The sequence below is a fragment of the Microlunatus spumicola genome, assembly GCF_039536445.1.
In the GTDB taxonomy this organism is placed as follows: Bacteria; Actinomycetota; Actinomycetes; order Propionibacteriales; family Propionibacteriaceae; genus Microlunatus; species Microlunatus spumicola.
This window is the reverse complement of the sequence record NZ_BAAAYR010000007.1, coordinates 230,687-273,951: the sequence shown is the minus strand read 5'-3', so window position 1 is coordinate 273,951 and position 43,265 is coordinate 230,687. Positions and strand designations below refer to the sequence as shown.

Below are 43,265 nucleotides of genomic sequence, written 5' to 3'. Positions count from 1 at the left end.
AATCAATTTCAATCTCAAAGGAACCACACCCGACCAGAACAACCCCACAGATGTGGAGACGTCTCGCCGAGCACGGGTTCGATAGTGCTATTTGGCATTGACTTTTAAGCACGCTGTTGAGTTCTCAAACTTCGCTCGCACACCGCACGGACCGTTTCCAGGCCGCTTGGGGCAACTCGACAAACACTACCCGGTCTTTCCCAGCAGATCAAATCCGCCAATCCAGACCCCCACCAGAGACATCCCAGCACCGGATCTCGTGGGCTCGACAAGAGCGCGCACCAATCCGGTCCATCCTTGGCCCAGTGGGTCCCACCCGGTTCCGGCCGAGTCATCCGCTGGCCCGAAGGCCCTCGTCTTGCTCGTCCGCGTCCCCGGGGGGCGAGAAAGAACATTACGCCCGTGTGTCACCGCGGTCAACCTGGGGGCCGGTGCGCGTTCTCACACCGCTCCCCCGCTGCTCGGCCTTCGGTTCAAGCGCCCGTGATGGTAATGGCGCCGACTGTCCTCTTGCCGCGCCTGACGATGACCCAGCGACCGTGCAGCAGGTCGTCGGGCGCCAGGGTCGCATCGCCGTCCGTGGCTCGACGGTTGTTGAGGTAGGCGCCCCCCTCCGAGGCGGCCCGACGGCCGGCGGACCGGCTCGCCACGACGCCGGCGGTCTGCAGCACCTCCGCGACGGTGGGCCACCCCGTGTCGACGTCGATGTCTCCACCACCCAGCTCCGCCACCACTCCGGCCAGCACCGGTTCGGGGAGCTCGGCGAGGTCGTGCTGACCGAACACCGCCTGCCCGGCCGCCACGGCCGCGTCCCTCTCGGCCTCCCCGTGGACGAGAGCGGTCACGTCGTCGGCCAACGCCTTCTGGGCCGCCCGCCGGTACGGCTCCTCACGGGTCAGCCGCTCGAGCTCCTCGATCTCCTCCCGCCCCCGAGGGGAGAAGACCTTGAGGTAGTCGATGACCTTCTCGTCCTCCGCCTGCAGGAAGAACTGGTGGAAGGCGTACGGGGACGTCATGGCGGGGTCGAGCCACACCGTGCCGCTCTCCGTCTTGCCGAACTTCGTGCCGTCCGCCTTCGTCAGCAACGGCGTGGCGACGGCGTGGACCCTGGCGCCCTCCGCCCGCCGGATGAGCTCGACGCCGGCGGTGATGTTCCCCCACTGGTCGCTCCCCCCGAACTGCAGCGAGCACCCGTGGGTCCGGAAGAGCTCCAGGTAGTCCATCGACTGCAGCAGGACGTAGGAGAACTCCGTGTAGGAGATCCCGTCCTCGAGCCGGTTTCGTACGACGTCGCGCGCCAGCATCCGGTTCACCGGGAAGTGCTTGCCGATGTCGCGCAGGAAGGTCAGCACCGACATCGGGCCGGTCCAGTCGAGGTTGTTCACCAACTTCGCCGGGTTGGCACCCTCCAGGTCGATGAACCGCGCCACCTGGTCACGGATCCGCTCCACCCGCGCGGCGACGACCTCGGGGCTGCTCAGCACGCGTTCACCCGACTCCTTGGGGTCGCCGATCATCCCGGTCGACCCACCGACGAGGAGAAGTGGCCGGTGTCTCGCCCGCTGGAAGATCCGCGCGACCACCAGCTGCACCAGGTTGCCGAAGTGCAGGCTCGGCGCCGTCGGGTCGAAGCCCACGTAGAACGTCACCGGCCCCGCGTCGAGGTGCGCCGCCAGCGCCTCCTCGTCGGTCGAGTTGGCAAGGAGACCTCGCCACCTCAGCTCGTCCAGGACCTCCGACACGTTCACGTCCTCTCGCTGCCGACGAGCGCCCGGCGCCCCCGTCCCGGCCGCTCATCATCCTCCTTCGGCGCCCAAGGACGCGCGCACGGCTGCGAGGGTCGCCTCGTTGAACAACCTGTTCCGCTCCTCCGGGGTGGGCTCGGGCGACAGCCACGGCAGCCTCTCGGCCGCGTCGAGGCCCAGCTCCCAGGGCGACGGGTCACCTCCCAGGAGCATCTCTACCCGCACCCGGCCGTGATCCACCCTCAGCAGGAACAGCCCTCGTTCACCGTCCTCGCAGGCGATCACCCCGTTCGTGTCGTGGTCGAACGTCAAGCCGGGGAGCTCCGGGTCATCCAGAGAGTCGATCGGGGCGCCCCGGTCGTCGGGCGACAGGAAGCGGTCGATGAGCAGCTGCAGGCCTTCGGCCCCGGTGCCGTGGCTGTCGCTCCCGGACCATCGCAGACAGCACCCGTGCGCGCACGGCTCCCACGGGCACCACGGCTCGAGCTCGTCGGGGCCCACGAGGGGTACCTCGCCCCGCGACACCGCACGCAGATGGTCGTACTCCGCCTGGTCGAGACGCGGCGTGATGGTGACGTGGCCCAGGTAGCGGGTGGTGACGCCCATGGTGGTGATCCTCTCGGTCGGGTGTGACCGGAAGGATGAGGACGAAAGGGCCGATCGTGCCGGTCGCTCCGCCTCCTGTGGACGACGCTCAGTGCACCCTGTGGACAGCCCAGGCCGCGGCCGCGTCGAGTGCGGTCGCCACCTCGTCGAGCTGCTCACGCACCCGGACGGTCGCCGTCCCGCCTCGGCCGTCGCGGCTGTCGATCGACCCGGAGACGGTCAGGACGTCGAGCACCTCCGGCCGCAGCAGCGGGGAGATCTCCGCCAGCCGGTCCGGCGTCAGCTCCGAGAGCTCGAGCCCCCGCGCCTCGCAGTAGCGCACGGCGGCACCGGCCACGTCGTGCGCTACCGCGAACGGCACCCGCTCACGGACGAGCCAGTCGGCCAGGTCGGTGGCCAGCGAGAAGCCGCGCGGCGCGAGGCTGGCCAGGCGCTCCGCGTCGAAGGTCAGCGTGCCGACCATCCCGGCGACGGCCGGCAGCAGCACCAGCAGCTGGTCCACGGAGTCGAAGAGCGGCTCCTTGTCCTCCTGCAGGTCGCGGGCGTACGCCAGCGGCAGGCCCTTCAGCGTCGTGAGGAGGCCGGCGAGGTTGCCGACCAGCCGCCCGGCCTTGCCGCGGGCGAGCTCGGCCACGTCGGGGTTCTTCTTCTGCGGCATGATGCTCGACCCGGTCGACCAGGCGTCGTCGAGCCGGGCGAACCCGAACTCGTAGGTGCACCAGAGGATGACGTCCTCCGACAGCCGCGAGAGGTCGATCCCCACCTGGGCGAGCACGTACGCCGCCTCGGCCGCCAGGTCGCGGGCGGACGTGCCGTCGATCGAGTTCGCCACGGCGTCGGCGAAGCCGAGCTCGTGGGCCACGAAGGTCGGGTCGAGCCCGAGGGAGGTACCGGCGAGCGCGCCCGACCCGTACGGGCTGAGCGCGAGCCGGGCGTCCAGGTCGCGCATCCGGTCAACGTCGCGCAGCAGCGGCCAGGCGTGCGCGAGCAGGTGGTGCGACAGCAGGACGGGCTGCGCGTGCTGCAGGTGCGTGCGGCCGGGCATCGGGACGCCGAGGTGCGCGGTCGCCTGGTCGTGCAGCGCGACGACCACCTCGGAGACCGCGCCGGCGACCAGCCGGAGGTGGTCGCGCAGCCAGAGCCGCAGCAGGGTGGCGATCTGGTCGTTGCGCGAGCGTCCGGCCCGCAGGCGACCGCCCAGCTCGGGGCCGACGACCTCGGTCAGCCGACGCTCCAGGGCGCCGTGCACGTCCTCGTCGGCGGGCGAGGGCCGGAAGGCGCCGGAGGCGACCTCGCCGCTCAGCGTCTCGAGCCCGTCGAGCATCCCGGCCAGCTCGTCGTCGGTCAGCAGCCCCGCGCGGTGCAGGGCCCGGGCGTGCGCGACGGAACCGGCGAGGTCGTACGGTGCGAGGCGCCAGTCGAACTGCGTGGAACGGCTCAGCGTGGCCATCGCGGGTGCGCTGCCGCCGGCGAAGCGGCCTCCCCAGAGGCGCCCGGCGTGCCCTTCGGGCTCGGGGAGCGCTGTCTCGTGCTCGGTCACTCGACTCTTCCTGTCAGGGGCTTGCCGGTCTCGCTCATCCGCATCAGGTCGCGGGCGAGCTGCTCGCCGCCGCCCGGGCTGCGGGTGATCAGCAGGATGGTGTCGTCACCGGCGATCGTGCCGAGGACGGAGTCCCAGCCGACCCGGTCGATGGCGGAGCCGAAGTACTGGGCCGCGCCCGGCGGGGTGCGCAGGACGACCAGGTTGGCCGACGACTCCGCGGAGACGAGCACCTCCTGGCAGAGCCGGGCCAGGCGGTTCTCGAACGTGGCGAACTCGCCCACCAGCGGGGTGCGGTCCCCGCCGTCGCCGGGCACGGCGTAGACGAGGTGCCCGGAGGCGCCCCGCACGCGGGAGGCGCCGAGCTCGACGAGGTCGCGCGAGAGCGTGCCCTGGGTGACGTGCAGGCCCTCGGCGGCCAGCAGCTCCGCGAGCTCGGTCTGCGAGCGGACCTGGTGGGTGCGCAGCAGCCCGACCACCCGGGCGTGCCGGGCGGCCTTCGTGGGCGGGGCCGCGTGCGTCACCGTCGTCAGCCCGGTCACGCCGTCTGTCCGGCGGCCGGGAGCAGGCCGGAGAGTTCGACGAGCCCGGACCGCTCGAGCAGGAACGTGAGCACGGCCTTCTGGGCGTGGCGGCGGTTCTCCGCCTCGTCCCAGACCACGGAGCTCGGGCCCTCGAGGACCGCCGCGCTGACCTCCTTGCCGCGGTAGGCGGGCAGGCAGTGCAGGAACAGCGCGTCGGCGTCGGCGCGGGCCAGGAGCGCCTCGTCGACCTGGAAGGGCGCGAAGGCCCCTTCGCGGTCGAGCCCGTCCTCCTCCTGGCCCATCGACACCCAGGTGTCCGTGGCCACGGCGTCCGCGCCGGCGACGGCCTCGGAGGGAGAGTCGGTGACGCTCACGCTCCCGCCCGTGGACGCCGCGATGCCCTCGGCGCGGGCGACGAGCTCGGCCGTGGGGTGGAACCCCTCCGGCGCCCCGACGCGCACGTGCATCCCCGCCGTCACGCCGCCCAGGACGTAGGAGGCGGCCATGTTGTTCGCGCCGTCGCCGACGTAGGCCAGCGTCAGCCCGGGCAGCGACCGGCCGTGCTGGCGCAGCGTCTGCAGGTCGGCCAGGATCTGGCACGGGTGGTAGTCGTCGGTCAGCGCGTTGACCACGGGGACGCCCGCGTACGCGGCCATGGTCGCGAGGTCGTCCTGGGCGAAGGTGCGCCAGACGATCGCCGACGCCTGCCGTCCGATGACCCGGGCCACGTCGGGGATCGACTCGCGCTTGCCGATCGCGGCGAGCCGCCCGTCGACCATCATCGGGAACCCGCCGAGCTCGGCGATGCCGGCGCTGAACGAGGCCTGGGTGCGCAGCGTCGGCTTGTCGAAGATCACCGCGACGCTCCGCGGACCGGCGAGCGGGCGGGCGGCGTACGGGTCCTCGCGCAGCCGGGCGGCGAGGTCGAGGACGACCGTCTGCTCGGCGGGGCTCAGGTCGTCGTCGGCCAGGAGGTGGCGGACCGCGGTGGCGCTCACGCCGCGGCCGTCCGGGCGGCGGTGTCGAGGAAGCCCGGCAGCGCCTCGGTGAACGTGTCGAGCTGGGCCGCCGTGATGATCAGCGGCGGCGCGATGCGCAGCACGTGCGGGCGCGGGGCGTTCACCACGAAGCCGGCCTCGAGGGCGAGGTCGGCGACCGCGGGCGCGACGTCGGCGTTCAGCACGATCCCGCGCAGCAGCCCGCGTCCGCGGACGTGGTCCACGAGCGGGTGGCCGAGACCCTCCACGGTCGCCACGAGGTGCTCGCCCATGGCCGTGGCGTTCTCGAGCAGGCCGTCGCGCTCGATCACGTTGATCACGGCCAGGCCGGCGATCGAGGCCACGGGGTTGCCGCCGAAGGTCGTGCCGTGGCTGCCCGGCCCGAGCAGCGTGGCGGCGCGACCGGTGGCGAGGCAGGCGCCGACCGGGAACCCGTTGCCGAGCCCCTTCGCCAGGGTCACCACGTCGGCGGTCACGCCCTGGGCGGTGTGCACGAGCCACGAGCCGGTCCGGCCCATGCCGGTCTGCACCTCGTCGATCCACAGCAGCGCCCCGGCGGCGTCGCACAGCTCGCGGGCCCGCGCCAGGTAGCCCGGCGGGGGCACGACCACGCCGTTCTCGCCCTGGATGGGTTCGAGGACGACGGCGGCGACGGTCTCGTCGACCACGGCCGCCAGGGCCTCGGCGTCCCCGTACGGGACGAACGTGACGTCCCCGGGCAGCGGCTCGAAGGGCGCGCGGTACTTCGGGTTGTGGGTGATCGCGAGCGCACCCATCGACCGCCCGTGGAAGGCGCCCTCGGTGGAGATGATCTTCGTCCGGCCCGTCATCCGGGTGATCTTGAACGCCGCCTCGTTGGCCTCGGTGCCCGAGTTGGTGAAGAACACCTTGGCGTCCGGGTCGCCGGTGAGCCCGGCCAGGCGGCCGGCCAGGGCGACCTGCGCCGGCGTGGCGAAAAAGTTCGAGACGTGGCCGAGCGTCGAGATCTGCCCGGTCACGGCCGCGAGGACCGTCGGGTGGGCGTGGCCGAGGGCGTTCACCGCGATACCGGCCAGCAGGTCGAGGTGCCGGCGCCCGTCGGCGTCCCAGACGTAGCAGCCCTCGCCGCGCACGAAGACGCGCTTGGGCGGGCCGAAGGTGTTCATCACCGAGCGCTGGTACGCGTCGAGGACGCCCGCGGAACCGTGCGGCGCCGGCCCGGCCAGCTCCGCGCTGAGCGTCACGTCGGTCGTGGTGGCGGTGGTCATGACAGTCCTGCCGTGTCGTCGAGCGCAGAAGGCTCGGGGTCGTGGGGTGCCGGCTGCGGCGACGCCTCCGTACGGACGAACTCGCCGTTGCCGTACTCGTGCTCCGGGATGCCGTCGGCGGCCGAGAACACCCGGCTGCCGAGCCGCACGAGCCCGTCCTGGGTGACCATCGTGCCGATCCCGGCGTTGGTGAAGATCTCGAGCAGCAGGGCGTGCGGGACGCGGCCGTCGGTGACGGTGGCCCGGGTCAGGCCGCCCTCCACGGCGCGCAGGCAGGCCTCCATCTTGGGCACCATCCCCGACTGCAGCGCCGGCATCAGCTCGCGCAGCTCCGAGGCGCTCAGCTCCTCGATGACCTCGGTCGAGCTCGGCCAGTCGCGGTAGAGGCCCTCGACGTCGGTGAGGACGACGAGACGTTCGGCGCCGAGCGCGACGGCGAGCGCGGCGGCGGCGGTGTCGGCGTTGACGTTGTGCACGACGCCGTCGGCGTCCGGCGCGATGCTGGCGACGACCGGGACGCTGCCGGCGTCGATGAGCCCACGGATCGCCTCGGTGCGGACGGAGACGACGTCGCCGACCAGGCCCAGGTCGATCTCCTCGCCGTCGACGACGGTCCCCCGGCGGACGGCCGTGAACAGGCCGCCGTCCTCGCCGGACAGCCCCACGGCCAGCGTGCTGTGCCGGTTGATCAACCCGACGAGGTCGCGCCCGACCTGGCCCACCAGGACCATGCGGACGACCTCCATCGCCTCGGGCGTGGTGACGCGCAGCCCGCCGCGGAACTCCGAGGCGATGCCGAGCCGGCCGAGCATGGACGAGATCTGCGGGCCGCCGCCATGGACGACCACGGGGTGCACGCCGCAGCGCTTCATGAAGACGATGTCGGAGGCGAAGGCGCGCTTGAGCTCCTCGTCGACCATCGCGTTGCCGCCGTACTTGATCACGACGGTCTTGCCGACGTACGTCTCCAGCCAGGGCAGCGCCTCGGTGAGGATCGACGCCTTCTCGATCAGCGAGAGCCGTTCGAGGGCCCGGGGTGCCGCGTTGCTCACGTGCTGTACTCCGCGTTCTCCTTGACGTAGTCGTACGTCAGGTCGTTGGTCCAGACGGTCGCCCTGCCGCGACCGTTCCGCAGGTTGATCGACACGCGCACGTCTCGGCCGGACAGGTCCACGAGGCTGCGGTCCTCCCCGATGGCGCCGTCCCGGCACACCTCGACGCCGTTGAACCCGACGTCGATCCGGTCCGGCTCGAAGTCCGCGCCGGTGGTGCCGATCGCGGCCAGGACGCGACCCCAGTTGGGGTCGCCGCCGAACACGGCGCACTTGAAGAGGTTGCTGCGGGCGACCGCGCGGGCCACCTCGAGGGCGTCCGCCTCGCTCGCCGCGTGCTGCACCTCGACGGCGATGTCGTGGGCCGAGCCCTCGGCGTCGCGCAGCAGCTGCATGGCCAGGTCGTGGCAGGTCTCGTCGAGCGCCGCCTGGAAGTCCTGCGTGGCCGGCCGGACGCCGGAGGCGCCGCTGCTCATCAGCACGACCGTGTCGTTGGTCGACATGCAGCCGTCGCTGTCGACCCGCTCGAAGCTCGCGGCGCAGGCCTTGCGGAGGTGCGCGTCGGCGGCCTCGGCGTCGAGCACGGCGTCGGTCGTGATCACCACGAGCATCGTGGCCAGGCCGGGCGCGAGCATGCCCGCGCCCTTCGCCATGCCGCCGACCGACCAGCCCTCGTCGGCGTAGGCCGCCGTCTTGGGCACGGTGTCGGTGGTCATGATCGCCCGGGCCGCGTCGGCGCCGCCGTCCTCGTCCAGCGAGCCCGCCGCGGCCGTCACGCCCGCGGTCAGGAGGTCCATCGGGAGCCGCGTGCCGATGAGACCGGTCGAGCAGACGGCGACGTCGCCCGCCCCGACCTCCGCGCCGGCCGCGGACAAGACCTCGGCCACGTGCTCGGCCGTCCGGTGCGTGTCGGCGAACCCGGCCGGGCCGGTGCAGGCGTTGGCGCCGCCGGAGTTGAGCACGACCGCCTGCAGGCGGCCGTCGGCCACGGCCTGCTGCGACCACAGCACGGGGGCGGCCTTGACGCGGTTCGTGGTGAACACCGCCGCGGCGACGTGGTCCGGGCCGGTGTTGACGACGAGCGCCAGGTCCGGACGCCCGCTCGGCTTGAGGCCGGCGGTGACGCCGGACGCGGTGAAGCCGGCGGCTCTCGTGACGCTCACGCGTTCCTCCAGGTCATGGGGCTACTCCTACCCGGGGCAGCCCGGTGGTCTCGGGCAGGCCGAGGGCGAGGTTCATGCACTGGACCGCGCCCCCCGCCGTGCCCTTGGTGAGGTTGTCGATGGCGGCGACGGCGACGAGCCGGCCGGCGGCCCGGTCCACGGTCACCTGGACCTGGGCGACGTTGGAGCCGAGCACCGACTGCGTCTGCGGCCAGGTGCCGCTCGGCAGCAGCTGCACGAAGGGCTCGTCGACCAGGGCCTCGGCGTAGACCGCGTACGCGGCCTCGGGCGTGACGTCCGGGTCGGTGAGCGGCGCGGTGCAGGTCGCGAGGATGCCGCGCGACATCGGCACCAGGACCGGGGTGAAGGAGATCGTCGGTGCGGCCGTCGCGCCCGCGGCGCGCAGGTTCTGGGCGATCTCGGGGGTGTGCCGGTGGCCGCCGCCGACCCCGTACGCGCTGGCGGAGCCCATCAGCTCGGCGCCGAGCAGGTGCGGCTTGAGCGACTTCCCCGCGCCGGACGGCCCGCTGGCCGCGACGACGACGACGTCGTGCCCGTCGACGAGGCCGGCGGCCACGGCCGGCATCAGGGCCAGGGTGGTCGCGGTCGGGTAGCAGCCGGGCACGGCCACGCGGCGCGTGCCGGCGAGGACCTCGCGCTGGCCGGGCAGCTCGGGCAGCCCGTAGGGCCAGGAGCCCGCGTGCGGCGACCCGTAGAACTGCTCCCAGGCCTCCGGGTCGGTCAGCCGGAAGTCCGCCCCGCAGTCGACCACGAGCACCTCGTCGCCGAGGGCCTCGGCCACGGCGGCCGACGTCCCGTGCGGCAGCGCGAGGAAGACGACGTCGTGGCCGGCCAGCGTCTCGGGCGTGGTCTTCTCGATCACCCGGCCGGCGAGCGGCGTGAGGTGCGGTGCCACGTCGCCCAGGCGCGACCCGGCGCTGCTCGCGGCCGTCAGCGCACCGATCTCGACGTGCGGGTGGGACAGGAGCAGCCGGAGCAGCTCACCCCCCGCGTAGCCGGTCGCACCCGCGACCGCGACCCGAAGAACCATGTGCATGACTATGCCAAGGCCTGCAACTTCTTGCAAACGGGTCCCAGAGGTCGGGACGCGCTCCGGCAGCACCGGAGCACGCCTCCCTCACTCGGTCCGCTGAACCGCTCCCAGCTCGGCGGTGGCCGCGACGGCCGCGTCCCGGGCGGCGGCGACCTCGGCGGTCGTCAGGGTGCGCCCGAACGCGCGGAACCGCAGCGCGTACGCCAGCGACTTCCGGCCCTCGCCGATCTGCGGCCCGCGGAACACGTCGAACAGCTCGAGCGACTCCAGCAGCGCCCCGCCTCCTCGGCGGAGCGCCTCGGCGACGTCCTCGGCCGCGACCGCCTCGTCCACGACGAGGGCCACGTCCTCCTTGGCCACCGGGTAGGAGGACAGCGGAGCGACCTCGCCGCGGTCGGGCGCGCCGGCCAGCAGCACGTCCAGCTCGAGCTCGAGCGCGCTCGTGCGCGGCGGCAGGCCGAAGGCGACGCACACCTGCGGGTGCAGCTCGCCGGCGTACCCGACGACCACGTCCGTCTGCGTCAGGCGCAGCTCCGCGCAGCGCCCGGGGTGCCAGGGGGCGTGCTCGACCGGTCGCCGGTCGAGGGTGGTGCCGACGGCGGCGGCCGCCTCCTCGGCGAGCGCGACGGCCTGGGTCCAGCCGGCCGGCTGGGCCGGACCACGCCAGCCTGCGCGCAGCCAGTCCCCGGTGAGCACCGCGGCCAGCATCCGGGGCTGGTCACCGAGCGCGTCGTCCATGCGCTCGAGCTCGGCCTCGTCCGGGCGGCGGTCCACCGGCGGCCGGGGTGCGGCGACCGGCGGGACGGCCGCGAAGAACACCGAGCCGGTCTCGAAGACGGCGAGGTCGTCGAGCCCGCGGCTGGTGTTCCGGGCGACCGCGCCGAACAGGCCGGGCAGCAGCGTGGTGCGCAGCGCCGGCTGGGTGTCCGACAGGGGGTTCACCAGCGTGTTCAGCGAACGGCGCCGGTCGTCGGCGGGCAGGCCGAGCCGGTCGAGCTCGGTGACGGAGAGGAACGGGAAGTTGAGCACCTCGACGGCACCGACCGTCGCGAGGCGGGCGGTCACCGCACGGCGGTCCCGCTGGGAGCGCGTCAGGCCGCGACCGGGCGGCGCGAGCGGCACGACGGGGGTGATGTTCTCGAAGCCGACGAGCCGGCCGACCTCCTCGACGAAGTCGTACGGGTCGCGCAGGTCCGGCCGCCACGTCGGCGGCAGCACCGTGAGGACGTCGCTGCCGTCATCGCGCACGGCGGCGCCGACCGCGACCAGCAGCTCCTCCACCCGCGCTCGGTCGACAGGCGTGCCGAGGATCCGCTCCGGCAGCGTGGCGGGGAGCGCCGTGGTGGGCGGCACCGGCACGGAACCGACGACCGTCTCCTGCGGGGACAGGGTGCCGCCCCCGAGCGCGACGAGCAGGGCGGCGGCCCGGTGCGCGGCGGCGTAGCCCGCGGCCGGGTCGACGCCGCGCTCGTACCGCCGCGACGCCTCCGAGGACAGCTTGTGCCGGCGCGACGTGCGCGCCAGGGTCAGCGCGTCGAAGGCGGCCGCCTCGATGACGACCGACGTCGTCGTCGCGCGCACCTCGGTCGCCGCGCCGCCCATCACGCCGGCCAGGCCGATCGGGCCGGAGTCGTCGGCGATCACGAGGTCGGCGGGGTCGAGCGCCCGGACGGTGTCGTCCAGGGTCCGCAGCTTCTCCCCGCGCTCGGCCTGCCGCGAAGCGACGGTGCCGGTGAGCGTGGCGGCGTCGTACGTGTGCAGCGGCTGGCCGGTCAGGAGCATGACGTAGTTGGCGACGTCGACCACGAGCGAGATCGGCCGCATCCCGGCGAGCTGCACGCGGCGCGTCAGCCAGCGCGGGCTCGGCCGCGAGGGGTCGAGCCCCTCCACGGTGAGCGCCGTGAAGACGGTGCAGGCGTCGGACGCGAGCGCGACGGGATACCCGTCCACGCGCTCCGCCGGCACCGGACGGTCCACGGGGTCGGTGAACACCGTGCCGGTCGCCTGGGCTGCCTCGCGGGCGAGCCCGCGGACGGACAGGCAGTAGCCGCGGTCGGGCGTGACGGCGATGTCGAGGACCTCGTCGTCCAGGTGCAGGACCGGGCGCGCGTCCTGCCCGGGGACCGGTTCGGGCTCGCCGGGGCTCGCGCGCAGCACGATGATCCCGGCGTGGTCGTCGCCCAGCCCGAGCTCCTTCGCGGAGCAGATCATGCCGTCGGACACGTGCCCGTACGTCTTGCGCGCGGCGATGTCGAAGTCTCCGGGCAGGCGGGCGCCGGGCAGCGCGACGACGACGAGGTCGCCGGCTACGAAGTTGTGGGCGCCGCAGACGATGCCGCGGGGCTCGGGCTCGCCGACGTCCACCGAGCACCAGTTGATCGTCTTGCCGTTGCTGTGCTCCTCGGGCGTGAGCGCGAGGACGCGGCCGACCACGACGGGGCCCTGGACGTCGCCCCCGACCTCGTCGACGGCCTCGACCTCGAGGCCGGCGCGCACCAGCGCGTCGGAGAGCTGCCGACCGGTGAGGTCGGTGGGCAGCGCGGCCTGCTCGCGCAGCCAGGAGACCGGGGCCCTCATCGGGCCGTCCCCACGAGAGAGCGGGAGAACCGCACGTCACCCTCGACCATGTCGCGCATGTCCTCCGCCGCGTTCCGGAACATCAGGGTCCGCTCGACGCCCATGCCGAAGGCGAAGCCGGAGTAGACCTCGGGGTCGATGCCGCAGGCCCGCAGCACGCGGGGGTTCACCACGCCGCAGCCGCCCCACTCGATCCAGCCCTCGCCACGGCAGGTCTTGCAGGGGCGGTCGGGGTTGCCGACCGAGTCGCCGTGGCAGACGAAGCAGAGCAGGTCCACCTCGGCCGACGGCTCGGTGAAGGGGAAGTAGTTCGGGCGCATGCGCGTCCGGGTGTCGCCGAACATCGCCTTCGCGAAGTGGTCGAGCGTGCCGCGCAGGTGGGCCAGCGTGATCCCGCGGTCGACGACCAGGCCCTCGATCTGGTGGAACACCGGGGTGTGCGTCGCGTCGTACTCGTCGGCCCGGTAGACCTTGCCCGGGCACACCACGTAGATCGGTGGCTCGCGGGTCAGCATCGTGCGCGCCTGCACCGGCGAGGTGTGGGTGCGGAGCACGAGGTTGCTCTCCTCGGACCCGACGAACAGCGTGTCCTGCATCGTCCGGGCCGGGTGGTCGGGGACGAAGTTCAGGGCGTCGAAGTTGAGCCACTCGGCCTCGAGCTCGGGCCCCTCGGCGACCTCCCAGCCCATGGCGACGAACACGTCCTCCATGAGGTTCATGAGCGCCGTGATGGGGTGCACCGCGCCGACCGGGCCCAGCGCGACGGGCAGGGTGACGTCGACCCGCTCCTCGCGCAGGCGGCGCTCGAGCTCGGCCGCGCCGATCTCGGCCTCGCGTGCCTTGAGCGCCGTGTTGATCGTGCCCCGGGCCCGGCCGACGCGGGCGCCGGCGTCCTTGCGGGCCTGCGGCGGCAGCGCGCCGATCTCGCGGTTGGCCAGCGCGATCGGCGACCGGTCCCCCGCGTGGCCGAGGCGGGCGGCCTTCAGCTCCTCGGTGCTGGTCGCGGCCGCGAACGCGGCGAGCGCGTCGGCGACCATCGCGTCGACGTGCTCGGCGTCCAACGGGGTCACCTGGACCGGGTCGTAGACCTTGTTCGGGCCCGACATCGCGCGCTCGACCTCCTAGAAGCGGTGCTCGTCACAAACCCCGTCAGTCTAGGAAGGTTCCGGGAGGGCGCGCGACCACGTTCCGCCGCGGCCCGCCACGGCACCGGGAGCAGCGACCCCCGCGACCCCTACGCTGCCGGCGTGCGCAGCCCCGTCCTGCTCCTCTGCCTCGCGCTCGTGGGCGGAGGCGCCGCGACCGGCTGCGCGCTGGTCGGCGACCCGTGCGACGCACCGCTGACCGGCACCGCCACCTACGTCTCGGGCTCCACCCCGCCGCCCTACCACCACGAGTGGACCGTGCGGCTGGACGCCACGTCCGGGACCGTCACCTGGTCACCGGGCTACGGGTCGACCGAGGCGTGGTCGGCGACGTTCGTGCCGGACCCCGACCGGTTCGCGCGGGCCTGCCGCGACCTGCGCGACCGTGCGGACGAGGAGACGGCGGCGGGTGGCGGCACCCTGACCGTGGCGTGGACGGGCGACTCCGGCCGCCGGACACGTCTGACGACGTCGGACGCGCAGGCGGCGGAGGTCGTCCGGGCGGCCGTGCCCGCGCCGGCGTGGGCCGAGGCGCAGGGGGCGTACGAGCGTTGGCAGCAGGCGCAGCGGCGCTGAGCCCCGGACGCGGGCGGGCGAGTCCGACGCCGACCCGATGACTTCGACGACCGAGCCGGGTCGGAGGCCCATGACCACCGACTGCCACGTCTCGATCTCCCTCGACGGCTACCTCGCCGGACCCGACCAGAGCCTCGACGCCCCGCTCGGGGTGGGCGGGCAGCGGATGCACGCCTGGCACTGGCCCGGCACGGAGCCGGCGAACGAGGCCGACGCCGCGGCGACCGCGGACCTGATGACGCCGCGCGGCGCCTACGTGATGGGCCGGAACATGTTCGGACCGGTCCGCGGGCCGTGGGCCTCGTACGACGGGGAGTGGCGGGGCTGGTGGGGCGAGGAACCGCCCTACCGCGCCCCCGTCTTCGTGCTCACCCACCACGCGCACGAGCCGCTCGTGATGGCGGGCGGGACGACGTTCCACTTCGTGACCGACGGCTTCGACGCCGCGTACGCCCGGGCCCGCGAGGCGGCGGGCGACGGCGACGTCCGGGTCACCGGCGGCGCGGCCACCGTCCGGCAGGCCTTCGCCGCGGGGGTCCTTGACGAGATCACCCTGGACGTCACGCCGGTCCTGCTCGGCGCCGGGGAGCGCCTGCTGGACGGGGTCGCCGACCCCGGGCTGCGGCTCGTCGACGTCACCTGGTCCCCGGCGGCCACGCACCTGCGCTACCGCGTCGGGCGCTGAGCCGTCGGCCTCGCCGTCGAGCCCCGGACGCGCCCGAGCCTGCCGGAGGAGGTCTCCGGCAGGCTCGGGTGACGTGCGTGCGGCTCGACGGGCGAGCCGCGGTCGGGCTCAGCCCTTCTTGGCCGTGCCCACCTGCGGGTTGTTCGCCACGCCGACGTCGACGGCGCTCGGCTTGGCGCCGGTGATCGCGGCGTAGCTGGCGCCGGCGATGGCGGCACCGACGATCGGCGCGACGATGAACAGCCACACCTGGGACAGCGCGGCGGGTCCGGCGAAGATGGCCACGGCGATCGAGCGGGCCGGGTTCACCGAGGTGTTGGTGACCGGGATGCTGATCAGGTGGATCAGGGTCAGCGCGAGGCCGATGGCGATCGGGGCGAAGCCCTTGGGTGCCCGGTCGTCGGTGGCGCCGAGGATGACGTAGAGGAACGCCGCCGTCAGGACGATCTCGGTCAGCAGCGCCGCACCGAGGCCGTAGCCGCCGGGTGAGTGCGCGCCGTAGCCGTTGGAGGCGAAGCCGCTCTCGCTGGCGCTGAAGCCGGACTTGCCGCTCGCGATGATGTAGAGCACGAGCGCGGCGAGCGCACCGGCGACGATCTGCGTGACGATGTAGGGCAGGACGCCCTTCCACTCGAAGCGCTTCGCGACCGCGAGGCCGATGGTGACGGCCGGGTTGAAGTGGCCGCCGGAGACGTGGCCGAAGGCGTACGCGCCGGTCAGCACGGTGAGGCCGAACGCGAGCGCGACGCCGACGAAGCCGATGCCGAGCTGGACGCCGTCGTCGGTGAGGAACTTGGCGGCGAGCACGGCGCTGCCGCAGCCGCCGAACACGAGGCCGAAGGTGCCGAGGGCCTCGGCCCCGAGCTTGGCTCCCAGGGAGGGTTCGTTCATGGGGTGGTCCTTCTGTGGTGTGGGTGGAGCAGGTGCGGTGGAGTGTGTGAGGGACGCCGTAGGCCGTCGTGGCCATCCTGGTGCACGGCGGCGGAAGGGTGGGTCAGGCTCGCTCGGCGGCTCCTGACGTGGCCCGCCGGGAAGCGGTGTCCTCGGTCTGGGCGCGGGCGGCGTCGACCGCCTCCTTGCGCTGGTCGATCTCCTGGCCCAGCTCGCGCGCGAGCCGGTTGTCCTGGCGCACGAGGTCGGTGAGGACGTCGTAGGGGACGACCAGGACCGTCACCTCCGAGACCGCGGTGAGCGACCACGGCGTGCCGGTGCGGGTGAGGGCCGTCTGGCCGATCAGGTCGCCCGTTCCCAGGTTCAGCACGGCGAGCTCCCCGCCGAGCGGGGCGGGCACCCGGAGCGAGACGACGCCCCCGCTGACCCAGCGCATCGCGGTCGGGACCTGGCCGACGCGCTGCAGCACCTCGCCGGGCGCCCAGCGCTCGAGGTCCATCCGGGCCGCGAGCCCCTCCAGCCCGTCGGGGTCCAGCCGGAGCCGCGAGGCGGCCCGCCGCAGGAGCACCTCCACGTCGGCGGTGCTCTCGCCCTGCCAGATGTCGGCCCCGTTCAGGGCGAGGTTCGCGCGCCGGGCGGCGTACCAGAGCCGCGTCAGCAGCTCGGCGTTCGCCTCCCCGCTGTCCGCGAAGGTGACGAGCGGGACCGACGTGGCGTACGTGCCGGCGCCGGTCCGCACCGTGCTCGGCTCGTGCCCGGGGGCCAGCCGCGGCAGGCCGCGGGCCACCTCGTTGCACAGGTCGATCACGTCGCGCGGCGGGTCGTTCTCGGTGAACGTCACCGCGACCGTCTCCACGTAGTGCGTCGTCGGACGGCTCAGGTTGGTGAACGCCCCCTCGGCGAGCGAGGAGTTCGGGACGATCTGGATGCCGTTGTCGACCTCGATGTGCACGGCGCGCCAGTTGACCCCGACGATGCGGCCGCGGACCTTGCCGTACTCGATCCAGTCGCCGAGCTGGAAGGGCTGCTCGAACAGCAGCAGCAGTCCCCCGACGATCGAGCCGAGGGCGTTCTGCAGGATCAGGCCGAGGACGATCGAGGTCACGCCGAGGGCGGCGAACAGACCGCCGACGTCGGCGCCCCAGACCACGGACAGCAGCACCGCCAGCCCGACGCCGATGATGATGATGCGGACGATGTCGATGAAGATCGACGGCATCCGGCCGCGCCACGACGCCGCCGAGGCGTTCAGGAACAGCGCGGTGTTGAGCCCCGACAGCACGAACACGAGCACCATCAGCCCGAGCACGGTCGCGGTGATCTTGACGACCCCGCCCTCGTTGGAGACGACCGTGTTGGGGATCTGGGTGAGCAGCACCAGCAGCGCGCCCACGGGCAGGATGAACGCCCGGAGCAGGCGTACGGGCCGGGCCATCGAGCTGCGCCGACGGACCAGCCGGGCCTCGACCTCGGTCAGGACGATGGTCAGCACGGGCAGGCCGACGACGACCAGGACCGCCCAGGCGAACCAGGGCTGCTGCGTCAGGTCAGACACGGGCACCCACCTCCAGGCGCCAGACGCCCTCGCTGCCGGACTTCGTCGACACGTCTCCGGCCGGGGTGAAGGCGTACGCGTCGCGCACGCGCTGGTGCACCGCCTCGGTGAGGTAGATGCCGGGCTCGCTGTTCGCGGACTGCGCCCGGAAGGCGAGGTTCACGCTGTCGCCCCACAGGTCGTAGATGGCCGCGCCGCCGACGAGGCCGCTGGTCACCGACCCGGAGTCGATCCCGACGCGCAGGCCGAGCTGCACGCCGTGCTGGGCGCCGAAGAGCTGGACGGCCGACCACATCTCCTGCGCGAAGTCGACCGAGCGGAGCGCGTGGTCCACCCGTGGCACCACGAGCCCGCAGCTCGCGATGTAGCCCGAGCGGAGCACCCGGACCTTCTCGACGCCGGTGCGTTCCGCCGCGCGGTCGAAGCTGGCGACGAGCTCGTTCAGCAGGCCGACGCCGGCCTCGACGTCGCGGCCCCGGCCCAGGTCGTCGAGGTTGTCGATGGTGGCGTAGAGCACCGACACGTCGGTGTGCTCCTGGGCGATGTTCGTCTCGCCGGTGCGGTAGCGCTCGGCCACGGCGGCCGGCATCAGGGTGGACAGCAGCCGGTCGTTCTCGGCCATCTCGGCGTCGAGCAGCTCCTGCTTGGTGCTGAGGCTGGAACCCATGTCGTTGAACGCCGTCGCGAGGTCGGCGAACTCGTCGGTTCCCCGCGTCTCGACCCGGGCGTCCAGGTCGCCGCCGGCCACCTTGCGCACCCCGGCCAGCAGCCGGTCGACCGGGCGGGTGAACACGCGGGCCAGCACGAGCGACGCGAGGGTGATCACCAGGACGATGCCCAGCGTGGTCAGCCCCAGCGTCCGCAGCAGGTTGCTGACGGGTCGCAGCGCCTCCTCCTCGTCGATCTGGGAGACCACGGCCCAGTTGATGCCGTTGACCGCGACCGGGGCGTACGAGGTCAGCACCCGCCGGCCCAGGTAGTCGGTCTCGACCGAGGTCCCGGTCTGCCCGCGCAGCGCGGCCTGCGCGCCCGGGGAGTCGACGCTCTGGCGCAGCACCGGGTTCTTGTCGGCGACGATGCGGTCGGCGAGCTCGGGCGGGGTGCCCTGGTCGACCACGGCCGCCCGGTAGGCCGCGGGGTCCTCCTCCAGCAGCCGCGAGGTGGACCGGAGCGTGCCGTCGGGACCGACGAGGTAGCTCTCCCCGGTCCGTCCGAGGCCGGTCTGGGCCCACTGCCCGTTCGACGTCATGACGTTGTTGATGTTCTCGCCGGGCAGCTGGACGACGAGGACCCCGGTGAGCCGGCCGTCCACCCCGATCGGCGAGAGCCCGAAGCCGACCGGTGCGTCGTACGAGGGCGCGTACGGCTCGAAGTCGACCAGGTTGATGGCGTTGACCGTGTTCGAGCGCAGCACCTCGCGGTACGCGTCCTCCAGCCCGGAGCCCTTGTAGGGCCCGGTCAGCAGGTTCGTGCCGAGGTCGGTCCCCTTGTAGGCGGTGTAGACGACGTTGCCCTCGGTGTCGACGAGCATCGCGTCGTCGAAGCCGTTCTGCTCGACCACCTGGCGGAAGAAGCCGTGGTAGCGCGCGTGGTCGGCCGACCAGGCCGACCCGTCGCCCGCGTCGTCGACCTTGATCGCCGCGTCGAAGTCGCCCTTGGCGGGGACGGTGTAGCGCGACTGGAGGTAGCGCGCGGCGTCGTCGGTGGGCTCGAAGCTCTGCGCGGTCACCTCGCCGTCGGTGTTCTTCTGCAGCTCGGGCAGGAAGGTGTCGGCGTAGTAGGCGTCGAGCGCGGCCTGCTCCGACGCCGAGGTCGTGCGGCCCCGCAGGGCGGCGAAGTCCCGGGTGAAGGCCGTCATCGCCGAGGTGGCGGTCAGGTTGCCGCTGTTCAGCACCGACGAGCGGCTGAGCCCCGCGAAGGTGGACTGGATCTGCCGCGTCCGCGCGTCGCGGATCGACGTGAGCTGCTGCGTCGCCTGGTCGGTGAGGGCGCGGCTCGAGGAGCGGTAGGCGAAGTAGCTCGCGGCGAGGATCGACAGGATGCTGACCACGAGCAGCATCGCCAGCAGCTTGGAGCGGATGCTCATCCGGCCCCACAGGAACGTGCGCCGCCGCCGGGGCGGACGGGCGGACAGGGCGGGGGTGGGGGCGTTCTCGCTGGACACGGGGGCTCCGGTTCGGTGGTGGCGTGCGGCCGGGTGCGGGGGCAGGCGGCGGGGGGTCGACCGGGCTCAGCCGGACGCCGGGTCCGTCGGGGGTGGACCGACCGGCAGGGCCCGCCGCTCGTGGACGACCAGCCGCTGGTCGTGGAACGGGCGGGCGACGAGGCGGACGGACAACCGCTCGAAGGCGGCCGCGCCCCGGCGGAGCGCCTCCGGCCCGCAGAGCTCGAACGCCGTCACCGCCAGCTCTCCCGAGCGGTGGCCCAGGTCGATCAGGTCGGCGTGGGTCGACACCCCGTGCACCGCGCGGTCGAGCGCGTAGACGACGAGCGTCGCCGGGGTCGCCGTCCCCAGGTCGACGCCGAGGATGATCCAGGTGGCCGGGTCCAGCCCGGCGGCCTCGTAGAGGCTGGGTCCGGTGGCGTCGGGACCCGACTCGTCGGCCGCCGCGGTGCCGACGAAGTCGTTCCACGACGCCAGCGCAGGGCCGAGCTCCCCGACGGATGTCGCCACGGCTCCTCCTGGTCCCGGTCCTGCTCCCCCGGACGTGCCGGCCGACCCCGTCCGGGACCAGAAGTTAGGGCCGGCGGACGTGCAGTCCCGCTCGGCGCACCGTCGTGCGGGGACGTGCGGAAGTTCAGGCGGGTTCCGTACGGATAACGTGCGGGTTCGGGTGCTGCCCTGCATCCGGACGAGGCGCCTCGTCCGAAGGGGATCCAGGCGCAGGTGGTCCGAGGAGGCGCATGGTCGGGGGCGGGGGCAGCACCGGCGTGTTCGTGGGCCGGTCCGACGAGCTGGCGCGGGTGCGCGAGGTCGCGCGTGGGCGGGGCGCCGTCGGGCGCACGCTCGTCGTCGCGGGCGCCCCGGGTGCCGGCCGGACGACCCTGCTGCGGGAGGCCTTCCGGGCCTTCGAGGGCGACCTCATCTGGGTCACGGGGAGCAGCAGCAGCGGCGCCGAGCCCTGGGCCGCGGCGCGCAACGCCGGGGCCGCGGTCCGGTCCGTCGAGGACTTCGCCCGGTCGGGCAGCACGGAGATCGTGACCCGGGGGGTGCAGGACGGGGTCGCTCCGAACGAGCTCGGGCGCCAGATGACCGAGCGCTACCGGGCGATGCCCCACCGGGACCGTCCCGTGGTCGTCGTCGCGGACGACTTCCACCGCTGCGACCCGTTCTCGCTCGAGCTGCTGGTCTTCCTCGCGCACCGCAACCACACGTTCGACGTCTCCTACGTCCTCGCCTGCCCGGACCACGCCCTGCCCGACGACGCCCGCGACCTCGACCGGCTCGACCTGGACGGGCTGGGCTCCGAGCAGACCCGGGTCGCGCTGGGCGCCTGGACCGGGTTCGCGGTGCCGGCTCCCGTCGCCGGCGACCTGCGGCACCGCACGGACGGCAACCCGCTCGTGCTGCGCGAGGCCGCCGAGCACCTCGACCGCGAGCAGCTCGAGGGGCGCCGGGCCCTGCCGGTGCGGCTGACGGCGACGGCAGCGAGCCTCGGCGCCGTCGCTCCCGTCCTGGGTCGGCTCGAGCCCGAGGAGCTGCGCACCCTGGCCTGCTTCGGCCTCGGCGGGCCGATGCCGACCGTCGTGCTGGACCGCGTGGGCGGGCCGGGCCCCGTGGGGTCGCTGCTCGACCGGCACCTCCTCGAGGCCGTGCCCGGCGGCTACCGCCCGAGCCGCACCTCCCTCGGCTGGCTGGCCGAGGCCGCGCTGCCCCCGGCGGTGCGCCGCAGCCTCGCGACGACGCTCGCCGACGCTTGGTCCGCCGTGGCCCCCATACGGTCCGCGCTGCACGCCGCCGACGGGGACGCGACCAGCGACGAGGTCGTCACCACGGGTCGCCGCGCGCTGGCCGGCGCCGCCCCGGGGTCGGACGACGGCCAGGCCGAGGCGCTCGCCTGGGCCGTCGTCGGGCACGCCGACCCGCCCACGACCCACGACTGGCTGGAGCTCACCGCCCGGGCCGAGCGCGCCGGGCACCTGCTCGACGCCCGCGACGCCTTCGAGCAGGCCGTGCGCGCCCTGGGCGTCGACGAGCCCGACCTGTCGGACCTGACCCGCTGGCGGGGGTTCCTGAGCCAGGTGGCCGACGACCGCACGCTCGCCGTCCCCTCGACCAAGCTCCTCTCCGCGCTCGAGCTCGTCTCCCCCGCGGTCGTCTTCGAGACGATGACCCGGACGGCGTGGAACAGCCTGCTGGTCGGTGCCCACGCGCAGGCGCGGACCTACCTCGACCGGGCGCGGCAGGCCAGCCGGGCGGCCCGGGCCGGCGACCGGGCCCTGTGGCGGCTGGTCGAGGTGGGCTGGCAGCGCACGAGCGGGGCGGCGCGGGCGGAGACGCTGCGCGAGGCGGCGCTGCGCTGGCGCGACTCGTCGGTGGACCGCAGCTGGTACGACGACTTCCTGCTCGTGACCGTCCTGCTCGAGGCGGGCGCCCACGCGGAGGCGCGCCAGCAGCTCTTCGAGGCGGCGAGCACCCACCGCGACGCCGGCCGGCACGCCGCCTACTTCCTCGCCGCCGCGCGGCTCCAGCTCGAGGTGGCCACCTGGCAGGTACGGACCGCGCTGCGCAGCGCCGTCGAGCTCGAGGCGCTCGCGCTGCCGGGACCGCTGCACGTACGCGGCCTGGACCCCGCCCTCGTCCGGCTCGAGACCCTCGCCGGGCTGCCCGACGGCACCCTCCATGACGGGGAGGACGTGCACGGGTCGGAGGTGCCCGCGCTGGAGCGCGCCCACGCGGAGCGCCGTCTCGTCGAGGGCCGCTACGCGGAGGCCGTGGTCGGGCTGGAGTCGCTGGTGCGCCGGCAGCCCCCGCTGCCGCCCGAGCAGCGCTGGCTCGTGCTCGCCGACCTCGTGGAGGCGCAGGTCGCGCAGGGCGACCTGGCGTCCGCCCAGCAGGCGCACGCCGCGGCCGGCCTGCCGGAACCCACCGGACCCGCGACGAGCGCGGCGGCGGCCCGGGCGGCCGGACTGGTGGCCTCCTCGCTGGAGGCGCGGCCGGCCTTCGCCCGCGCGCTCGCGGCCTCGGGTTCCGAGGACGGCCTGGTCGAGCGCGCCCGGACCCTCCTGGCCCTCGCGCGCCGGCTGGGGCCGACCTCCGCCGGACCGGAGGCGGAGCAGGTCCGCCACGACGCGGCGCTGCACTTCGCGCACCTGGGCCTGGAGGGTTGGCACCGCCACGCGCTGGCGCTGGAGTGGATCACGCCGCCCGCCGACGCGCAGGGCCAGCTGCTGAGCAGCGTGCTGGACGACCACGAGGCACGGATCGTCTCGCTGCTGCTGCTCGGGAAGAAGAACCGCGAGGTCGCCGACCGTCTCTACGTCTCCCTGCGGAGCCTGGAGAAGTCCCTCACCCGGATCTACGCGACGCTCGGCGTCACGTCCAAGGCGCAGATGCTCGCCCTCGTCCGCGCGGGCGGGACGCCGGGCACGTCGCGGCCGGCCGCCGCGGCCCGCACCGGAGAGGAGCAGCCGGCCGAGGAGCAGGCCGGCTGACGGTCAGGCCTCGTGCTGGGCCGTGGCCGTCGTGTAGAGGCAGACGGCGGCGGCCGTCGCGAGGTTCAGGCTCTCGGCCGCCCCGTAGAGCGGGACCCGGACGACGCGGTCGGCCAGGGCGCGGTCCTGCTCGGGCATCCCCCACGCCTCGTTCCCGAACAGCCACAGCGTGGGTCGGGCGAGGTCGCCGGTACGGGCCAGGGTCGAGAGCTCGACGTCGCCGGAACCGTCGGCGGCGAGGACCTGGAGGCCGGCGTCGTGCGCGGCCCCGACGACGGCGGCCAGGTCGGCGCCGACGGTGACGGGCAGGTGGAAGAGGCTGCCGACGCTCGCGCGGACGGTCTTGGGGTTGGTGAGCTCCACGGAACCTGCGCTCAGGACCACGCCGTCCGCCCCGAAGGCGTCGGCGCAGCGGACGACCGTCCCGGCGTTGCCGGGGTCCCGGACCTGCACGCAGCAGACGAGCAGTCGGGCGCCCGCCCGGACGACGTCGGCCAGGGCCACGTCGACCCGGCGGCAGACCGCGACCACCCCCTGCGGGGTGACGGTGTCGGTGAGGGCGGCGAGGTCGCGCCCCTCGAGCTCGCGGGGGGCCAGGCCCAGGCTGGTCGCCAGCCCGACGAGCTCGGTGAGCCGGTCGGCGGCCGAAGGGTCGACGTAGAGGTCGGTGACGACCCCGGCGTGCAGGGCCTCGCGAACCGCCTGCGGTCCCTCGGCGAGGAACAACCCGGCCGTCTCACGGTCCTTGCGGCGACGGAGACGACCGGGTTGCGGACGTGCTGGAGGCAGGGTGTGCCTCAGGCCGCGGTGGTGGCGGCCGGGGTCTCGGCGGGCGCAGCCGCCTTGGCCACGGCGACCAGCGCGGCGAACGCCGGGGCGTCCGACACGGCCAGCTCGGCGAGCATCTTGCGGTCGACCTCGACACCGGCGGTCTTCAGACCGGCGATGAAGCGGTTGTAGGTCATGCCCTCCGCGCGGGCCGCAGCGTTGATGCGCTGGATCCAGAGCTTGCGGAAGTCGCCCTTGCGGGCGCGGCGGTCGCGGTACGCGTAGACGAGGGAGTGGGTGACCTGCTCCTTCGCCTTGCGGTAGAGCCGCGAGCGCTGACCGCGGTAGCCGGACGCCTGCTCGAGGACCTCACGGCGCTTCTTGTGCGCGTTGACTGCGCGCTTGACGCGTGCCATCGGTGTTCCTTACTGAAGTGGGGCCGGGCCTCGAGGTCTCGGGCGTCCGGCGGGAGGTGGGAAGAGGGGCAGCGTCAGCTGCGGCGACCGAGCATCTTGCGCACGCGGGCGGCGTCACCCGGGGCCAGCTCCGCGTCGCCGGTCAGGCGGCGGGTCTGCGAGGTCGGCTTGTGCTCGTTGAGGTGCATCTTGCCGGCCTTGCGGTGCATGACCTTGCCGGTGCCCGTGAACCGGAACCGCTTCTTGGCACCGGAGTGCGTCTTCATCTTCGGCATCTGCCGCTCCATCTCTTCCCTCACCCGCCGGGGCGGGCGTGTCACGTCCCGCCGGGGGGCTGCCCCCGGCGGGTCCTGCTGGTGGTGCTCGTCGTGCGTCGGGCTCGGGGCCTGACTCAGACGTCGATGTCGGGGTCCATGTTGTCGGCGGGACCACGACGGCGCGGGGCCGACGGCTGCGCGGCGTGCTGCGCACGCTGCTCGGCCGCGGCCTGCTCGTCGGCCGCGGCGTTCTCGGCACGCGCCGCCATGCGGGCCTCGCGCTCGGCCGCGATGTCGACCTTGGCCTCGGTCTTCTTCTTGTGCGGACCCAGCACCATGATCATGTTGCGCCCGTCCTGCTTGGGCGAGGACTCCACGAAACCGAACTCGTCGACGTCGGCGGAGAGCTTCTTGAGCAGGTTGTAGCCCAGCTCGGGACGGGACTGCTCACGACCGCGGAACATGATCGTGATCTTGACCTTGTCCCCACCCTTGAGGAACCGCACGACGTGACCCTTCTTGGTCTCGTAGTCGTGCACGTCGATCTTCGGGCGGAGCTTCATCTCCTTGATGATCGTATTCGTCTGGTTGCGACGGCTGTCCCGCGCCTTCTGCGCGTTCTCGTACTTGAACTTGCCGTAGTCCATGAGCTTCGCGACCGGCGGGCGGGCCATCGGCGCGACCTCGACCAGGTCGAGCTCGGAGTCGGTGGCCAGCTGCAGCGCAGTCTCGATCTTCACGATCCCGACCTGCTCACCCGCGGGTCCGACGAGGCGGACCTCGGGGACGCGGATGCGGTCGTTGATTCGCGGTTCGGTGCTGATATGTCCTCCAGTTGTGGTGGTGCTCTGGTCTTCGTCCGAGGCGGTCGATCGTCCGTGCTGGCGCCGACCCGGGCCCTGGACGGATCCGCAGAGACGAGAAAAGGGTCCTCGCCCGTGAGCGAAGACCCTGAACACCACAGCGACCGGCGGGTACGCCGGCGGCGATGGACCGACCCGACCACCACGCTCTCGGCAGGGCCCAGAGGGGTCGTACGGGTGGGAGATCAGGTCTCCGCTTGCGGATCCGACGCGTACGCCAGATCGGTCGGCACCGATGCTATCACCGGCGACGGCGTCCGGGCACGTTCGTCCCGGGGCCTCCGACGCAGGGTTCAACGCCTGCGGGGCGGCGCGCTATTCCGCGGCGGGACCGGGACCGGGGCCGGGCGCCTCGACCGACGGGTCGTCCACGGGCACGGCCCAGCCGAACTCCTCCGGCTCCAGCTCCACCAGGCGGTGGCCGGCGGCGAGCGCCGCCAGCACCTCGCCCTCGATGGCGAGCGGGTGGGGACCGGCGACGTCGACGAGCACCGTGCCCACCTGCTCGGCCCGGGCCGTCTGCGCGGCGAGGTCGAGGGTGACCGGCACCGGCCGTGCGTCGGCCCGCCAGGCCTTGAGCGCGTCCAGCCCGGTGAAGCCGAGCATCGCCCGCCGGCCGTCGCCGGACTCGAGCATGACCACGGCCATGTCCGCCTCCTTGTCGGAGGAGAGCCCGCCGGTGGTGGTGCCCACCCGGGTCGCCGTCGCGACGACGGGGACGAGGACACGGGTCGTGCACAGCGCCGCCACGGCGCGCAGGTAGGTGGTCGTCCCGGGTTCGCGGACCGCCGCGGCGAGGGCGCGGCGGGTGGCCGGGTCGGCCAGCCCGTCGTCGCCGGGGAAGGGCGAGGGGGCCAGGGTGCGCTCGAGGTGCGGCGGGTGCTGGGCGTCGGGCATGCGGGCCACCGTACGTGGGCCGGCGGGTGCGTCCCAGGGTCCGGCCCGTGCTGTCCCCGATGCCTCCGGCCCCTCCCGGTGGCAGGCTGGGAGGATGCCCGCCGCGGACGTCGTCCTCCTGCCCCTCTGCATCGGCCTCGGCCTCGTGGGGGTGGTGGTCGCCCTGATCGCCTTCACCCGCGGCCGGCGCGGACGCGCGCTCCAGGGCCTCGCGTTCGCCGTCGGGGTGGTGGCCCTCTACCTGACGGGCCTGCTGCGCCTCGTCTGGGACGCCGTCGTCGCGGTCGTGCGCTGGGCGACCGGCAACGTCTTCGACCTCACGGCGTGGATCGGGTTCGGCGCGCTCGCGCTGGCCGTCGTGCTCTGGGTCGTCGGCGGGATCGTGGCCCGGCGGACCCGGCGTCGCACCAAGGCCGAGGCGGCCGACGCGAAGGGCCAGCCCCGCGTCGGGACCGGCCCGGCCGCTCCCGCCGGTCGGGCACCGGCCAAGGCTCAGCCCGCCGGTCGGGCCCCCGCCCAGAAGCCGGCGCAGGACGACGACATGGCCGAGATCGAGGCCCTGCTCAAGTCGCGCGGGATCCAGTAGCGCGGGCCGCGGCCAGGCGGCGGCGCAGCTCGTCGACCGCCTGCTGCGCGTACGCGCCGTCGCCGGCCTGGATGCCGACGAGGAAGCGCTTCTGCGTGTCGAGGTCTGCGGTGAACTCCTCGTCCGGCGCGTCGGCCGGCCGCAGCAGCGCGAAGGCCCAGGCGTCGCCGGGACGCAGCACGATGCGGTGGACCTGCGACCACGGGTGACGGTGGACCCGGAGCCCGTTGCGGACGCGGAGGCCGTCGGCGTCCGCGCGGACGGAGCTCGCCGCCACGCCGAGGACGACGAGCACCAGCACCCCGAGGAACCCGAGCAGCGTGAGCAGCTGCGAGACGGTGAACAGCACCCGGATCTCGCGCGGCAGCGCGAACCACCCGTAGAAGGTCAGCGCGACGAGCGCGACCGCCACCACGGCCCCGACGACCCGCAGCCGCCGCGGCTTGAACACGACGGGCCGGACCGGCACGGGCGTGGGCACGGGGCTCAGAACCGGCAGGCGGCGATGTCGGTGACGAGGATGGCGCGGGCGCCGATGCCCCACAGGTCGTCCATCACCTGCTGCGCGTCGCGCCGCGGGACCAGGGCCCGGACGGCCTTCCAGCCCTCGCGGGCCAGCGGCGAGACCGTCGGGCCCTCGAAGCCCGGGGTGATCGCGCAGGCGTCGTCGATCACGGTGTCGGAGACGTCGTAGTCCATCATCACGTAGTTCCGCGCGATGAGGACGCCGTTGAGGCGGCGCTCCAGCCCCTCGAGCCCGTCGGGCACCGGTGCCTCACGCCGGCGGATGAGGACCGCCTCGCTGAGCAGCAGCGGTTCGCCGAACAGCTCGAGCCCGGCCTGGCGGAGCGTCGTCCCGGTCTCGACCACGTCGGCCACGACGTCGGCGACCCCGAGCCGGATCGCGGTCTCGACCGCGCCGTCCAGCGAGATCAGCCGGGCGGTCACGCCGCGCTCGGCGAGGTAGCCGCCGACGAGGCCCGCGTACGAGGTGGCGATGCGGAGGCCCTGCAGCGACGGCACGTCGAGCCCGCTGCCAGCGGGGGCGGCGAAGCGGAAGCGGCTGCGGCCGAAGCCGAGCGGCAGCACCTCGGTGACGGGGGCCTGGGAGTCGAGGAGCATGTCGCGGCCGGTGATGCCGACGTCGAGGGTGCCCTCCCCCACGTAGACGGCGATGTCGCGCGGGCGGAGGTAGAAGAACTCGACGCCGTTCGCCTCGTCCAGCAGGACGAGCTCCTTGGTGTCCGTCCGCTGCCGGTAGCCGGCCTCGCGCAGCATGGCCGACGCGGACTCCGACAGGGCGCCCTTGTTGGGGACCGCCACGCGGATCAGGCGGCGTGCACCGTCGGTCCCGCCGTCGGCTCCACGGTCTGCCGCTCGTTCCGGGGTGCCCAGGCTCGTCACGGCGTCATCCTAGGTGGGCGCCCGGGAGCGGGCCCCGGCTTCTCAGGGCGGTCAGAGGTGCGAGTAGACGTCCTCGAGCGAGAGGTCGAGGGCGATCATCATGACCTGCAGGTGGTAGAGCAGCTGGCTGATCTCCGTCGCCGCCTCGTCGCGCGACTGGTGCTCGGCCGCCATCCAGACCTCGGCGGCCTCCTCGACGACCTTCTTGCCGATCTCGTGCACCCCGGCGTCGAGCCGGGCCACGGTCGACGAGCCGGGCTCGCGCGCAGCCGCCTTGGCCTGCAGCTCGGCGAACAGGGCATCGAAGGTCTTCGTCACGGTGGGCAACCCTAGTGGCGCACGCCGCCCGCTCGAACTCCTGACGCGGGAACCGCACCAGAGGTGGTTCCCGCGTCAGAAGTTCTGCAGAGGGTTCAGCCGACCGTCTCGATGACCGGGTCGGCGACGCCGGCCTCGTCGGCGCGGCGGCCCTCCCGCTCCAGGCGGAGCCAGGAGACGAAGCCGACGATGCAGAAGGCCCCGTAGACGACGTACATGATCGCGGAGGGGTAGTAGCCGGCGACCAGGAGCAGCGGCACGCCGACCACGTCGACGGCGACCCACACCAGCCAGAACTCGACCCAGCCGCGCGCCATGCCGTAGGTCGCGAGGATCGAGCCCGTCAGGATCCAGGCGTCGGCCGGGGCGTTGTAGGAGTGCAGCGCGCCGAGGATGAAGTAGAAGGCCACCCACAGCACGACCGCGCCGACCAGCAGCTCGAGGCGGCCGCGCATCCCGGCCCAGCGCGGGCGGACGCCGGCGCCGCCGGCCCCGCTCTGCCGCCGGAACTGCGCCCAGCGCACCCAGCCGTAGATGCTCACGATGACGAAGAACACCTGGCGGCCGGCCTGGCCCCAGAGGTCCTCCTTGCCGGCCTCGTCGAACGGCCCGCCGAGGGCGCCGCCGACGAAGACGGTGAACAGCAGGATGTTGCCGACGATGCCCACCGGCCAGGCGGACACGCGGCGGCGCATGCCCAGGAGGGCGCTCGCGAGGCCGAACACGTTCCCGACGATCTCGCGCCAGTAGACGCCGGGCCCCCAGTCGAGCTTGGCTTCCAGCAGCCGGTTCAGCAGGTCCATCTTCGTGCTCCGCTCCGTACGCCGCGGGCGTCCGGGGTGCACAGGCACGCCCAAGCGTTCGCTCGGCTCCGAGCGGGCGCGTGGACAGGCTGCGGCGTGGTCCTCCCATCCGGACTTTCACCGTCGGTCGTGGAGTTTCACCACATCAACCGGACACGGCTCCCGGGTGGGAGCTGCGTACGGGTCGCGGACTGTCACCGCCGGCTCGGACTTTCACCGACCCCGGAACACGCGCGAGCTAGTTCAACTCGTTGCGTCAAAGCGTACGAGGTCCACGGGAACTTTCCGCCATCTGACCACCACAGAGGTGGTCAGCCGGCGGACATCTCGGCCGGAGGGCTAGAGGGTGACGCCGAGCAGCGCCTCGACGGTCTGCGCGACCAGCGCGGGTGCGTAGGCGTCGTCGTCGTCGACCGCGAGCGAGGCGTCCGCCCAGGCGTCCACGGCCGCCAGTGCCCGCGGGGCGTCGAGGTCGTCGGCGAGCGCGGCGCGCACCTCGGCCAGGACGCCGTCGGCGTTGAGGCCGCTGTCTAGGCGGACCGCCTCGCGCCAGGCCGCCAGCCGCTCCTGCGCCGCCACGAGCAGGTCCGCCGTCCACATCCAGTCGGTGCGGTAGTGCTGCGACAGCAGCGCGAGCCGGATCGCCATCGGGTCCACGCCCTCGCGCCGCAGCGCCGAGACGAACACGAGGTTGCCGCGGGACTTGCTCATCTTCTCGCCGTCCAGGCCGACCATCCCGCTGTGCAGGTAGGCGCGGGCGAACACCTCGTCCGTCGTCACCTGGCCGTCGGTCGCGCACATCTCGTGGTGCGGGAAGACCAGGTCGCTGCCGCCGGCCTGCACGTCGAAGGCCGGGCCGAGCCGGTCGAGCGCGATCGCCGTGCACTCGACGTGCCAGCCGGGCCGCCCGCGGCCGAACGGGGAGTCCCACGCGGGCTCGCCCGGCCGCTCGAGGCGCCAGACGAGGGCGTCGAGCGGGTCGCGCTTGCCGGGGCGGTCGGGGTCTCCCCCGCGCTCCGCGAAGACCGGGCGGGCCTCCTCGGGCGTCAGGTGCGACAGCGACAGGAACGTCGGGTCCGCGGCCTGCTGGAAGTAGAGGTCGGGGTGCTCGGGGTCGGTCGGGTCCTCGACGGGGTAGACGATCCCCTCGCGCTGGTGGCGCTCGATGAGGTCGACGATGAGCGGGATGGCCTCGACCGCGCCGACGTAGCTGGCCGGGGAGAGCACGTTCAGCGCCTCCATGTCCTCACGGAACAGGGCGATCTGCTCGTCGGCCAGCTCGCGCCAGCCCACCCCGTCCCGGTCGGCCCGCTCGATCAGCGGGTCGTCGACGTCGGTGACGTTCTGCACGTAGTTCACGAGCAGCCCCGCGTCGCGCCAGGCGCGGTTCAGGAGGTCGAAGGCCACGTAGGTGTTCGCGTGCCCCAGGTGGGTCGCGTCGTACGGGGTGATCCCGCAGACGTACATGCGGGCGGTGCCGTCGGTCGGCCCGACCTCGACCAGCCCCTGCACCTTCGAGTCGTACGCCCGCACGCGCACCGGGGCCTTTGCGGCGGGGAGCTCGGGAACGGGACGGGAACGCCAGGCCTGCACCCCGGCACCCTACCGGCGGGCGCGGTCCCCGCCGCGTGCGTGGACGCTCAGAAGGGCGGCCACGGGATGGAGGGCCACTGGCCGCGCGGCGGGCGCGGGAGGCGGTTCCGGTCGAGGAGCCGGTCGGCGCGACGGGTGAACACGTCGACCTCCTCGTCGTCCAGCAGCCCGACGAGCACGGCGGGCGCCTCGTCGCGGGCGCGGCGGACGAGGTCGCGCTCGGTCTCGGTCAGCTCGGTGCCGCCCCAGCCCCACAGCAGGGTGCGCAGCTTGTTCTCGACGTTGAACGTCACGCCGTGGTCGATGCCGAAGACGTGGCCCTCGCTGGAGAGGATGTGGCCGCCCTTGCGGTCGGCGTTGTTGACCAGCACGTCGAAGACGGCGAGCCGGCGCAGGGCCGGGTCGTCGGCGTGGATGACGGCGACGGCCGAGTCGTCGGCGTCGAGGCCCTCGACGCAGCGGAACCAGCCGTGCTTGGGCACCTTCCGGCTCGGCACGAGGTCGACCAGCTGCGCGACGGCGTCCTCCTCGGAGTCCACCCAGACCTGCAGCGACCCCGGGCCGAACGGGCCGTCGATGAACACCGTCACGGGCACGCAGTCGAAGCCGGCGGCGCGCGAGACCTCGTACGCGGCCACCTCGCGCCGTCCGAGCGTGTCGGTCGGGAAGTCCCACAGCGGCCGCTCGCCCTGCGTCGGCTTGTAGACGCAGAGCAGGTCGAGGCCGTCGGTGCGCAGCTGGCCGAGGAACGTGGCGTTCGACGCGGACAGCAGGCGGCCGGTGATCTCGAGCTGCTCGCGGTCCAGCCGGCCGCTCTGCAGGGGCGCGGTCAGCGCAGGGTGCCGGACGTCGGGCGTCCGCGCGGCGGTCACGGGGTCGGTCGTCTGCGGGACGTGACGCGGGCGTTCAGGAGAACAGCGCCCGGCGGTAGCCGTTGGCCCGCGGGCAGATGTGGCCCGTCGGCTCGATCGGCTGCAGGCAGAACGGGCACGGCGGCCGGCCGGCGGCCACCAGCGCCTGCGCCCGGGTCACGAACTCCCGCGCGTACGAGGCGGTGATCTTGACGACGAAGACCTCGTCGGCCTCGACCTCGTCCTCCGCGTCGGGGGTGCTCGCCGCCTCCGCCTCGGGCTCCTCGGCCTCGCGGTCGACGTTGGAGAAGAGCTCGATCACGATGCGGTCGATGCTCGGGTCCCACGCGATCGTCATCGTGCCGACGCGGAACTCCTCCGCGATCGGCGCGTCGAGGGGGTCCACGTCCTTCGCCCGGCCGGTGCTCACCGAGGAGCCGGAACCAGCCGCGCCGCGGCGCACGATCTCGTCGAGGACGCGGTCGAGGTGCTCGGCGAGCACGGAGACCTGCTGCTTCTCGCACGCCACGCTCGTGATGCGGTTGCCCTCGCGGGCCTGGAGGAAGAAGGTGCGCTCGCCCGGGGTGCCGACGGTGCCGGCGACGAACCGGTCCGGCGCGTCGTAGCGGTGCACGAGAATCGCCATGGGTCCAGCCTAGTGCGCCGCCGTCCGGCGTCCGGGCTGTCCGGCAGGCGTCGTCGGCCTGCTAGGCCTCGGCGTGCCCGCCGGCGCCGAGCCCGCCCCCGACGGCGGCGTCGTCGGCCGGGGCCGCGTCGTCCGTCGCCTTCTTGGGCGGCGGGGCGAGCAGCTTGGCCAGGTCGGCGTTCGTCGAGTTCGTCGTGACGACGTACGGGCGGGTGGCGGTGTAGCGGATGATCGACAGCGAGGCGGGGTCGACCATGATCCGCTGGAACGAGTCGAGGTGCAGGCCGAGCGCGTCGGCCAGGATCGCCTTGATCGGGTCGCCGTGCGAGACGGCCGCCCAGACGGCGTCGTCCCCGTGCTCGGCGGCGATCTGCGCGTCCCAGCGCCGGATGGTCTGCACGACCCGCGCGGACATCTCGGTCATCGACTCCCCGCCGGGGAAGCGGACCGCGGACGGCTGCGTCTGGACCGTCTTCCAGAGGTCCTCCTTGGCCAGGTCGCGCAGGGACTTCCCCGTCCAGTCGCCGTAGCCGCACTCGGTCAGGCCCTGGTCGACGGTGAGGTCGAGGCCGTCGGAGCGCGCGCCCAGCAGGGCCTGGCTGGTCTGCCTGCAGCGCCGCAGCGGCGAGCTGACGAGGGCGGCGAGCGGGACACCGGCGATCCGTTCGCCGAGCGCGCGCACCTGCGTACGGCCCAGGTCGTCGAGCTCGACGCCGGAGGAGCGGCCGGCGAGGACGCCGGCGGTGTTGGCGGACGTACGTCCGTGCCGGATGAGCAGGACAGTCGTCACGGCCTGAAGGCTAGCCGGACGGCAGCACGGCGACCGCGTCGATCGAGATCAGCAGGCCGCGGGGCAGCCGGACGTTCGCGGGCGCGGACCGGGCGGGCGGCGGGTCGGGCATGTGGCGGGCGTACACGGCGTTCAGCGCGGCGAAGTCCTCGACGTCGGCGTAGAAGATCGTCGTGCGCACGAGGTCGTCCATCGAGGCACCCGCCGCCTCGAGCACGGCGGCGAGGTTGACGAGGGCCTGCTCGGTCTGGGCCTCGATCCCCTCCGGGGCGGTGCCGGTCGCCGGGTCGATGCCGGCCGTGCCGGAGCAGAAGACGAAGCCGCCCGCCACGATCGCCTGGCTGTAGGGCCCGAGCGCCGCCGGCGCACGGGGGCTGCTGACGGCCCGCCTGGTCATGGTCGACGGTCCCGCCCCGGCGCCCCGGCGTCAAGGGTCGGCGGCGCCCGGGAGCGAGAGCGATGCGTCAGTCGGTCTCGACGGCGCGGTAGCGGCCGCGGGCGTGCGCCAGCAGGCCGGCGTCGCCGACCTCGCCGAGCTCGACGTGCTCGACCGTCGCGCGGACGAGCAGCCCCCAGCCCGCGTGGTCGGGGGCCCGGGCCACGAGCCGTGCGCCGATCCAGCCCGCGGAACCGAGCAGCACCGGTCCCCACTCCGACTCGGTCCACTCCCCCAGCCGGAAGACGCCGCCCGGCGCCGGGGCCTGCCCGGCGAAGGCGTCGGCGAGGCTGCGCTGCTCCCAGGACAGGAGGTTGACGACGACGGCGGGCTGCGCCTGCGGGTGGGTCAGCAGGTCGGCCAGGTCGCTGTCCTCGTCGACGACCCCGACGACCTCGCCGGGCTCGCCGTCGGCCACGAGGAACGACGAGACCGTCCAGCCGGCGCGGTGGCCGCGACCGAGCGCCGTCCACACGCTGACCGGCGACACCATCCGCCCGCGGAACCTGCGCAGCGGGCTGCGCCCGTCGGGCGCGTCGGCGAAGGGGTGCTCGCTGTGGATCGTCACGTGACCAGTGTCAGGGCTTCGGCGGCGACGGTGAGCGCGGCCTCGCGCTCGGCGTGGGTCGCCCCGTGCGGCGCGAGCGCGCAGGTGGTGACGCCGGCGTCCGCGAGCCGGGCGAGCCCGTCGGCGACCCGGGCACGGTCGCCGAGGAGCGAGGTGCGGTCGACGAGCGCGAACGGCACCGCGGCCGCCGCATCGCGCGGCCGTCCCGACAGGTAGAGGTCCTGCACGCGCGCGGCGGCCTCGGCGTGGCCCATCCGGACGGCGAGCGAGAAGTAGAAGTTCTGCTGGAGGCTGCCCATCCCGCCGACGTAGAGCGCGACGTACGGGCGGACGAGGTCGGCGCAGGCCTGCGGGTCGGAACCCACGGACAGCGGCACGGTCGGCACCACGTCGAAGCCGTCGAGACCGAGCCCCGCCCGTTCCCGTCCGGCGCGGACGTGCGCGAGCTGCTCGGCCGCGAAGGCGGGGTCGAAGAGCACGGCGAGCCAGCCGTCGGCGACCTCGCCGGCCAGCTCCAGGTTCTTCGGCCCGACGGCGGCGAGGTAGAGCGGCACGTGGTCGCGCACCGGCCGCAGCCCGAGGCGCAGCGCCTTGCCCGGGCCGTCGGGCAGCGGCAGCGGGTGGTGCGGCCCGGCGTGCTCCACGGTCTCGCGGGCGAGTGCGGACCGGACCACCTCGACGTACGCCCGGGTGCGGGCCAGCGGTTCCGCGAACCGGACCCCGTGCCAGCCCTCCGACACCTGCGGCCCGGAGACGCCGAGCCCGAGCCGGAACCGGCCGCCGCTCAGCAGGTCGATCGTCGCTGCGGTCATCGCCGTCATCGCCGGGCTGCGGCCCGGGATCTGCATCACGGCCGAGCCGAGGTCGATCGAGGTCGTCTGCCCCGCCAGCCAGGCCAGGACGCTCGGGCTGTCCGACGAGTACGCCTCGGCCGCCCAGACGACCGCGAAGCCGAGACGTTCCGCGTGCTGCGTCAGCGCCAGCACCTCGGCCGGATCGGCACGGCCGCTCAGGTAGCCAAGGTTGAGAGCGAGCCGCATGAGCCGAACGGTGTCATGAGGAGGGACGACCCCCCACACCCCCCGCCGACGTTCCACTCGCTGGCGCTCCCGGAACGTGAGTGCCGGCCATGAGGGGGGACGACCCCCCACACCCCCCGCCTACGTTCCACTCGCTGGCGCTCCCGGAACGTGAGTGCCGGGGGTCGTTCCCCTAGGGTCGGGCCCGTGGAGTCACGACGCGTCGGCGACAGCGGGCTCGTCGTCTCCCGCCTCGGGCTGGGGACGCTGACCTGGGGCCGCGACACGACCGAGGAGGCCGCGCGCGGGCTGCTCGAGACGTTCTGCGAGGCCGGCGGGACGCTGATCGACACGGCGGCCGCGTACGGGGCCGGCGACGCCGAGCGCCTGGTCGGACGCCTCGTCGACGAGGTGGCGAGCCGCGACGAGGTGGTCATCGCGAGCAAGGCCGGGTTCGTCGTCAGGCGGGGCGAACGGGTCGTCGACACGTCCCGCCGCGCGCTGCTGCGCGACCTCGACGCCTCGCTCGCCCGCCTCGGCACCGACCACCTGGACCTGTGGCAGGTGCACGCGTGGGGCGACGCGCCGCTGGAGGAGTCGCTCAGCGCGATCGACCAGGCGGTCAGCAGCGGGCGGGTGCGCTACGCCGGGGTGTCGAACTTCGTCGGCTGGCAGACCGCCCAGGCCGCGACCTGGCAGCGGGCCGTGCCGGGCCGCAGCCCGCTGGTCAGTGCCCAGGTCGAGTACTCGCTGCTCGCCCGGCGCGCCGAGGTGGAGGTGCTGCCCGCGCTGCACGCGTTCGGCATGGGCTGCTTCCCGTGGTCGCCGCTCGGTCGGGGCGTGCTCACCGGCCAGTACCGCGTCGGCACGCCGCGCGGGTCGCGCGCCGCGACCGACCACTTCGCGTGGTTCGTGGAGCCCTACCTGGAGCCGCGCAGCCGTGGCGTCGTCGAGGCCGTCGTCCGCGCCGCCGAGGGGCTCGACCTCACCCCGCTGCAGGTCGCCCTGCTCTGGGTCCGTGACGCCCCCGGCGTCACCGCCCCCCTGCTCGGCGCCCGGACGGCCGGCCAGCTCGCCCCGGCCCTGGCGACCGAGGCGCTCAGCCTGCCCCCGGAGATCGCCTCGGCCCTGGACGACGTGTCCGGCGGGCCGAACGCCCTCCGCGCGCACGCCTGAGTCTCCGGACCGCTGACCTCTTCGAGGCCCTTCGACAGGCTCAGGGAGCGTCCGCGGGGCTCAGGGAGCGCCGCCGGGTTGCGCGAGTGGCGCCACCGGGCACGCTCGTCCGGCGTGTCGCGTACCCGTTGGCGCCACTCGCGCGCAGACCGGCGGGTTCCGCGAGCGCCGGCGAGTGGAACCCATCGGGGGGTGCGGGGGTCGTCCCCCCGCACGGCAGAGCCTCAGACGGTCAGGCGGGCGCGGATGATCTTGCGGCGTACCCAGACGTCGCGGGTGCCGTCGCGGTAGCGCCGCAGGCGGGTCAGCTCCCAGCCGCCGTGCTCGCAGCGTTCCGTGAGGAGCTGGCGGACCGCGTTGCGCGACAGGTCCCGGGAGAGGCGGACCTTCTGGACCTCGTAGTCGACCGACCGTGCGTCGGCGTAGCTCGTGATCATCGAGGTCGAGGGTAGTGCGGACTCCCCGCCGGTCGCGGGTGCTGTGCGCGGTGTCTCAGGCCACGGAACCGTCCGGGCTCACGCCTGGTCGAGGAACCGGTCGAGCACCCGCGCGCCGAACTCGAGGGACTCGGTCGGGACCCGCTCGTCGACGCCGTGGAACATGCCGACGAAGTCGAGGTCGGCGGGGAGCCGGAGCGGCGCGAAGCCGAAGCAGCGCACGCCGAGGGCGTCCCAGGCCTTGGCATCCGTGCCGCCGCTCATCAGGAACGGCACGGCCTTGGCGGCCGGGTCCTCGGCGACGAGGCAGGACTGCATGGCCTCGACGAGGGCGCCTGAGAACTCCGTCTCGACCGCGGGCTGCACGTTCTCGATCTCGTAGCGGACCTTGTCGCCGAGCAGCTCGGTGATCGTCTCGAAGAACGCGTCCTGCCCGCCCGGCACGAAGCGGCCGTCGACCGACGCGGTCGCCCGGCCGGGGATGACGTTGTGCTTGTAGCCGGCCTTGAGCATCGTCGGGTTGGCCGTGTTGCCCATGGTCGCGCCGACCATCCGGGCGATGCTGCCGAGCTTGGCCAGCGTGGGCTCGACGTCGTTCGGGTCGAGCTCGACGCCGAGCGCCTCCGAGACCGCCTCGAGGAACGCCTGCTGCGACGCGGTGATGCGGTTGGGCCACTCGTACGTGCCGATGCGCCCGACCGCGGCCGCGAGCTCGGTGACGGCGTTGTCGTCGTTGCGGAACGACCCGTGCCCGGCCCGGCCGTCGGCGATGAGGTTCAGCCAGGCCAGCCCCTTCTCGGCGGTCTGGACCAGGTAGAGCCGCAGGTCGTCGCGGACCGTGAGCGAGAAGCCCCCGACCTCCCCGATCGCCTCGGTGCACCCCTCGACGACCTCGGGGTGGTTCTCGACGAGCCAGCGCCCGCCCAGACCGCTGCCGGCCTCCTCGTCGGCGGTGAAGATCAGCCGGATCGGCCGGCGCGGCGCGCGCCCCGTGCGGACGCGGTCGCGTACGACGCTCAGCACCATCGCGTCGAAGTCCTTCATGTCGACCGCACCGCGGCCCCAGACGCAGCCGTCCTGGACCTCGCCGGAGAACGGGTCGACGCTCCAGTCGTCCGCGTTCGCGGGCACGACGTCGAGGTGGCCGTGCACCAGCAGCGGCGGCAGGCTCTCGTCGGTGCCCTCCGGCGACCAGTGCGCGACCAGCGAGGTGCGGCGGTGCTCGGGCTCGTAGAGCTCGCTCGCGATGCCGACCTCGTCGAGCCACCCGGCCACCCGTTCGGCGGCGTCGCGCTCCCCCGGACCGGGCTCGGAGCCGTAGTTCGTGGTGTCGATCCGGATGAGCTCGCGGCAGAGCTCGACGACCTCCCCGTCGGGCCGCGCGCCCGCCGACCCGCCCGGGTGCTGCTCCTGCGTACGCCTCGACTCGTCGCTCACCCGCTCATTGTTCGTCACGGCGCTCGGCGGGTCCCGCCCGGAGGGGTGAGAATGCGGTACGTGCGCTTCCCCTCCCGAGCCTGGCTGGTGTGGGGGGTGGGCGTCTTCGCGTACGGGCTGGCGGTGTTCCAGCGGTCCTCGCTGAGCGTCGCCGCCGAGTACGCGACCGCCCGGTTCGGGATCGGCGCGTCGGTCTTCTCCGTCTTCGCCGTGCTGCAGCTCGTGATGTACGCGGTCATGCAGGTCCCCGTCGGGGTGCTCGTCGACCGCATCGGGTCGCGCCGGATGATCGCCCTCGGGGCGCTGGTGATGGCCGGCGGCCAGGTCTACATGGCCCTGACCACGTCGGCGGGCGGCGCCATCGTGGCCCGGATGCTCGTCGGTACCGGCGACGCCATGACCTTCGTCAGCGTGCTGCGGCTGATCCCGTCGTGGTTCCCGGCCAAGCGGGTCCCGATCCTCACCCAGGTCACCGGCCTGCTCGGGCAGCTGGGCCAGGTCGCCGCCACGATCCCGCTGGTGTTCGTGCTGCACACGTACGGCTGGACGTCGGCGTACGTGGGGGCGGCGGCGATCGGCCTCCTGGTCGGCGTCGGGGTCCTCGCGGGCGTGCGGGACTCCCCGATCGGGGCGCAGGCCTCGCCGCCCATCACCTGGCGGGAGGCGATCGGCCAGCTGCGGCTCTCCTTCGCCGAGCCGGGCACCCGCCTGGGCCTGTGGTCGCACTTCACGTCGCAGTTCTCCCAGATGGTCTTCGCGCTCATCTGGGGCTTCCCGTTCCTCACCCTGGGGCTGGGGTACAGCGCGACCCTGGCCGGCTCGCTGCTGAGCCTGATGGTGCTGGCCGGGCTGGTCGTCGCGCCGATCACCGGCACGCTGACCGCGGCCTACCCCCGCCGCCGCTCCAACCTGGTCCTGGCCGTGCTCGTCGCCACCGTCGTGATCTGGACGGTGGTGCTGCTGTGGCCCGGCCCCGCCCCGCTGCCCGTGGTCGTCGTGCTGATGCTCGTGCTGTCGGCCAACGGCCCGGCGTCGGCGGTCGGGTTCGACTTCGCCCGGTCGTTCAACCCGTCGCCCCGGCTCGGGGTGGCCTCCGGCATCGTCAACGTCGGGGGGTTCACGGCGTCGCTGACGACGATCCTGGTGATCGGGATCGTGCTGGACGCCCTCGCGCCGAGCGGGGCGTACACGCTGAACGAGTTCAAGCTGGGCTTCTGCTTCCAGTACCTGCCCTGGGCCTTCGGCTTCCTGGCCGTCATCCGCAGCCGGCGCCTCACCCGCGCCGGCATGGCCGAGCAGGGCGACGTGGTCGACCCGCTCCCGCAGGCCATCGCGCGGCACTGGCACGACCGCCGGCCCTGACCCTCCGTCCCCGCCGACCTCACGACACGACGCGCGTCCACGTGGACGACCGTGCGTGGACACCTCCTCCGGGCAGGTATAGTCATCCCTCGGTCCGGGAACGGGCCGCACCGGGTCCGGGTGGCGGAATAGGTAGACGCGCTAGCTTGAGGTGCTAGTTCCCTTTACGGGGAATGGGGGTTCAAGTCCCCCCTCGGACACAGCACGGGTCGTGGGCACCACGGCCACGAACGACGAAGGTCCTGCGGGCGAGCCCGCAGGACCTTTCTCGTTCTTCGGGCCAGGGTCCGGGCCGGGCGGCCCTAGCCGGCCGGAGGCGGGTCGAGCCAGCCGTCCGGGGCCGGCGTCGCCGCCCGCAGCTCCGCCCACACCTCGTCCGCGATCGGCGTCGTGGCGAGCTCGAGGGTCTGGTCGAGCCGTTCCGGGCGCGTGATCCCCACGATGGTCGAGCTGATCCGCGGGTCGCGCAGCGAGACCTGCAGGGCCGCGGCCGCGAGCGGCACGCCGGCCGCCTCGCAGATCTCCTTCAGGCGGGCCGCCCCGGCGAGGACCGCGTCCGAGGCCTGGCGGTAGGCGTAGCGCGGGTTGTCGGCCGGACCCTTGACGAGGATGCCGCCGCCGAAGGGCGCCCCGTTCACCACGGCCACGCCGACCTCCGCGCAGCGGTCGAGCAGCGGCTCGGCCGAGCGGTCGAGCAGGGTGAAGCGGTTGTGGGTGACGACGACCTCGAACAGCCCGGTGTCCACGAACTCCCGCAGCATGCCCGCAGGTCCGCCCGCGACACCGAGGTGCCCGACCAGGCCCTCGTCGCGCAGCGCGACGAGCGCCTCGACCGGACCGCCGGCCGCCATCGACGCCTCGAAGCCGATCTTCTCCGGGTCGTGCAGGTGGACGAGCGGCAGCACGTCCAGCCCGAGGCGCTCGCGGCTCTCGTCGAGCGAGCGGCGTACGCGCTCCCCGGAGAAGTCGCCGGTCTCGTCGGGGTCGACCTTGGTGCTGAGCAGGAACTCCGGCGGCAGCCCGCCGATCTCGCGCAGCACGGTGCCGATGCGGCGCTCGCTCTCCCCGCCGCCGTAGCTGTTCGAGGTGTCGACGAAGGGCACCGGCCCCGCGAACACCGCGCGCAGGGTCTCGAGCGCCTGCTCGGTCGCGACCTCGTAGCCGTAGATGCCCGGGATGCTGCCGATCGCGCTCGTGCCGATGCACAGCGCGGGGGCCAGCAGGCCCGTACGGCCGAGCGGTCGGCGCTCGAGCCAGCGGCCCGCGTCCACGGCGGTCACCGGGGCGTCCGTCCGTGGTCGTGCCGGTGGTGCTCGTGGGTGCTCATGCTGCTCCTCCGAAGCCGTCGAGGACGTGGGCCTGCAGGTGGTCCAGGTCGAACGTGATGCCGAGGCCCGGGCCGGTCGGGAGCCGCAGGCGCCCGCCCGTGCCGTCCAGCGGCTCCTCGAGCAGCGTGTTGTACGTGCCGAGGTCGAAGCTGCTGGACTCGAGCCGGTAGAAGTTCGGCGTGGTGGCCATGACGTGCGCGCCGGCCACGAGGTTGACCGGACCGGCCGCGTCGTGCGGCGACACGGGTACGTAGTAGGCCTCGGCCATCGTCGCGATCTTCTTGAGCTCGCTGATGCCGCCGGTCCAGGTCACGTCCGGCATCACGAAGTCGGCGAGGCCGCCCTCGAGCACCGGCACGAAGTCCCAGCGCGTGTGGAGCCGCTCCCCCACCGACAGCGGCACCGTCGTCCGGTCCCGGACCTGGCGCAGCGCGTGGGTGCTCTCCGGCGGGACCGGCTCCTCGAACCAGTGCAGGTCGACCGCCTCGTGGAGCGAGTCCGCGAGCCGGATCGCGGTGGGGACGTCGAACCGGCCGTGCGCGTCCACCAACAGCTCGACGTCGGGCCCGGCCGCGGCCCGGATCTGCTCGGACAGCTCGATCGCCCGGCGCTCGTCACGGCGCGACAGACGGCCGTCGAGGTAGCGGTCGTTGGCCTCCGGGACGTCCTCGGCGTGCGGGAACGGGTCGAACTTGATGGCGCTGCAGCCCGCCCCGACGATGCGGCCGATCTCCTCCGCCACGCCCTCGGGCGTCGCGAACCGGCTCTGGTCGGGGTGCGTGTAGAGCAGCAGGTCCGGCCGTACGCGGCCGCCGAGCAGGTCGGCGACCGGCAGGCCGAGCGCCTTGCCGCGCAGGTCCCACAGGGCGATGTCGAGGGCGCTCGCGACCGTGCACGCCAGACCGCGGCTGCCGGTGTAGGTGAAGGCCCGGAAGACCTGGTGCCAGATCCGCTCGATCTCGGCCGGGTCCGCGCCCGTGACCAGCTCGCTCACCTGGCGCACGGTCGCGGCGACCGCCCGGTTGGCCGTCCGCGTGGTGCTGGTGACCTCGCCCCAGCCCGTGAGGCCCTCGTCGGTGCGGACCTCGACGAAGAGGAACTCCCCCCAGAAGGACGCCTCGGACGCGACCAGCCAGGGCACGACGCCGGTGATCCTCATCCGCGCACCCCCGGGGCCGCCCCGTCGAGCACGCCGTTCTGCGCCGCGCGCCAGGCCTCGTACTCGGGCCGCGCCTGCTCCGAGAGCGGGTAGTAGAGCCGCAGGTCGCCGCCCTGGGACAGCCGGAGCCGGGCGAAGTCCTCCCACTCGGCGTGCTCGCTCGCCGCCGCGAGCAGTGCCGGGGCCAGCGCGATCGGCACGACGACCGCGCCGTCGTCGTCGGCCACGATGATGTCGCCCGGCACGACCACGGTCCCGCCGCAGGCGACCGGGACGTTCACGGCGTGCGGGAAGATCGCGGTCTGGGAGTGGAAGTTCGGCGTCGTGCCGCTCAGCCACAGGCCGACGCCGAGGTCCTTGGCCTGGCCGAAGTCGCGGATGCACCCGTCGACCACCACGCCCACCCCGCCGCGGCCGGCGAAGTAGGTCAGCATCATCTCGCCGAACACGCCGCTGCCGAGGTCCCCGCGGGCGTCGACGACGATCACGTCGCCCGGCTGGGTGTGGTACATGACGTGGCGGTGCAGCTGCTTCTCCGGCTCCGCGTACTCGTCGACCTGGTAGAGGTCCTCGCGCTTGGGCAGGAACTGCAGGGTCAGGGCCGGCCCGGCGATGCTCGCGCCCGGCGTCCGGGCGACCGGCCCCTGGATGTGGGCGCTGCGCACCCCCAGCTTGTTCAGCTCTCCGCTCGCGGTCGCGCTGCCGATCTCGGCGAGGGCGCGCACGAGGGCGGGATCCGGCCGCTCGATGTCCGACGTCTGAACCATGGGCTGTCCTTCTTCCTGAGGGTGAACGTCCGTCCCGATCCCGGTTCCCGACGCAGGGTGCAGCGAACCGGACAACGCGGAGTTTCGATCAGTTTCGGTCTCCGCGCGGAGTGCTGGGAGGGTCCGAGCCGCGACGTCGCCCGGACCTCGGAACCGCGACGCCGACCCACCGTACGCCCGGCGATCCCGTGTGTCACGGGGGGATCGCCGGACGTCTCGGACGAGCCTGGAAGCTCCGACCCGCCCGCGACCACCCCATCCTTGACGCCTCCCGGACGGAACCGTACGGTTGAAGAAGATCGAAAGAAGGACGGCTGTTTCGGTTCTCGTCGTCCTTGTTTCGCCCACGGTCGAGGCTCCTCCCCCGGAGG

Annotated in this window: 42 protein-coding genes, 1 tRNA gene and 1 riboswitch; of the genes, 7 read left to right on the top strand and 36 right to left on the bottom strand. The window is 73.7% G+C overall.

Going from position 1 to position 43,265, the window contains the following annotated elements:
• Positions 1-473: 473 nt before the first annotated feature.
• From tyrS to pheS, 11 genes are all read right to left on the bottom strand, one after another.
• The gene (gene tyrS / locus ABD665_RS21325; protein WP_204912908.1) at positions 474-1,742 is read right to left on the bottom strand and encodes a tyrosine--tRNA ligase; all 1,269 of its coding nucleotides are present in this window, start codon (positions 1,740-1,742) and stop codon (positions 474-476) included.
• Between the two features lie 54 nt (positions 1,743-1,796).
• Complete coding sequence (locus ABD665_RS21320; protein ID WP_204912909.1) at positions 1,797-2,351, bottom strand: hypothetical protein; 555 nt, start codon at positions 2,349-2,351, stop codon at positions 1,797-1,799.
• Positions 2,352-2,439: 88 nt separating this feature from the next.
• Positions 2,440-3,891, bottom strand: coding sequence for an argininosuccinate lyase (argH, locus tag ABD665_RS21315; RefSeq protein ID WP_344743055.1), 1,452 nt, complete (start codon positions 3,889-3,891; stop codon positions 2,440-2,442).
• Positions 3,888-4,433, bottom strand: a complete 546-nt coding sequence (locus ABD665_RS21310; protein ID WP_344743054.1) for an arginine repressor — start codon at positions 4,431-4,433, stop codon at positions 3,888-3,890. Before ABD665_RS21310 ends, argH begins: the two co-directional genes overlap by 4 nt.
• Positions 4,430-5,413 carry an ornithine carbamoyltransferase gene (gene argF, locus ABD665_RS21305; protein ID WP_204912910.1) on the bottom strand — a complete coding sequence of 328 codons (984 nt, stop codon included), beginning with the start codon at positions 5,411-5,413 and terminating at the stop codon, positions 4,430-4,432. Before argF ends, ABD665_RS21310 begins: the two co-directional genes overlap by 4 nt.
• Complete coding sequence (locus ABD665_RS21300; RefSeq protein ID WP_204912911.1) at positions 5,410-6,660, bottom strand: acetylornithine transaminase; 1,251 nt, start codon at positions 6,658-6,660, stop codon at positions 5,410-5,412. The genes argF and ABD665_RS21300 overlap by 4 nt, the downstream gene beginning before the upstream one ends.
• The gene (gene argB / locus ABD665_RS21295) at positions 6,657-7,712 is read right to left on the bottom strand and encodes an acetylglutamate kinase (RefSeq protein WP_204912912.1); all 1,056 of its coding nucleotides are present in this window, start codon (positions 7,710-7,712) and stop codon (positions 6,657-6,659) included. The genes ABD665_RS21300 and argB overlap by 4 nt, the downstream gene beginning before the upstream one ends.
• Positions 7,709-8,875, bottom strand: a complete 1,167-nt coding sequence (gene argJ, locus ABD665_RS21290; protein ID WP_204912913.1) for a bifunctional glutamate N-acetyltransferase/amino-acid acetyltransferase ArgJ — start codon at positions 8,873-8,875, stop codon at positions 7,709-7,711. Before argJ ends, argB begins: the two co-directional genes overlap by 4 nt.
• A gap of 13 nt (positions 8,876-8,888) precedes the next feature.
• Positions 8,889-9,926 carry an N-acetyl-gamma-glutamyl-phosphate reductase gene (argC, locus tag ABD665_RS21285; protein WP_204912914.1) on the bottom strand — a complete coding sequence of 346 codons (1,038 nt, stop codon included), beginning with the start codon at positions 9,924-9,926 and terminating at the stop codon, positions 8,889-8,891.
• Positions 9,927-10,013: 87 nt separating this feature from the next.
• A complete protein-coding gene (gene pheT / locus ABD665_RS21280) occupies positions 10,014-12,506 on the bottom strand; it encodes a phenylalanine--tRNA ligase subunit beta (protein WP_204912915.1) in 2,493 nt (830 codons plus the stop codon).
• Positions 12,503-13,612, bottom strand: a complete 1,110-nt coding sequence (gene pheS / locus ABD665_RS21275; protein ID WP_204912916.1) for a phenylalanine--tRNA ligase subunit alpha — start codon at positions 13,610-13,612, stop codon at positions 12,503-12,505. The genes pheT and pheS overlap by 4 nt, the downstream gene beginning before the upstream one ends.
• Positions 13,613-13,753: 141 nt before the next feature.
• Here pheS and ABD665_RS21270 point away from each other — a divergent pair, with 141 nt between their 5' ends.
• Together ABD665_RS21270 and ABD665_RS21265 are read left to right on the top strand one after the other, a co-directional pair.
• A complete protein-coding gene (locus ABD665_RS21270) occupies positions 13,754-14,227 on the top strand; it encodes a hypothetical protein (protein WP_204912917.1) in 474 nt (157 codons plus the stop codon).
• Positions 14,228-14,297: 70 nt separating this feature from the next.
• Positions 14,298-14,912 (top strand): dihydrofolate reductase family protein, encoded by a 615-nt coding sequence (locus ABD665_RS21265; RefSeq protein ID WP_204912918.1) that lies wholly within the window; start codon positions 14,298-14,300, stop codon positions 14,910-14,912.
• Positions 14,913-15,020: 108 nt separating this feature from the next.
• Here the strand turns inward: ABD665_RS21265 and aqpZ are convergent, their stop codons facing one another.
• The 4 genes from aqpZ to ABD665_RS21245 form a co-directional block, all read right to left on the bottom strand.
• The gene (gene aqpZ / locus ABD665_RS21260) at positions 15,021-15,803 is read right to left on the bottom strand and encodes an aquaporin Z (protein WP_204912919.1); all 783 of its coding nucleotides are present in this window, start codon (positions 15,801-15,803) and stop codon (positions 15,021-15,023) included.
• A 103-nt stretch (positions 15,804-15,906) separates the two neighbouring features.
• A complete protein-coding gene (locus ABD665_RS21255; RefSeq protein ID WP_204912920.1) occupies positions 15,907-17,358 on the bottom strand; it encodes a mechanosensitive ion channel domain-containing protein in 1,452 nt (483 codons plus the stop codon).
• Positions 17,351-19,522, bottom strand: a complete 2,172-nt coding sequence (locus tag ABD665_RS21250; RefSeq protein ID WP_204912921.1) for an adenylate/guanylate cyclase domain-containing protein — start codon at positions 19,520-19,522, stop codon at positions 17,351-17,353. The genes ABD665_RS21255 and ABD665_RS21250 overlap by 8 nt, the downstream gene beginning before the upstream one ends.
• A gap of 66 nt (positions 19,523-19,588) precedes the next feature.
• Positions 19,589-20,032, bottom strand: coding sequence for a hypothetical protein (locus tag ABD665_RS21245; protein WP_204912922.1), 444 nt, complete (start codon positions 20,030-20,032; stop codon positions 19,589-19,591).
• A gap of 230 nt (positions 20,033-20,262) precedes the next feature.
• Here ABD665_RS21245 and ABD665_RS21240 point away from each other — a divergent pair, with 230 nt between their 5' ends.
• Positions 20,263-23,013: an AAA family ATPase gene (locus tag ABD665_RS21240; RefSeq protein ID WP_204912923.1), complete on the top strand. Its 2,751-nt coding sequence runs from the start codon at positions 20,263-20,265 to the stop codon at positions 23,011-23,013.
• Positions 23,014-23,016: 3 nt separating this feature from the next.
• Here the strand turns inward: ABD665_RS21240 and ABD665_RS21235 are convergent, their stop codons facing one another.
• From ABD665_RS21235 to ABD665_RS21215, 5 genes are all read right to left on the bottom strand, one after another.
• Positions 23,017-23,802 carry a TrmH family RNA methyltransferase gene (locus tag ABD665_RS21235; protein WP_425562199.1) on the bottom strand — a complete coding sequence of 262 codons (786 nt, stop codon included), beginning with the start codon at positions 23,800-23,802 and terminating at the stop codon, positions 23,017-23,019.
• A gap of 8 nt (positions 23,803-23,810) precedes the next feature.
• Positions 23,811-24,197: a 50S ribosomal protein L20 gene (gene rplT / locus ABD665_RS21230; RefSeq protein WP_204912924.1), complete on the bottom strand. Its 387-nt coding sequence runs from the start codon at positions 24,195-24,197 to the stop codon at positions 23,811-23,813.
• A 74-nt stretch (positions 24,198-24,271) separates the two neighbouring features.
• Complete coding sequence (gene rpmI, locus ABD665_RS21225; RefSeq protein WP_204912925.1) at positions 24,272-24,472, bottom strand: 50S ribosomal protein L35; 201 nt, start codon at positions 24,470-24,472, stop codon at positions 24,272-24,274.
• Positions 24,473-24,588: 116 nt separating this feature from the next.
• Positions 24,589-25,260, bottom strand: coding sequence for a translation initiation factor IF-3 (gene infC / locus ABD665_RS21220; RefSeq protein ID WP_344743066.1), 672 nt, complete (start codon positions 25,258-25,260; stop codon positions 24,589-24,591).
• Positions 25,261-25,632: 372 nt separating this feature from the next.
• Positions 25,633-26,214: an SseB family protein gene (locus ABD665_RS21215; RefSeq protein ID WP_204912927.1), complete on the bottom strand. Its 582-nt coding sequence runs from the start codon at positions 26,212-26,214 to the stop codon at positions 25,633-25,635.
• A 94-nt stretch (positions 26,215-26,308) separates the two neighbouring features.
• Between ABD665_RS21215 and ABD665_RS21210 the strand changes: the two genes are divergently transcribed.
• On the top strand, positions 26,309-26,800 hold the full coding sequence (locus ABD665_RS21210; protein WP_204912928.1) for a hypothetical protein: 492 nt from the start codon (positions 26,309-26,311) through the stop codon (positions 26,798-26,800).
• Here ABD665_RS21210 and ABD665_RS21205 read toward each other — a convergent pair.
• The 11 genes from ABD665_RS21205 to ABD665_RS21155 all read right to left on the bottom strand — a co-directional run bounded on the left by ABD665_RS21205 (position 26,778) and on the right by ABD665_RS21155 (position 35,249).
• Positions 26,778-27,281, bottom strand: coding sequence for a PH domain-containing protein (locus ABD665_RS21205; RefSeq protein ID WP_204912929.1), 504 nt, complete (start codon positions 27,279-27,281; stop codon positions 26,778-26,780). The genes ABD665_RS21210 and ABD665_RS21205 overlap by 23 nt on opposite strands.
• A gap of 5 nt (positions 27,282-27,286) precedes the next feature.
• Positions 27,287-28,132, bottom strand: a complete 846-nt coding sequence (gene hisG, locus ABD665_RS21200) for an ATP phosphoribosyltransferase (RefSeq protein WP_204914737.1) — start codon at positions 28,130-28,132, stop codon at positions 27,287-27,289.
• A gap of 123 nt (positions 28,133-28,255) precedes the next feature.
• Positions 28,256-28,522 (bottom strand): phosphoribosyl-ATP diphosphatase, encoded by a 267-nt coding sequence (locus ABD665_RS21195; RefSeq protein WP_204912930.1) that lies wholly within the window; start codon positions 28,520-28,522, stop codon positions 28,256-28,258.
• A gap of 95 nt (positions 28,523-28,617) precedes the next feature.
• Positions 28,618-29,325: a nicotinamide riboside transporter PnuC gene (gene pnuC, locus ABD665_RS21190; RefSeq protein WP_204914739.1), complete on the bottom strand. Its 708-nt coding sequence runs from the start codon at positions 29,323-29,325 to the stop codon at positions 28,618-28,620.
• 92 nt (positions 29,326-29,417) lie between these two features.
• Positions 29,418-29,560, bottom strand: a riboswitch (FMN riboswitch).
• A gap of 104 nt (positions 29,561-29,664) precedes the next feature.
• Positions 29,665-30,918 carry a cysteine--1-D-myo-inosityl 2-amino-2-deoxy-alpha-D-glucopyranoside ligase gene (gene mshC, locus ABD665_RS21185; RefSeq protein WP_204912931.1) on the bottom strand — a complete coding sequence of 418 codons (1,254 nt, stop codon included), beginning with the start codon at positions 30,916-30,918 and terminating at the stop codon, positions 29,665-29,667.
• Between the two features lie 47 nt (positions 30,919-30,965).
• Positions 30,966-31,790, bottom strand: a complete 825-nt coding sequence (locus ABD665_RS21180; protein WP_344743041.1) for an SCO1664 family protein — start codon at positions 31,788-31,790, stop codon at positions 30,966-30,968.
• A 34-nt stretch (positions 31,791-31,824) separates the two neighbouring features.
• A complete protein-coding gene (locus ABD665_RS21175) occupies positions 31,825-32,415 on the bottom strand; it encodes a DUF3090 family protein (RefSeq protein WP_204912932.1) in 591 nt (196 codons plus the stop codon).
• A gap of 61 nt (positions 32,416-32,476) precedes the next feature.
• Entirely contained in the window at positions 32,477-33,205 is a 729-nt protein-coding gene (locus ABD665_RS21170; RefSeq protein ID WP_204912933.1) for an MSMEG_4193 family putative phosphomutase, read from the bottom strand.
• A 10-nt stretch (positions 33,206-33,215) separates the two neighbouring features.
• A complete protein-coding gene (locus ABD665_RS21165) occupies positions 33,216-33,602 on the bottom strand; it encodes a Rid family detoxifying hydrolase (protein ID WP_204912934.1) in 387 nt (128 codons plus the stop codon).
• 67 nt (positions 33,603-33,669) lie between these two features.
• On the bottom strand, positions 33,670-34,209 hold the full coding sequence (locus tag ABD665_RS21160) for a flavin reductase family protein (RefSeq protein WP_344743038.1): 540 nt from the start codon (positions 34,207-34,209) through the stop codon (positions 33,670-33,672).
• A complete protein-coding gene (locus tag ABD665_RS21155) occupies positions 34,206-35,249 on the bottom strand; it encodes an LLM class F420-dependent oxidoreductase (protein WP_204912935.1) in 1,044 nt (347 codons plus the stop codon). The genes ABD665_RS21160 and ABD665_RS21155 overlap by 4 nt, the downstream gene beginning before the upstream one ends.
• A 186-nt stretch (positions 35,250-35,435) precedes the next feature.
• Here ABD665_RS21155 and ABD665_RS21150 point away from each other — a divergent pair, with 186 nt between their 5' ends.
• Positions 35,436-36,404, top strand: coding sequence for an aldo/keto reductase (locus tag ABD665_RS21150; RefSeq protein ID WP_204912936.1), 969 nt, complete (start codon positions 35,436-35,438; stop codon positions 36,402-36,404).
• A 224-nt stretch (positions 36,405-36,628) separates the two neighbouring features.
• Here ABD665_RS21150 and ABD665_RS21145 read toward each other — a convergent pair whose 3' ends face one another.
• A complete protein-coding gene (locus ABD665_RS21145) occupies positions 36,629-36,841 on the bottom strand; it encodes a DUF5703 family protein (RefSeq protein WP_204912937.1) in 213 nt (70 codons plus the stop codon).
• Between the two features lie 78 nt (positions 36,842-36,919).
• A complete protein-coding gene (locus ABD665_RS21140) occupies positions 36,920-38,278 on the bottom strand; it encodes a M20/M25/M40 family metallo-hydrolase (protein ID WP_204912938.1) in 1,359 nt (452 codons plus the stop codon).
• A 60-nt stretch (positions 38,279-38,338) separates the two neighbouring features.
• On the opposite strand from ABD665_RS21140, the gene ABD665_RS21135 reads away from it, so the two are divergent.
• Together ABD665_RS21135 and ABD665_RS21130 are read left to right on the top strand one after the other, a co-directional pair.
• Positions 38,339-39,640: an MFS transporter gene (locus ABD665_RS21135; protein WP_204912939.1), complete on the top strand. Its 1,302-nt coding sequence runs from the start codon at positions 38,339-38,341 to the stop codon at positions 39,638-39,640.
• Positions 39,641-39,754: 114 nt separating this feature from the next.
• A tRNA-Leu gene (locus tag ABD665_RS21130) sits at positions 39,755-39,840 on the top strand.
• Between the two features lie 102 nt (positions 39,841-39,942).
• Here the strand turns inward: ABD665_RS21130 and ABD665_RS21125 are convergent.
• From ABD665_RS21125 to ABD665_RS21115, 3 genes are read right to left on the bottom strand one after another with little or no spacing between them, the layout of a single operon-like run.
• Entirely contained in the window at positions 39,943-40,920 is a 978-nt protein-coding gene (locus tag ABD665_RS21125) for an aldo/keto reductase (RefSeq protein WP_204912940.1), read from the bottom strand.
• 43 nt (positions 40,921-40,963) lie between these two features.
• On the bottom strand, positions 40,964-42,127 hold the full coding sequence (locus ABD665_RS21120; protein ID WP_204912941.1) for an enolase C-terminal domain-like protein: 1,164 nt from the start codon (positions 42,125-42,127) through the stop codon (positions 40,964-40,966).
• Complete coding sequence (locus ABD665_RS21115; protein WP_204912942.1) at positions 42,124-42,894, bottom strand: RraA family protein; 771 nt, start codon at positions 42,892-42,894, stop codon at positions 42,124-42,126. The genes ABD665_RS21120 and ABD665_RS21115 overlap by 4 nt, the downstream gene beginning before the upstream one ends.
• Positions 42,895-43,265: the final 371 nt, after the last annotated feature.

Excerpts from the sequence above, each read along its gene's own strand:
- ABD665_RS21320 (WP_204912909.1), bottom strand. The coding sequence starts at position 2,351 with ATGGGCGTCACCACCCGCTACCTGGGCCACGTCACCATCACGCCGCGT.
- ABD665_RS21300 (WP_204912911.1), bottom strand. The coding sequence starts at position 6,660 with ATGACCACCGCCACCACGACCGACGTGACGCTCAGCGCGGAGCTGGCC.
- argC (WP_204912914.1), bottom strand. The coding sequence starts at position 9,926 with ATGGTTCTTCGGGTCGCGGTCGCGGGTGCGACCGGCTACGCGGGGGGT.
- pheT (WP_204912915.1), bottom strand. The coding sequence starts at position 12,506 with ATGAGGGCCCCGGTCTCCTGGCTGCGCGAGCAGGCCGCGCTGCCCACC.
- pheS (WP_204912916.1), bottom strand. The coding sequence starts at position 13,612 with ATGTCGGGCCCGAACAAGGTCTACGACCCGGTCCAGGTGACCCCGTTG.
- ABD665_RS21265 (WP_204912918.1), top strand. The coding sequence starts at position 14,298 with ATGACCACCGACTGCCACGTCTCGATCTCCCTCGACGGCTACCTCGCC.
- aqpZ (WP_204912919.1), bottom strand. The coding sequence starts at position 15,803 with ATGAACGAACCCTCCCTGGGAGCCAAGCTCGGGGCCGAGGCCCTCGGC.
- ABD665_RS21240 (WP_204912923.1), top strand. The coding sequence starts at position 20,263 with ATGGTCGGGGGCGGGGGCAGCACCGGCGTGTTCGTGGGCCGGTCCGAC.
- rplT (WP_204912924.1), bottom strand. The coding sequence starts at position 24,197 with ATGGCACGCGTCAAGCGCGCAGTCAACGCGCACAAGAAGCGCCGTGAG.
- rpmI (WP_204912925.1), bottom strand. The coding sequence starts at position 24,472 with ATGCCGAAGATGAAGACGCACTCCGGTGCCAAGAAGCGGTTCCGGTTC.
- ABD665_RS21215 (WP_204912927.1), bottom strand. The coding sequence starts at position 26,214 with ATGCCCGACGCCCAGCACCCGCCGCACCTCGAGCGCACCCTGGCCCCC.
- ABD665_RS21210 (WP_204912928.1), top strand. The coding sequence starts at position 26,309 with ATGCCCGCCGCGGACGTCGTCCTCCTGCCCCTCTGCATCGGCCTCGGC.
- pnuC (WP_204914739.1), bottom strand. The coding sequence starts at position 29,325 with ATGGACCTGCTGAACCGGCTGCTGGAAGCCAAGCTCGACTGGGGGCCC.
- ABD665_RS21175 (WP_204912932.1), bottom strand. The coding sequence starts at position 32,415 with ATGGCGATTCTCGTGCACCGCTACGACGCGCCGGACCGGTTCGTCGCC.
- ABD665_RS21165 (WP_204912934.1), bottom strand. The coding sequence starts at position 33,602 with ATGACCAGGCGGGCCGTCAGCAGCCCCCGTGCGCCGGCGGCGCTCGGG.
- ABD665_RS21155 (WP_204912935.1), bottom strand. The coding sequence starts at position 35,249 with ATGCGGCTCGCTCTCAACCTTGGCTACCTGAGCGGCCGTGCCGATCCG.
- ABD665_RS21145 (WP_204912937.1), bottom strand. The coding sequence starts at position 36,841 with ATGATCACGAGCTACGCCGACGCACGGTCGGTCGACTACGAGGTCCAG.
- ABD665_RS21120 (WP_204912941.1), bottom strand. The coding sequence starts at position 42,127 with ATGAGGATCACCGGCGTCGTGCCCTGGCTGGTCGCGTCCGAGGCGTCC.
- ABD665_RS21115 (WP_204912942.1), bottom strand. The coding sequence starts at position 42,894 with ATGGTTCAGACGTCGGACATCGAGCGGCCGGATCCCGCCCTCGTGCGC.